Below are 56,560 nucleotides of genomic sequence, written 5' to 3' on the forward strand. Positions count from 1 at the left end.
GTCGCCCGTCGCCCGTCGCCCGTCGCCCGTCGCCCGTCGCCCGTCGCCCGTCGCCCGTCGCCCGTCGCCCGTCGCCCGTCGCCCGTCGCCCGTCGCCCGTCGCATGGATTGTCCCATCCTAGACCGGGAGTTGTCGCCCCACGGGCCGTTTCCGCAGATGAGGGGGGTTGGTCAGCGGCGTCCGGCGGCATGCCGTGATCGTACCCGCCGACACGCGCCGACCGGCTCCGGCACCGCTGGAGCCGGCGCGGGATGTCCTGATCCCACTGCGCGCAGCCGCGGCGGTGTGAAGAATGTGGCCCCATGAGTGAGTGGGGAATCGCATTGATCGCGGCGGGCTCGGCACTGGTCGGCAGCCTCATCACCGGGTGGTTCACCCGCACCGCGGGCGGCCGGCAGGCCGAGGCGGCACGGCACGCCGGGGACCGGCAGGCTGACGCGGTGCTGGACACCGTACGGGCGACCCTCGAAGAGCAGCGGGCGGTACGCGTACTCGACCTGCGCCGACAGACGTATGTGCGGTTCCTCGAATCCGCGGAGGTGGTCGGTCTGTCCCGGCGGACCGGCCACGATCAGCCCGGCGACGGCCCCGCCCTGCAACGGGCCTTCGTCGCGGTGCTCTTGGAGGGACCGGAGGATGTCTCCCGAGCGGCGCGGCGACTTGTCGACTGTCTGCGCGACGGTTCCTTGCCCGATGATCTCGATCACGCGCGGTCGGAGTTCATCGACGCCGCGCGCGGGACGCTGAGCCCGCCGGGCGGAGGCCGGCTCCCGGGCGTCCCCACCACCGCCCGGCCTTCCGCCCCGCCGCCCGGCGTGACCTCGTAGGACAGCCGCGTACGCCCACGACTTCCGTACGGGCAAGCGCGTACCGCTGTCACCGGCCCCCGGAGACCCGCAGCACCGTCCCCGTCGTGTACGAGGCGTCCGCCGACAGCAGCCACGCGACGGCGGCGGCGATCTCGGCGGGCTCTCCTGGCCTGCCGAGCGGGATCCCGGCGGCTGCCTTCGCCGGACGATCGGGATCCCCCATCGCGGCGTGCATCTGCGTGTTGATGACGCCCGGCGCGACCGCGTTGACCCTGATGCCGTCCCGGCCGAGCTCCTTGGACAGGCCGATGGTCAGGGCGTCGGTGGCCGCCTTGGTCGCCGCGTAGTGCACATACTCGCCGGGGGCGCCGAGGGTGGCCGCCGCCGAGGAGATATTGACGATGGCGCCGGAGCCGAGCGCCGCCATGTCCCGGGCGGCGCGCCGGCAGCACAGCAGATAGCCCAGGAGGTTCACCTCGATCACCCGTCGCAGGTCGGCGGTCCTCGTGGCGGTGAGTCTGCCGAGCGGGCCGGTCACACCGGCGTTGTTGACCAGGCCCGTCACCGGCCCGAGTTCGGCCGCGGCGGTGTCGAACAGCCGCTCCACGTCCGCCTCTTCGGAGGTGTCGACCTGTACGGTGACGCAGCGCGCCCCCGTCGCACGGACGGCCACCGCCGTCTCCTCGGCCGCCGCCTCGTCGCTGACATAGCCAAGAGCCAGATCATGCCCGTCGGCCGCCAGCCGGACGCACGTCGCGGCGCCGATACCCCGGCTGCCGCCTGTGACGACGGTGATCGGACGTGACATGAGCTGCCTCCTGCTGAGCGACGGACGTGCGGGATTCACCGGATTCACCGGATGCACCGGATTCGCCGACTGGACAGCAAGTCGTATCTCACCCTCGTCGGGCGCACGCGATCGGGGCCATGTGAACAGAGTGTTGAAAACGAATTGTTGACATCAATGTGTGTGTCGTCGATCCTGGTCGTATGCCATCGACTCCCGGTCGGCCCACCGACCCCTTCACCCCTCCGCACCCGGAACAGGCGCGCGCGCACCGCGCCCACGCGTCCCTCTTCCGCATCGCCGAGCGGCACGCGGCCACCGACGAACAGCGCCGGCGGCAGGTCCATCCCTCCGTCATCGCGCCCCACGAGGCCATCAGGCTGGTGTCGTTCCTGCTCAGCGGCGCGGCGCGGCCGGACGACGGCGAGCCGGCGGTGGACCACGCCGACATCACCGCCGCTCTGAGCCTGATCCCCCTGGCGCGCGGCGACATGGACGAGCTGGAGGCCGGACTCCTCAAGATGGCCCGGGGCCGCGAGATGACCTGGCAGGAGATCGCCTTCGGTCTCGGTCTCGGCACTCCACAGGCGGCGAGGCAGCGGTACGAACGGCTGGCCGGCCGTACCGCCACCGACACCGAGGGGGCGGAGGAGGCGCGGGAAACGCTTTAGCCACCGGGATCCGGTTCACCCCCCGTACGGCCGGACAGGTCACCGCCGTCCGCACCATCGGAGGAGTCCGGTTGTCGGCTGTTCCGGCGCCTCATACGCTCCATTTGTCGAGGACCGTCAGCGGCCGGCCGACGCCGGTCGCCGGTCGCGGTCGCGGTCGCGGATAAGGAGCCACAGCCATGAGCGTCTGGATGATCACCGGTGCCTCGCGCGGATTCGGTGCGGAGATCGCCCGTACCGCCCTGGCGTCCGGCTATGACGTCGTGGCCACCGCCCGCGATCACCGGACCGTGAAGTCCCTCTTCCCCGACGCGGGCGACGCCTTGCTCGCGCTTCCCCTGGACGTCACCGACGAGGACGCGGCGCACGCCGCCGTCGCCGCGGCGACGGAGCGGTTCGGCCGTATCGATGTGCTGGTCAACAACGCGGGCCGGGGACTGCTCGGCGCGGTCGAGGAGGTCTCGGACGCGGCGGCCAAGGCGGTGTACGAGACCAATGTGTTCGGCACGCTCAATGTGCTGCGCGCCGTGCTGCCCGGGATGCGTGAGCGCCGCTCGGGACACATCGTCAACATCAGCTCGGTCGGCGGCTTCACCGCCGCGCCGGGCTGGGGCGTCTACGCCTCCACGAAGTTCGCCGTCGAGGGCCTGTCCGAAGCGCTGGCGGCCGAGGTCGCGCCGCTCGGCATCACGGTGACCGTGGTCGAACCCGGCCGCTTCCGTACGGACTTCCTGGACGGCTCCAGCCTCCACACCGAGGAGAACGTGATCCACGACTACGCCGCCACCTCGGGCGGCACCCGGACCGGTGCGGTGGACCAGAACCACACCCAGCCCGGCGACCCGGTCAAGGCGGCCCGCGTCATCGTCGACCTCGGCGGCAGCGAACGTGCCCCGCTGCGCATCCAGCTGGGGGCGGACAGCGTCGCCCGGGTGGAGGACAAACTCCGCTTCGTCCACGACGAGTTGGAGACGTGGCGGAAGGTGGCCACGAGCACCGACCACGACGACGTCACCACCGGCTGAGCCGCCCACCGCCCCCTCGGCGGCGGTCCGCGACCTTCAGGGGCAGGTGCCCCGGCGCGCGTGGCGGTCGGGAGACAGCTGTATATGCCGTTATGTTCCTCGCGGACCCGCGCACGCACCCGTCACACCAGCCGAGGGACGCGATGAGACTCCGTGCCGTCAGAATCAGCCGATCGCCGCTTCTCCCGCTCCTTGTCCTGATCAGTACGGCGATGGCCCTGTGGCCCGCGGCCCCGAGCACCGCGCGGCCCGCGTCCTGCGCGCCCTCCGTGCCGTACGAGTCCGGGACCGACGGCTACCACACCTTCCGGATCCCGGCCGCTCTCCAGGTGCCGGACGGACCACTGCTCGCGTTCGCCGAGGGGCGGCGTGATTCGGCCGCGGACGACGGCGACATCGATCTGGTGCTCCGGCGGTCGCTGGACGGGGGGTGCACCTGGCAGCCGCTCCAAGTGGTCGCCGACGCGGGGAAGGACACGGTCGGCAACCCCGCGCCGGTGATCGATCCGCGGAGCGGGGACGTGGTGCTCGTGACCTGCCGGACGATCGGCGGCGTGACCAAGCGCCAGGTGGTGGCGGGCGCGGTCGCCGGTTCCGTCCGCCGGGTGTATGTACAGCGCAGCACGGACGACGGCCTGAGCTGGTCACCGCAGCGGGACATCACGGCGTCGGTCAAAGCCGCGGACTGGCGCTGGTACGCGGTGGGTCCGGGGCACGCGGTGGCGCTGCGCCACGGCCCCCACCGGGGACGGCTGCTGGTGCCCGCGAACCACAGCGCGGGCCCGGCGGCCCGCAGCGGCGCGCACTCCATCGTCAGCGACGACGGCGGTCTCAGCTGGCGCGTCGGCTATCTGAGCCCCGGGGCCGACGAGCCGCTGGCACTCAACGAGAGCACGCTGACGGAGCTGCCTGACGGCCGCGTCTACATCAACGCCCGTGATCACGACCGTACGACCGAGGGCTCACGGGCCGACGCCTACAGCGACGACGGCGGACTGACCCTCTCCGTACCGTTCCGGCCCCAGCCGATGATCGAAGGGCCCGTGGTAGAGGGCAGTGTGCTCCAGGTCCGCGGTCCCACCGGGGACGAGCCGCTCCTGTACTCCGGCCCCTCGGACCCCGCGGAACGACTCAGGATGCAGGTACGGGCCAGTGGCGACGGCGGGCTGTCATGGCGACCGGTGTGGACGGTGTCGCAGGACCGGGCGGGCTATTCGGACCTGGTGCAGACCGGCGGAGGGACCGTCGGTCTGCTCTACGAGACGGGACAGCGGACCTATCACGACAGCATCCGCTTCACCCGGCTCCCCTGGGTCTGGCGGCTCCTGCCGGATCTGACGGTTTCTCAGGGCGAGGTGGGCGGTTCGGCCCGGTAGGCCCGGCGGTCGACGAAGGCGGCGTCGTCGCCCGGTCCCGCCGTGCCCAGGACCGTCAGCCGTGGTGCCATGGGTCCATGGGCCACCACCTCGAACGGACCGGGCGCGAGCGGACCGGGCACGGACGGACCGGGCACGGACGGAACCGGCGCGAACGGAACGGGCCATGACCGGCGCGCCGGCCCTGGCCCCCTGTCTGCGCGCCGTGCGGGCCGTGGTCCTCGACACCGACGGGGTCATCATCGACTCCGCCGGGGTGCACGCCGCGGCCTGGAAGGGCGCGTTCGACGCGTGTCTGTCCGCCGCGGGCGTTCGCGCCCCCTTCGACCCGGTGGACGACTATCGTCGCTACGTCGACGGCAGGTCCCGCGAGGACGGGGCGGTGGCGTTCCTGAACGCGCGCGGACTCGACCTGCCCTTCGGCGAGCCCGGCGACGGACCGGGAACGGCCACCGTCCGGGCCGTCATGGCACGCAAGGAGCGGCTGTTCACGCGGCGAGTGCGTGAGCACGGCGTCAAGGTCTGGCCGGGGACGGTACGTCTGCTCCACGCGCTGACCGCCGAGCGGGTGCCGTGCGCCGCCGTCTCGGCGTCCCGGCACGCGACGGGCCTGCTGACGTCGGCCGGGGTGCTCGGTCTGCTGCGGACCGTCGTGGACGGCAACGAGGCGCACCGGCTGGGGCTGCCGGGCAAGCCCGACCCGGCGATCTTCCTGGAGGCCGCGCGCCGCCTCGGGTTTCCGGCCCGGGACACGGCCGTCGTGGAAGACGCGCTGGCCGGTGTCGAAGCCGGTCGGCGCGGTGGGTTCGGCCTGGTGATCGGCGTCGCCCGGACGGCCGGGCCCAGCAGCGCGGCCGAACTGCGCGGGCACGGCGCCGATGTGGTGGTCGCCGACCCCGGAGAGCTGCTGACCGAAGAAGAGGGCCGGGGAAGCGCGGCGGGGACGAGCGCGAAGGGAACAGGCGCGGCGGGGACGAGCGCGAAGGGAACAGGCGCGGCGGGGACGAGCACGAAGGGGACGAGCGCGGAGGGGACCGGCGCGGACAGGACGAGCGTGAACAGGAGAAGCGGGTGACCACACGCGCCTGGACCTGGACCTACGAGGGCTACGACCCCGAAGCGGAGCGGCTGCGCGAGGCGCTCTGCACGCTGGGCAACGGCTACTTCGGCACCCGCGGCGCCGCGTCGGAGACCTCCGAGGGACCGGCGCACTACCCCGGCACCTACGCGGCGGGCTGCTACAACCGGCTCATCTCCACCGTCGCGGGGCGTCAGGTGGAGAACGAGGACATGGTCAATCTGCCCAACTGGCTTCCGCTGCGCTACCGCGTACGCCCCGAAGGAACGACGCCAGGACCGTGGCTCTCACCCGACGGCCCCCACCTCCTCACCCACCGGCAGAGCCTGGACCTGCGGCACGGCACCCTGACCCGCTGGTCGGTGTACGAGGACGGCGCCGGGCGACGGTTGCGCGTCGAGCAGTGCCGGCTGGTGCACATGGGCGAGCCGCATCTCGCCGCGCAGCGCACCTCGTTCACCGCCGAGGGCTGGGCCGGGACGGTGGAGGTGGAGTCGGGTCTCGACGGCGATGTGCGCAACGCGGGAGTGGAGCGGTACCGCGATCTGGCGAACCGGCATCTGATCCATCTGCGTACCGGCGCCGAACGCGACGAGGGCGTGGTGTGGCTGCGGTGCCGCACCGTCAACTCCGACATCCGGATCGCGCTGGCCGCGCGTACCCGCGTCAGCGACCGCCGTGACCTCGCGCCCCGTGCGCGGCTCACCCCCGCACAGGCCGTCCAGACCCTCACGATCCCCGTCGGGCGCGACGAGACGGTGACCGTCGACAAGACGGTCGCGCTGTACACCTCCCGTGACCCGGCGATCAGCGGTCCCCGGTTCACCGCGGTCCAGGAGGTACGGCGGGCCGCCGACTTCCCCCGGCTGCTGGCCTCGCACCACCGGGCCTGGGAACGTATCTGGCGGGAGGCGGCACTGGACGTGCCCGGCGAGGCGGGCCGGATCCTGCGGCTGCATCTCTTCCATGTACTCCAGACCCTCTCCCCGCACACGGCGGGACTGGACGCCGGCGTACCGGCCAGAGGGCTGCACGGCGAGGCCTATCGCGGGCATGTCTTCTGGGACGAGCTGTTCGTCCTGCCGTTCTTGAACCTGCACTTTCCCGAGGTCTCACGGTCCCTGCTCGGCTACCGCTACCGGCGGCTGCCCGCGGCCATCCACGCGGCGCGCAGCGTGGGCCGGCGGGGCGCGATGTACCCCTGGCAGAGCGGGAGCGACGGGCGCGAGGAGACCCAGGAGCTGCATCTCAACCCGCGCTCCGGCCGCTGGCTGCCCGACTACTCCCGGCTCCAGCACCATGTCGGCTCGGCGGTGGCGTACAACGTGTGGCAGTACTGCCAGGCCAGCGGCGACATCGAGTTCCTGCACACCGACGGCGCGGAGACGCTGCTCCAGATCGCGCGGTTCTGGGCGAGCAGCGCGGTCTGGGACCCGGCGCTTGAGCGCTACCGCATCCGCGGTGTCGTCGGTCCCGACGAGTACCACGACGGCTACCCGGACGCCACGGTGCCGGGGCTGGACGACAACGCCTATACGAACGTCACCGCGGCGTGGGTACTGACCCGGGCCCTCGAACTCTGCCGGACCCTGCCCCTCTCGCACCGCCATCAGCTCTTCGACCGTATCCGGCTCGCGCCGGCGGAGCAGGAGGGCTGGGACGACATCGCCCACCGGCTCCATGTGCCGTACCACGCGGGGGTCATCAGCCAGTTCGCCGGATACGGGGACCTCGCCGAACTCGACTGGGAGGGCTACCGGCGGCGGTACGGCGACATCAGGCGGCTGGACCGGATCCTGGAGGCGGAGGGCGACACGGTCAACCGCTACCAGGCGTCCAAGCAGGCCGATGTGCTGATGCTCGGCTATCTCTTCTCGCCCCGGGAACTCGCCGGGCTCTTCCGGCAGCTCGGCCACCGGCTCGACGACGACTCCTGGCGGGCCACCGTCGACTACTACCTCGCCCGCACGAGCCACGGATCCACGCTCAGCTCCCTCGTCCACGCGTGGGTGCTGGCCCGGGCCCGCCGTGACGAGGCGTGGGCCTTCGCCGAGGAGGCGCTGGCCGGGGATGTGGCCGATGTGCAGGGCGGCACCACGGCGGAGGGCATCCATCTCGGCGCGATGGCGGGCACCCTGGACTTCGTACAGCGCGGGCTGACCGGGCTGGAGACCCGGGACAACGCGCTGTGGCTGGATCCGGCGCCGCTGCCCCAGCTGTCGAAGTTCGGGGTCGTCATCCGCTACCGCAGTCACTGGGACGTGGATCTCCGTATCCGCGCCGAGCGGGTACGGATCGCCGTGCCGGACGGGAGCGACGGTCCGGTGCGCGTGGTGCTCGGCGGGGCCGAGTCCGTCATCGACCCCGGCACCACGCGCCGGCTCGAACTGCCCGGCACATGAACGCGACCCGCGTCCAGGGAGGCGCGCTCGAACCGCCCGATACGCGAGTCAGCCGGGGACGAGCACCGCGGCGCCGTTCACCCGCCCGGCCGCGAGGTCGCCGAGCGCGCGGTCGGACTGGCTCAGCGGATAGCGGCTGATGGTGACGCGGATGCCGATGCGCTCGGCCAGGGCGAGGAAGTCGTAGCCGTCCTGCCGGGTGTTGGAGGTGACGCTGCGCAGATTCCGCTCCTGGAAGAGATGGCGCTGGTAGTTCAGTACGGGAATGTCGGAGAGATGGATGCCGGCGATCGAGAGCGTGCCCGACCGGTCCAGGGCCTCCAGCGCCACCGGCACCAGATCACCCACCGGCGCGAACAGGATCGCCGAGTCGAGCGGTTCCGGTGGCCGGTCCCGGTCGTGACCGGCCGACGAGGCGCCGAGTTCCATGGCGAGTTCACGCGCCCGCGCCGACCGGGTCAGGACATGGACCGTGGCGCCCTCGGCCAGCGCCACCTGCGCGGCCAGATGGGCGGAGGCGCCGAAACCGTAGATCCCCAGACGCCCGCCGCGAGGCAGCGCGCTGCGGCGCAGCGAGCGATAGCCGATGATCCCGGCGCACAGGAGCGGCGCGAGCAGCGCGGCGTCCTGGTTCTCCGGCAGTCGGTACGCGAACGCCTCCGGGACGATGGCCAGTTCGGCGAAGCCGCCGTCCGCGTCCCATCCCGTGTAGAGGGATCCGGGGCAGAGATTCTCCTGTCCCGCCCGGCAGTAGCGGCAGGTCCCGCAGGTGCCCCGCAGCCAGGCCCCGCCGGCCCGGTCACCGATGCGGAACCGCGTCACGGCCTCGCCGACGGCGGTCACCCGGCCGACGATCTCATGGCCGGGGATGGACAACGGGCGGTGCGGGGTGAGATCGCCCTCGGTCAGATGCAGATCCGTACGGCAGACACCGCACGCCTCCACCCGCAGCAGCAGTTCGCCGGGGGCGGGGACGGGCACGCGGCGACTGATACGGACCAGCGGCCGTCCGGCGCTGATCGGTCCTGGGGTCTCGACGGCCCAGCCGTCCATGGTCTCCGTGGCGGGCGCGGCGGACGCGGGAACAGCCATACCCCCCAGCCTGCGGCGCACACCGACCCGCGGCAAGCGGGCACCGTCCCGGCGGCGTCGAGGGCGGCGCGGGTCCATGCGTCGTCCCTGTCCGGCTGTCCGCCCGCGGTCGGTTCGTGCCGTACCGCCGTACCGGGTCAGTGGTCGATCGCCGCCGCGGGCGCGCTCAGCTGCCACACGCGCGCCGGGGGGACATTGCCCCAGACCGTGCGGCAGTCGACGGCATGGGCCCGCTGGAAAGAGTCGAGTACATGCACGACCCCGCTGTGCCTGGCCAGACTCCGGGAGCTGCCGAACACCGCACGCAGCCTCGTGGTGCCGCGATAGCCGAAGTACGTCAGCCGGCCGCCCGGTACGAGCGCGGTCAGATAGCGCGCGAGCAGGTCGGACACCTCGTCGGGGTGGAAGTTGGTGAAGGGCAGCCCGGACACGATCACGTCGTACCGCGCCGAGGGATCCAGCTCCTGGACCGGCGCGGCGATCAGACCGACGCGCTCTCCGAGGACCGCGAGCCGGGGGTCGGTGCGCAGGTCGGCCTTGAGTACGCGGGCGAAGCGCGGGTTGGACTCGACCAGGTCCAGGGTGTCCTCGGGACCGAGCAGGCCGGCGAGGACGCGGGAGACCGCGCCGGTGCCGGCGCCGACCTCCAGCACGGCGCGGGGCCGCCCGGTACGGTCGGCCAGCGGCGCGGCGAGCGCCCGGGCGAGTCGGTGCCCGCTGGGTGTCACGGCGCCGGTCGTACGGAATGTCCGCAGTGTCTCGGCGAAGAACAGCCCCCGGTCGGCGAGCCGCCGGGCCGGGGTACGCCGGCCCCGGGCGCCGACGGACCCGGATATGCCGGTGAGCGAGGTCTCGGGCGATGACGTGCCGGGCGGCGAGGTGTCCGAGGGTGACGTGCCGGGCGGCGAGGTGCGGACCAGCGGGGTACGGGGTGGTGGAAGAGCCATGCCGGTGACGTTAGGGAGCGGCCGAGGCTGCGGGATCGGCTGTTGTGCGACGGCGGTGTCCGACGAAAGTAGGGGGTCGTGATGTCCCTCCGGCGGGGGGCGCGGCGTATGCGCGTCCCTAGGATGACAAGGTGAGATCCGAGCCGGGACGCAGAATGCCGCTGTGGGTGGAGGCACCCTCGGCGGTGGTGCTCGCCCTGATGTCCGTACTGGAGGGCTACCGGTCGGCCGGCGACACGCTGGCGGATCCCGCGCCGTGGATGGCGGTGATCGCCTCGTTCGCGGCGCTCGGCCGCCACCGGTATCCCCGTGCGGCGGCGGGCGTGGCGCTCGTGTCGGCGACCCTGGGCGCCCTGCTGCCGCTGCTGGTGACGCTGTACCACTTCTCCTCGCGCGGCAGGCTGCGCGAGGTGTGGGTGTATCTGGGGATCGTCCTCACCGCGGGCCTGCCGTGGCTCGCCGTCGCGCTGACCCGGGGGCAGCCGCTCACCGGAGGGCGGCTGAGCAACTGGACCAACGCGAGCTTCGGCAATTCCGTGCTCATCGGGCTCGCCCTGGCGCTCGGCATGTGGCTGGGCAGCAGACGCCGGCTGCTGGCGGCGCTGACGGAGCAGGTGGAGCAGCTGCGAGTGGAGCGCGAACTCCGCGCGGAACAGGCGAGACTGGCCGAACGGTCCCGGATCGCCCGTGAGATGCACGATGTCCTCGCGCACCGGCTGAGCCTGCTGATGCTGCATGCCGGGGTGCTCCAACTGCGCGGGGAGGGCATGCCCCCAGCCACCGTGGAGCGGATCGCGCTGCTGCGGAACACGGCCGGACAGGCGCTGGACGATCTGCGCGAGGTGCTCGGGGCGATGCGCTCCGACGAGCGTCCCGCCGAAGCGGACGGGACGGCCGGTGCCGCCGGAACCCAGGGGGCGGCCGTGGCGGCCCCGGCGCTCCAGGACCTGGCCGAACTGCTCGCCGAGGCACGGGCCGCGGGCCAGTTGATCGAGTCGACGGTGGCCGGCGACGCGGGCAGTACCTCCACCGCCCACCGGCTGGCGGTGCACCGGCTCGTACGGGAGGCCCTGACCAACGCCCGCAAGCACGCGCACGCGGCGCCGGTCTCGGTACGGGTGCACTACGGGCCGCCCGCCACCACGGTCGAGGTGGTCAACGGCCCGGCCGGGGAAGAGCTTCCGGTCTCCGAGGACCCCGATGCGCGGGCGCCCGGTGGGTACGGTCTGATCGGTCTGGCGGAGCGGGTCGCGGCGCTGGGCGGCCATCTGCACACGGGTGCCACCGGGGGCGGCTGGCGGCTCGCCGCCCGGCTGCCCGTGGCCCCCTCGGACCTTGCCACGTCGGCCGGCTTCTCCACGACGACGTCATGATCAACGTCCTGGTGGTGGACGACGACGCCCTGGTGCGGCTCGGTCTTGTCGATCTGCTGACCACCGATCCGGAACTGACCGTCGTCGGCGAGGCGGCGGACGGACTGGCGGCCGTCGAGCAGGCGGGCAGGCACCGCGTCGACATCGCGCTCGTCGACATCCGGATGCCCCGGATGGACGGTATCGCCGCGACCCGCCGGCTGCGCGCGCTGCCGGCGCCACCGCGGGTGATCACCCTGACCACCTTTGACCTCGACGAGTACGTCTACGACGCGCTCGCCGCGGGCGCGGACGGCTTTCTGCTCAAGGACACGGATCCGCTGGAGATCATCCGCGCGGTCCATGTGGTGGCGGCCGGCCAGGGAATGCTGCATCCCGCCGCGGCCCGTCGGGTGATCGACCGCTTCCACCACGCCGAGCGGCCCGCGGCGCTGGCGGCGCGCGCCAGGCTCGCCCGTCTCACCCCGCGTGAGACGGACGTGCTGGCACGGCTCGCGCTGGGCAGCTCCAACGCGGAGATCGCGGCGGCGCTCGGTATGCGCGAGAGCACCGTGAAGGCGCACATCAGCCGGATTCTCATGGCCCTCGGCACCGGAAACCGCGTCCAGGCCGCCCTGCTGGCCAGGGACGCCGGGCTCGGCGCTCCCGGCTGAGCCCTGGCCGAGGGTCCCGTACGACGGCTCCTCGCGCATGTCTCCGTGTCTCCCGCTGTGACAGCCGCGACGACGGCTGCTACGACAGCCTGTCGGCGATCACCGACGCCGCTTCCGCGATCAGCCTGTCGTCGTGTTCGGCGTCCTTGTCGGGGCGGTGCGACATGATCGCCATGACGATGGGGGCGGAGTCGGGGGGCCACACCACGGCGATGTCGTTGCGGGCGCCGTGATAACTGCCCGTTCCGGTCTTGTCGCCGACCACCCAGCCCTTGGGCACCCCGGCCCTGATGAGCGCGTCCCCGGTGGTGTTGGTCCGCAGCCACCGCGTGAGCTGGGCCCGTTCGCCCTTGGGGAGGACGTCGTCGAGAACGAACGCGCGCAGATCCTCGGCCAGCGTGCGCGGCGTCGTGGTGTCCCGTGTGTCGCCCGGGACCCATTCGCTCAGGTCGGGCTCGATGCGATCCATCCGGGTGACATCGTCGCCGATGTCCCTGAGTACGGCTTGGAGGCCCTTGGGCCCGCCGAGTTCGTCGAACAGCAGATTGGCCGCGGTGTTGTCGCTGTAGCGGACGGTGGCGTCACACAGCTCCATCAGGCTCATCCCCGTCTCGACGTGCTTCTCGGTCACGGGCGAGTTGGCGACCAGATCGTCCTTGGAGTAGGTGATCACCCGGTCCATGCCGCTCAGGGAGTACTTCTTCAGCACGGCACCGGCGGCCAGCGCCTTGAACGTGGAGGCGAAGGGGAACCGCTCGCCGTCGTTGTACGCCACCTCGCGCCCGGTGCCGGTGTCGATGGCGTAGACACCCAGCCGCGCGTCGAACTCGCGCTCAAGCTCGTGGAGTTCACCGGCGAACGGCTTCGTGGCTGGAGTCGACTTCGACGTTTCGGCGGACGGGGACGCCACGGCGGAGGGTGCCGAAGTGGCCGCGGACGCGCCCTGGCCGCAGGCCACGAGCGGGACGAGGGCGAGCGAGGCCAGCGCACCGAAAGCGGCGCGCCTGGCACGGGTGTGCTTCATGATCCGAACCTCCGGGGCGCCCCGCACGCGGGGCGCATAGGGGATGGAGTGACACCGCCCCATCCCGATGCGTGGTCGTGGTCGTGAGTGCCGTGACCACCCTCGCCTCCCTTCGGTCATGCGGTCCAATACGCTCATGCGCGGTTCTATGCCGATCTGGCATAGAGTGCGGGCTGTGGATCTGGTGGGAGCGTGTCGCGCGTTTGTCAGCGTCAGCGAGCACGGCAGTTTCACCGTCGGAGCGTCCGCCGCCCGGATGTCCCAGTCGGTGGCCAGCCGTCGCGTCGCCGCGCTGGAGGAGCACTTCGGTGAGCAGCTGTTCGAGCGCACATCGCGACGGGCCGTCCTGACCCCCTTCGGCCGGGACATGCTGCCGGCGGCCAGACAGCTCGTACAGTCGGCCGAGGTGCTGCTGAACGAGGCGTCGGCCGCCAAGCGCAAACCCTGGCGGCTCGCGGTGCCCGGCATCTGCTCCACGGTCGGTCTCGCCCGTCTCGTCGCCGAGGCGCGCGGGCACGGTGTCACGCTCGATCTCCGTGTCGCGGCGCCGGCCCGGCGCAGGGAGCTGATCCATGCCCAGCAGGTACGTGCCGCCGTGCTCGCGGTGCCCGCCGACGAGGCGACGTGGTCCGTTCCGCTCGGTCTGGCCAGTGCCCAGGATCTCGGGATCAGACGTGTGTACGTCGAGACGCTGCGGATGGGACGAGGTTCCCCGGGCCCGGCCCGCCGTATCTGGATCCAGCCGGAGGACGATGTACCGCACATCCGGGACCCGCTGACGCGGCTGCGTGACGCGGTGGGACTGCGGCCCGCCCAGCTCGTCGCCGCGGCCGATCTGACGACCGCCGCGGCGGAAGTACTCTCCAGCCACGACCTGTTGCTGTGCTCACCGGCGCAGGCCGAGGAACTCGGCCTGAACTGGCGGCCCATCGGGGAGATCACGCTCGGCCGGGGGTTCGCCCTCGCCGCCGCGGCGGACGGCAATCCACAGCACATCGAAGCGCGCCTGGGCGACGCCCTCGCCCGTCTCCTCGGCGCGGGGACCCGGGCGGGCACCTCGGGAGGGGCGGCGGCATGAACACGGAGGCACTGCTCGGCGACATGCGCCGGCAGCTGAGCGACGGCGGTCTGCACGGCTGTCTGCTCGTACGGGATCTGCACACGGGAGAGGAACTGGGGATCGACCCGGACACCCAGCTGCCCTCCGCTTCCCTGGTCAAGGTCCCGCTCGCGCTGGCGACGGCGGAGCGCGTCCGGCGGGGCGAACTCGACGGGGCGACGATGCTCGACGTGCTGCCCGGGCGGATCACCACGCCGGGCCCCACCGGGCTGAGCCGATTCCGCCACCCCAGCCGGATCGCCATCGACGACCTGCTCTATCTGAGTACGTGTGTGAGCGACGGAACGGCCGCCGACGCGCTGTTCGACCTCACCCCGCCAGGACAGGTCGCCGGCATCCTCCACGAACTCGGCCTCCGCGGCATCACCGTCCGGCACGGCATGCTCGAACTGTCCGACACCCCCGTGGAACGCTTCGACGCCGCCCAGGCCCATCTCGCGCACGCCCTGGCCATCGACGCCGGCACCGGCGGACGTGGACACCGGGTGCCGCAGCTCGACACCACACGCGCCAACACCGGCAGCGCACGCGCGTACGTCGAACTGCTCCAGGCCCTGTGGACCCCCTCGGCGATCCACCCCGAGGTGGCCGAGCGGGTGCGCGGTCTGATGCGGAACAACGTGCTACGGCACCGGCTCACCCCGGATTTCAGCTCCGACGCCACCACCTGGTCCTCCAAGACCGGCACCCTGCTCAATCTCCGCCACGAGATCGGTGTCGTCGAACACGCCGACGGCCAGGTCTTCGCCATCGCCGTCCTCACCGAGTCACTGGTCCCGGCCGTCACCCAACCCGGCGCCGACGCCCTGATGGCGCAGGTCGCACGCGGTCTGCGCGATCACCTCAGGCAGTTTTAGGTCCGGTCGGCAGCGGAGGCGCGGCACAGCGCGAGCACGGCGATGTCGTCCTGCTGATGTCCGGCGGCGAACGTACGGGAATCCGCGTGGAGCGAGCGCGCGAGCCGGCCCGGAGGCTGCCCCGCCTCCTCGGCGAGACACCTCCTCAGCGGGAAGAACGTGCCGTCGGGTGCGCGCGTCTCGGTCAGCCCGTCGGTGCAGAGAAGCAGTGTGGTGCCGGAGGGGAAGTCGAACCGGCCCACGGTGCGCGCCGCCGGTGCCAGCGCGCCGAGACCGAGGGGGAGATCGGCCTCTTCGAGGAGTACGGAGACGGTCGCGCCCGGTCCGAGGAGATATGGGCGGGGGTGTCCGCAGCTGATGGCCTGCACCGTCGTCGAGTCGTCGATACACAGGACGAGCGCGGTGACGAACCGTTCGGGCTCGTCGGCCTCGGCGGCGATGGCGTTGTGCCGTACGACGGCCTCCTCCAGAACGTCCACGAGCCCGGCGAGCGTCGTCTCGCGGTGGGCCGCCTCGCGGAACGCGCCGATCACGGCGAAGGCCGTGCCTATGGCGGGCAGCCCCTTGCCCTGGACGTCACCGATCAGTACGCGGGTGCCGTAGGGCGAGACCGCCAGGTCGTAGATGTCGCCACCGACGAGTTTGTCCTCCTGGAGCGGCTCGTAGACACCGTCCATCAGCACCTGGTCGGTCAGCAGGGGAAGCGGTCTGAGGATGCTCCGCTGCATGGCGGTGGCGGTCGACCGCAGCCGCAGCATCTCGTTCTCGTGCCGGATCCGGTACCGGCAGCCCAGCACGCTCACGCCGCCGAAGACCGCGGTGAGCGTCAGCGCCACGATGTCGTCGCCCCGGCTCTGCTCGGGGTGGTACAGCAGGGACAGCGCCACCGCGGCGGCGGACCAGCACGCGGTGAACACCGTCTGCCGGACGCTGCAGAAGGCGGCGGCGAACGCGGGGAGGAAGACGAGCAGGCTGATCAGGCGCGGTCCGGTGCCGGTCAGCAGGCCGAGCACCAGGATCAGCGCGGTCAGCCCCACCACCCAGAGCAGGAGGGCGCCGTTCGACGGCCGACGTGCCCGGTGGCTGTCCGGATCCGCCGGCTCGTCGGCCCTGGTGGCCACACCGCGCTCCCTTCGCCGTCGGACTCTCCCCCTACCTTCGGTCCGGGCCCTCCGGCCCGCGAGCGGCGAGAAGCACACGTGTGATCACGGCGTGGGCGATCACTCCACGTCCATCGCGGCGGGGCGGTCGTACGGGGATACGGCCATCGCGATACGACCGCCCCGCCGGGCCCGCGGTCGCGTCCGGCCGCGGGCCCGGCGGACGCGGCTACCGCAGATCGATCTGGAACACCCTGTCCGCGCCGGCCGGCTCACCACCGTTGGCGTCGGCGTTGGTCGTCGCCAGCCACAGGGCGTTCTGGCCGGGGAGCTTCTCCACCGTCCGCAGTCGGCCGTACTGACTGGCGTAGTACGCGACCGGCGTGCCCGTGTCCGTACCGGTGACCGGCACGCGCCACAGTCGCTCGCCGCGCAGCGCCGCCAGGTAGAGCGCGCCGTCGGCGAACGCGAGCGCGCTGGGGGAGGCCTCGCTCGTGGTCCACTGCCGGGCGGGGTTGGTCATGCCCGCGGTGGTGCAACTGCCCTCGCAGACCGGCCAGCCGTAGTTCTTGCCGGACTCGATCAGATTGAGCTCGTCGAACCGGGTGTTGCCGAACTCGGCCTCCCACAGCCTGCCTTGCGCGTCCCAGGCGAGCCCCTGGGGATTGCGGTGGCCGAGGGAGTAGACGAGCGTGCCGAAGGGGTTGCCCGGCGCCGGCCTGCCGTCCGGCGTCATCCGCAGGATCTTGCCGCTGAGGGAGCTCGCGTTCTGCGCGAGGTTCGCGTTCTGCGCGTCGCCGGTGGTGGCGTAGAGATAGCCGTCGGGGCCGAACTTGACGCGCCCGCCGTTGTGATAGCGATTCTTCGCGATTCCGCTGACCAGCACGGTGTAGCCGCCGAGCGAGGTGCCGTCGTAGGTCATCCGGACGATGCGGTTGTCACTGGACGACGTGTGCATCAGATAGATGGAGTGGTCGGTGTTCCAGTTCGGCGAGACCGCGATGCCGAGGAGCCCGCCCTCGCCGCCGGTGGTCACGACATTGGGCACGGTGCCGACCTGCGTCCTGGTGCCGGACTGCGTGAGCTTGAAGATCTTGAACGAGTCCCGCTCGGTGACGAGCGCCGCACCGTCGGGCAGCCAGCTGAGTCCCCAGGGGACGGTCCAGCCGGACGAGACCGTCCGGATGGCGGACGGGACGGAGGCGACGCCACTGTCGGTCCCTGCCGTGGCGTTTCCTGTGCCGGCGGTGGCGAGCAGGCCGGCGGTCAGCGCGGTCGCGGCGGCGACGGCGGTCAGCGCGGTGGGCAGGAGCCTGCGCGCGGTGTGGGGGTGGCGTGCCATGGAACGGCCCTCCTGGGGGAGTCGGTATGGCTGGAACGTCGCGCGGGCCGGTGGATGTCCGGCCGCGAATGACGAGCACCTGACAAGAACATCGGGCTCCTGAGGGAACGTAGGAGGTGCGTCATGGCCGGTCAAGGGCGGCGGGCGCGCGTTCCAACACCCGTTCGGATTGGGGCGGTTGGGGCGGGTGCATACGGTCGCATCACCCGTCCGGCCCACACCCGCTACCCGAACAGGTGGTTTGGCTTGTGCGTCCGCCTTTCGCGGCTGCCGCGTCAGGCAGTCTCCTCCCGTGCCGGACAGCCCGGCCCGAATCGTGTCAGGAGAATTCATGTCGGCATACAAGCTGAACTGGGTCGCCGCGGCCGCCGCTCTCGCTGGAACGATGCTTGTCGCGTCGATGACGCCGACCGCGTCCGCGCAGCCCGAGGCGGACAGGACGGACAGGGGGGAGAGGGCGGTCACCGTCCAGCAGCTCAGCCTGCGCCTGGCCGCCGACCCCGGTCAGGTGGCCAATGTGAAGGGCGGTGGCAGTGCGAACGGAACGCCGGTCATCCAGTGGCCCTGGTCCGGCACCTCGAACGAGCGCTGGGAGGCCACGGCCAAGGGTGGCGGTTACTACCAGTTCGCCTCCCGGGAAAGCGGAAAGTGCCTGAACGTCAAGGGCGGTGGGAACGCCAACGGCACCGCGGTCATCCAGTGGACCTGCGGCGACGACGCCAACGCGCAGTGGAAGTTCGTCCGGAAGGGCATCGGCTACCAACTGGTCGTCAAGTCCAGCCAGAAGTGCCTCAACGTCAAGGGCGGCCTCGGCCAGGGCAACGCCCTGATCCAGTACACCTGTACCGGCGTCGACAACGACATCTGGCTGCCTGTCTGGGAACACTGACGGCCACCCCGCGCCGTTTCGGTCCGGCCCGCTGACGAGCGGCGGGACACACGTCGCGGCTGACCCCGGGATCGGCTCGCGCGAGGGCCGCCGACACCATCGGCGGCCCTCCGTGGTTCCGGAGGGGGACGGCGAGATGTCAGCGGCGGGCCTGGACGAGCGCGTGCGTGCCGCTGGTGCGCCACGGCTTCCCGCTCGCTTCGAGGCCGTCCAGCGTCCGGGTGTCGAGGCCGACGATCACGTCGGACTTGAGGGTGCGCAGCGCGGCCACGGGACCGGGGAAGTACGCGGTACGACCGGTGAACGAGGACGTCGGCGCCCAGTATCGATCGCCCACGAGACGGCGGTAGTTGAGGTCGCCCTTGAGGACCGTCACGGTGGCGCCCGCGAGGTCGCGGCGCAGATCGTCCGGCATCGCGCTGTACGGCAGCGGCGCCCGGAAGAAACCGTGCGCGCGCACCGTGAGCCGCCCGCCCGCCATGGCCGACCAGAGCCGTGCGCCGATCTCGGCCGCGTATCCGGACGCCGCACCGAGCCGCCGCAGACCGTCGATGACATCCGTCATCGTCGCGTCGGAGACGTAGTACGGACAGGGCTTGACGTGCAGGACGGCGCGGGAGGCGCGCCCGGTGTGGAGCAGATGGTCGAGCAGGACGAGATCGGGGATGAGTTCCCGGCCGGCGTTGTCGGCGATCAGATGCACCGAGCCCGCCGCGCCGACAGGCAGCAGCGACCACAGCAGGGGGCCGTCGTCCACGACCAGGCGCGGGTCCGTACCGCTGTCGGCGGGTACGGGGCCCGAGGCGATCCGGAAGCCGAGGTCGGCGCGGTTGCCCCAGAGCGAGGCGTGCGCCAGCGCGAGCGCCTGTTCGTCGGCGGGCCGGCCGGCCAGCCCGTCGAGAGCGCCGAGTTCGTCGTCCACCGCCGCTCCGCGCAGCTCGGCGTCCTTGAACGGGGCGAAGGGGTCGACGCCCCGCCAGGGCCCGTCGGTGAAGTAGCCCATGGCGTCGAGGAGCACGCGGTAGAAGTAGCTCTCCGACCACAGGAACGGTACGTCGAACCAGGACCGGCCGAACCAGGAACCCCCGGCGGGGTCACGTCCCCAGGTCTCCCACTGGGCGCGGTCGTGCGCGTCCGGGGCGAGCGGCTCGATCACCCCGTCGGTGACCGAGCGCAGCAGGGCGTCGAGTGCCCGGTGCTGTGCGGGGGTGCAGGGAAAGGCGTCACGTACCTGCTGGATGAGCGCCGGATGGCGGTCGGCCAGTACCCCTCGGGCGAACGAGCCCGGCTCGTTGCCCAGGATCACGGGTGCGTCGTCTGGTGCGGGCATCGCCTTCACGTACTCCTCGGTCGGCCGTCCGGCGCGGCCCCGCCGAGCCGCCGTCGTCGGCCGTCCCGGGGACCACCACCGCACCGTACCGGTGGCGGCTCACGCCCACAGCGCCCCCGCGAGACCGACCCCGGCGAAGGCCGCGCCCAGCCCGGCCACCACGCTGCCGAGGACATTCGCGACGGCGTACAGCCGCGCGCCGTCCTCAACGAGCCGCAGCGTCTCGTAGCTGAACGTCGAGTAGGTGGTCAGCGCGCCGCACAGACCGGTGCCGAGGAACAGCTGCGTGCGCGAGGACGCGGCCCCGGCGGCGACCGCGCCGGTCAGCAGCCCGAGGATCAGACAGCCCACGACGTTCACGCCGAAGGTCCCCCACGGGAAGACGGAGTCGTGCCGGCGCTGGACACTCCGGTCGGTCAGAAAGCGCAGCGGGGCGCCGATGGCCGCCCCGGCCACGACCAGCAGCCAGTTCACCGCGCCTCCCGCCGGCCGGTATGACGGACGACCTCGCAGCTCTCCAACGTGACCAGACCCTCGCGGACCAGCTCGTCCAGGCATGGGAGGAAGCCCCGGATCTTCTCCTCGGTGTCCACGATCACGATCGCGACCGGCAGGTCCTCGCTCAGCGACAGCAGCCGCTGCGTATGGATCAGCGAGGACGCGCCGAACCCCTCGATCCCGCGGAACACACTCGCGCCCGCCAGCCCCGCCTGGTGCGCCCGGTGCACGATCTCCGTATAGAGGGGTCTGTGGTGCCACACATCGGATTCCCCGATGAGGACCGTCAGCCGCAGGGCGCTGCCCATCAGCCCGTTCATGTCTGCCTCCAGGCGACTACGCGGCGCGTCACCCACACCGCACTCCACACCGAGGCGAGCGCCGCCACCAGCGTCAGTCCCAGATACGCCATGCCCAGGGCGGGCCGCCCCGCGCCCACCAGGAGCCGGATGTCCACCGCGTAGGTCGAGAACGTGGTGAACCCGCCCAGCACGCCGGTCCCGAAGAACGGCCTCACCAGCCGGTGCGCGGCCCACACCTCGCTGATCACCACCATGAACACACCGATCACCACGCACCCCAGCACGTTCACGGTCAGCGTGGTCCACGGAAAGGCGCCGGAAGCGGCGGGCCACAGCAGGGCCGCCCCGTAGCGGGCCGCCGCGCCGACCGAACCGCCGAGCGAGACGACGGCCACCACCGGCCAGAGCGTTCCGGCCCCCGCGCGCCGCCGCTCGGCGGTGGCCGGACCGGTATCGGGTTCGTCGGGTTCGCTCACCACTGGGGGGCGGGGGCTTTCCATCGGCACACGTCTCCTACTTGCCGGGCGCCCGCACGCGGGCGCGTTCCTTCGCAAGCAGGGACCGTTGGCGGCAGGTCACCGCGGTTCGGGTACGGCGGGCCCCACCGCCGCGTGGTCGCCCGCCGGGGCCACCACTGCCTCCAGGCTAGCGGCACGGCACCGGTGGTGCCGATCCGGGCCGTGAGCGCTCCGGCGGCGGCCCGGAGCAGGGTCGGGGAGACGCCGCACGGCCCGGGGCAGGAGGTGGCTCACAGCCCGGGACCGCCATGGCGCATGTACTGGTCGATCAGTTTCGTACGCGCCGCCTCAAGACGGCGGGCCAGAATCTCCGCGACGGAGCGGGTCAGCGCGTAGCCGAGCGCCGGATCCTCCTCGCACAGGGCCCGTACCGCGTGCCCGTCGAACTCCAGGGTGCGCACCGGACTGAACGCCTCCGCCCCGAAGTGCCAGCGGTGCGGCGGGAACAGCCAGGACCAGCCGAGCAGATCACCGACACCGAGCGTGTCGACCAGCACCCGTCGGCGGCCGGGTACGTACATGTCCAGCGATACGGCGCCCGAGCGGATCACCCAGAACAGGTCCGCCGGATCCCCCTCCTCGAAGATCCTGGTGTCCTGGGGGAAGGAGACATAGCGGGCCTGTCGCATCAGGAGCTCGCTGTGGCCGGTGGGAAGCACCGTCAACAATCGCGTCGCGGGAGCCATGGTGAGGTACCTCCTTGCCGAACCGCGTGACCGGGCCGGATGGGACATACGGCGCATACGGCCATATCTCAGATGGTATCCCCACCGTAATGCCCGCTCGGAACCGTATGACCTGCCCGGATGTGACGATGTCACCACGTGTGGCGGAACCTGCGCGGACGGTGTCGGTCCGCCGGTGATCCCCTACCCCGGCCGAGTCCGGCTCGCGCACTGCCGCACGCGCTCAACTACGGGCGAGCGCGGACAGACCCTGGCGCAGCCGGCGCTCGCGCGGTTACCGCGCGATCCGCGCGTCATCTCCGTCCTCATCGGCGCCGGCAGTGCCGAGCGACTGGACCAGAACCTCGGAGTGCCGACCGCTTCCGCTTTCGAAGAACCGGAACTGGCCGCGATCGACGCCCTGTTGACGGAGGTGTGACGGACCGGGGGCGCCTCCCGGACGCACGGGGGCACATCCACCGGACAGGTGCTTGTGGCATGTATCCCCATATCGCATTCCACGTCATCCCAGGTGTTGACGCGCTCCCAATCCGTGACGGACCATCACATGAGGGTGCTCGACGGGGAGTTGGGCACCGTGGTGTCGAAGGAGCCGTCCATGGGGAAAATGGCCAAGAGCGACAGCGCATCACGTCCCAAGCCGACCACCATCAAGATCCGACGTCTCGACCGGAGAGAGACCACGGGCGACAGCAACTCGACCGGTTCCTGAACGGGCCGCTGTGCCGGGTCGCTATCTCACCGTCGACGAACTGACCTCTCGCGCCCGGGGCCTGGCCGCGGCGCACCCGGACCGCGCCGTGCTGCGGCGCATCGGCTACTCACGGGCCGGGGAGCCCATACGGCTGCTGTCCATAGGGCGGGGGAGCCGGCACGCGCTGGTGGTCGCGGGGCCGCATGCCAATGAACCGGTCGGCGGCATGACGGCCCTGCGACTGGCCCGGTATCTCGCCCGGCCCGACCGGCCGGGCCGGGCCATGGACACGACCTGGCACTTCGTCCTCTGTCTCGATCCCGACGGAGCCCGCCGCAACGAGCGATGGCTCAAGGGCCCGATGACCTTCGCCCAGCACTACCGCCACTTCTTCCGCCCCGGCTTCGCGGAACAGCCCGAGTGGCTGCCCACGGAGCCCGGGACGGAACCGATGCCCGAGACCCGGGCCCTCCTCGACCTCCAGGACGAGCTGCGGCCCTACCTCCAGTGCTCGCTGCACGGCGTGGACGTGGGCGGTAGCTTCGTCCAGCTGACCCGTCGGCTGCCCGGCCTGCCGGAACGGCTCGGCCGGTCCGCCGCCGATCTGCGGATACCGGTGGAGCTGGGACCGTACGACGCCTTCTTCTGGCCGAGCCCGGGACCAGGCGTCTATGACATGCCACGGCCCCAGGAGACGGATCAGTTCCACTCACTGCCCGCCGCCACCGCCACCTCCACCTGGTTCCATCCGCACGGGTACGGCACCGTCACCGCGGTCGTCGAGGCGCCGATGTGGGGGGTCGAGGAGGTCGGTGACACCTCGGTCCACCCCGACCCGCCCGGCGCTCTGGAGATCATCAGCCGGACACTCCGGCAGGACGCGCTGTTCCTCGCCGGGCTGCTGGAGCGGGTACGGCCGGGTCTGCCCGCCACCGTGGGGCCGCTGCTCGCGCCGGTCGAGGAGTATCTCGCCATCTGCGGGGGGCTCGCGGACGAATGGGCGCCGGAAGCGGCCCTCCGCGAGCAGGGCGGACTGCCACCGCTGAACCGGGCGCGGATCATGGCGCTCCGGATCGCCGCGCGGCGGCTCGTCGTCCGTACGGCGGGGCTGCTGCACCAGATGCTCATGGCCGGTGACGACCCGACCGCCGGGCATGACACCGACGTCACCGACGTCACGGAGGGCGCGGAAGTGACCGACGTACGCGCCTGTCTGGACCTGTTCCTCACCCGGCGCTGCGACGCGTTCGAAGCGGACTGCCGCGCCCGCTGGATACCGGTCCACGACCAGGTGGAGCATCAGTTCAGAATCGTGCTGGCCGCCTCCGAGCTGGCCGCCCGGTTCAGGGAGCCGAGGGCGGTAAGGGCGTGAAACGGGACCGGCCCCCGCCGCCGGTGTCCGGCTTACGGCGCCCCCGGGTCAAACCGGAACACCGGGCCTACCGCACGGTGGACGGGAACGTACGGATCGGGAGCGTGGTGTACGGGATCGGGGCCGAGGTCGCCGACCCCGAGGGCTGGATCTGGACGCTGACCGAGGCGCTCGACGGGACCCGCGGCCAGGCCGAGTCGGTCGAGGACGTGCTCGCCCGTCACCCCGGCGTCGAACGGGGCGAGGTCGTCCAGGCGATCGCCGAGCTGTACGAGGCCGGGTTCCTGGAGGACGCCGAGGCGGAGCCGCCGGACACCCTCACCGACGAGGACCGCGTACGGTACAGCCGCGGCGTGACGCTGTTGCGGTGGATGGACCTGTCACCGCACGCCACCGCCTGGGAGTTACAGGCCCGGCTGCGCTCGGCCCGTGTCCTGCTGCTCGGCCTCGGCGGTACCGGAGGCTTCGCCGCCCAGGGCCTGGTCGCGTCGGGCGTGGGCCGGATGCACTGCGTGGACGGCGATGTCGTGGAGCTGTCCAATCTCAACCGGCAGCCCCTTTACCACGAGAGTGACATCGGCCGCTCCAAGGCCACGGCCGCCGACGCGGCCCTGCGGGCGGTCAACTCGCGGGTGACGCTGACCACGGAACACCGCGCGGTCCGCGGTCCCGACGACATCGCCGCGCTGCTCGCGCCCGGCTACGATCTGCTGCTGCTCTGCGCGGACCGCCCGCCGGAGATCCGCCGCTGGGCCAACCGCGTCTGTCTGGCCGCCGGAATCCCCTGGCTCGACGCGGGCTACCGCGGACCACTGGTCACGGTGGGGGTCCACGAGCCCGGCCGGGGGGCGTGCTGGGAGTGCCACCGCGCGGGCGAGGTCGACCGCCGCGATCTGCGGCTCGCCGCCGGACAGGACGAGGAGGCCGCCTCCCCCCGGATGGAGTGGAACCCCGTCAACGCCGTGACCGCCGGTCTCTCCGGCCATCTCCTCGTCCACGCGGCGATCGCGCTGCTCACGGGCGTACCGGAGATGGAGCCAGGCTTCCGCTTCGGTCTCAATCTGATGGCGCTCGCCGAACCGGTGGAGGAACGGTACGACCGCAGACCGGACTGCCCGGCCTGCGGTACGCCGCGCCCGGTACGCCGGCCGGCCTGAGACAAGGAAGTAGGCGGCGCGCATCCGAGGATGGCGCTCGGCCACCAATTCCCTTGCCGCCAGGACCGGATCCATGATCTCCCCGGCCCGCACCCTCCCAGCCGGTGCGGAGGTCACACCTTCGGATTTCGTTACTCCTTGAAGCGTCGTCGCGCAGTCGAACGGCCGAATTCGTGCTGATTCGGGTCCACTCGGGGCGCTCCGGGGCTACCCTCAACACTTGACCTGCGCACTGTTCGAGAAAGCGAGGGATGCCGGTGTACCGGCCGGATGACTCGGTCACCCTCCCGCTGCTGGAGCGTGAACCCGAACTCGCCGCGGCGGCCAACGCCGTGGACGCACTGTGCGGAAGTAAACGCTCCGGCGGGCTGCTCGTCTACCGGGGCGCCGCCGGGCTCGGTAAGACGGCGCTCCTCTCCGAAGTGCGCCGACTCGCCACCGGGCGTTGCGCGGTGTGGTCCGCGCGCGGTGGCGAGACCGTCACCTCCGTTCCCTTCCATGTCGTACGGCAACTGCTCCAGCCCGTGCTGACCGACGCGGAAGCGGCGTCAGAACCGGCGGACGGTCCCACGGACGCGCGCGAACTGCTCGGTGACCGGTACGAGATCGTCGGCCCGGCCCTCGGCATAGCGCCTCCCGGCGAACAGCACGCCGACCCGCAAGGGGTCAGGGACGGTCTGGACGCTCTGGTGGAACGGCTCGCGGCGGTCCACGGGCCGCTCGTCCTCCTCGTGGACGACGCGCAGTGGGCCGACCTGGAGACCCTTGCCTGGCTCACCTCCTTCGCCGAGCGTTCGGCCGGCGGGCTGCCCGTCCTCATCGTCGTCGCGTACCGCACCGAAGAGGCCATCGGCGAGACCGAATGGTTTCTCCAGAAGATCGGCGCGGCGGCGAAGCTGCTCGTCACACTGAGCGAGCTGACCTCCGACGCCACGGCCGAACTGGCCCGCGCCGCCCTCGGTGAGCACGCGGACGATCCGTTCTGCCGCGAGGTCTGGGCGGTCACCGGCGGCAACGCGTACGAGACCGTCGAACTGCTCGCCAAGGTGCGGGACAGCGGCCTCGAACCCGTCGAGGACTTCGCCGGCGAACTGCGCGCCCTCGGTGCTTCGGCCCGCGGCACCGGTCTTATCGCCCGGCTTGAGGAACTGGGCACGGCCACCACCCGCTTCGCCTGGGCCGCCGCCATTCTGGGCACCGACATCTCACTCGATCTGGCGATCTCACTGTCGGGTATGAGCCACGAAGAGGCCGCCACGTGCGCGGAGCGGCTGCGGGCGGCGCGCATCCTCGTGGGCATGGACCCACTGGAGTTCGTCCACCCGCTGATCGCGGGCGCCGTCTACCGGGCGATCCCGCCGGGCGTGCGCACCGCGATGCACGGACTCGCCGCCTGGGCGGTCTCCCGCAGCGGCCGGGGATCCGCGGCAGCCGCGCCGCACCTCCTCGAAGTGCATCCGGACGGCGACCCCGAACTGGTCGAGCAACTGCGCGAAGCCGCCGCCGAACATCTCGCGGTGGGAGCGCCGGACGCCGCCCGTCGCTGTCTCGAACGCGCCCTGATCGAACCGCCGTTGGAGTCCGTACGGCCACAGGTGCTGTACGAGCTCGGCTGCGCCACGCTGCTCACCTCACCGGCCACCACGGTCGGACATCTGCGCGCCGCGCTCGACACCGCGCGGCTCGACGAAGGCCTGCGCGTGGACGTGGTGTTCCGGCTCGCCCAGGCGCTGACCCACAACAACCAGACCGGTGACGCCGCGCATGTGGTGGCCACCGAGGTCGCCCGTACCGAAGAAGGACCCGACAGGATGCGGCTCCAGGGCGCCCACTTCCTGTGGGAGGGCGTACAGGCCATCGAGGAGGACGGCCCCGAACGCTCGCGTCGGCTCGCCCGGCTGGCGGACGGGCTCACGGGACGTGACAACACCGAACGTGTCCTGCTGATGCTGCGCGCGTTCGACGGTACGGCCCGCGGCGAGAGCGCCGAGGAGAACGTCCAGATCGGTGAACGGGCCCTGATCGACGGCAGGTTGCCGCCCGGAGTCGGCTGGGCCGACACGGCGTGGGGCTTCGAACCACCGGCCCTGCTCGGTCTCTCGTATGCCTTCGCCGACCGGCTCGACCGTGCGGAGAGCCTGTTCCAGGAAGGACTGCGGGCCTTCGAGATCTCCGGCTGGAGCGGTGGCCATCTGGCCTTCGCCCACGCCCTCGTCGGCTACGGTCACCGCAGACGCGGCCGGCTCGCGGATGCCGAGACGTATCTGCGCGAGAGCCTGCGGCTGGCCGACCGGGTCGGCAACGGTCTGCCGATGCACTGGGACGCGGCATGCATGCTGATCGACACACTGCTCGCACGCGGCCATGTCGACAAGGCGCTGGAGGCGGCCGAGCGCCACGCGTTCGCCCCGCCGTACTCCTCCTCGATCGTCATCCCCGACGCGCCGAGTGTCCGGGGCCGGTTGCTGCTCGCCCTCGGCCGGACGAAGGAGGCCGTCGTCGAACTGGAAGCCGCCGGACAGGCGTTGACCGCCCGAGGACGTCACAACATCGTCATGGCTCCCTGGGCGTGCGACCTCGCGCGTGCGGTCGCCGACGACGATCCGCGCCGTGCGGCCCATCTCGCGTCCTATGCCAGAGACCGGGCGGAACGCTTCGGCACGCACACCGCCATCGGGATCGCGCTGTGCTGCGCCGCGTCCCTGAAGGAGGGCGCGGAGAAGACCGAGCTGCTGGCGCAGGCCGTCGCTCATCTGGAAGCCTCGCCCTCCGCCTACGAACTCGCCGTCGCCCGGGTGGAGTACGGCATCGCCGCCGGGTTCCCGGCCGAGCTGGCCTGCGGGCTCGAACTGGCCGAGAGCTGTGGCGCGGACGGCCTGGCGGACCGGGCGCGCCGGGCGATGGACGCCCGCCCGGCGCCTCACTGACGTCCCGTGCCGGCCTCCGGCGGTGATGTCCCCTTCCGGTGGCCGGTGGCCGGAGTCCGGTGTCCGGAGTCCTCGGACGCGTGCTGTGTCGGCGCCGGAAGGTACGCTCCGTCGGGCGACCGTCGTCATGTACTCACAGGAGACCGGAACCCGTGTCACAGCAGCCCGACCCCTCAGCCTCCACATTTCGCGAGGGGGCACGCGGTCCCGGTCCCTCGGGCCTCGATCTGCGGGCCGACTGCGCGAACTGCTTCGGACTCTGCTGTGTCGCGCTGACCTTCTCTGTCTCGGCGGACTTCCCCGTCGACAAGGACGCGGGCGAGCCCTGCGGTCATCTGACGACCGACTTCCGCTGCGGCGTCCACCGCACCCTGCGGGAGCGGGGCTTCCAGGGGTGCACGGTCTACGACTGTTTCGGCGCGGGCCAGAAGGTCTCGCAGCTCACCTTCGGCGGACGGGACTGGCGGCAGGCGCCGGAGAGCGCGCGGCGGATGTTCGCCGCGCTTCCCGTGATGCGACAGCTCCAGGAACTGCTGTGGTACCTCGACGAGGCCCTCGCGCTTGAGCCCGCCCGGGCGCTTCACGGCGCGATCCGCCAAGCCCTGGACGAGACCGAGCGCCTCACCCGGAGCGCCCCCGAGGCCCTGCTCGAACTGGATGTGGCGGCGCGGCGCGCGGCCGTCAACACCCTGCTGCTGCGTACGAGCGAGCTGGTGCGGGCCCAGGTCCGGGGCAAACGGAAGAACCGCAGGGGCGCCGACCTCTTCGGCGCGAAGCTCAAGGGCGCGGACCTGCGCGGTGCCGATCTGCGCGGGGCCTATCTGATCGCCGCCGATCTGCGGGGGGCCGATCTGCGCCTGGCCGATCTGATCGGCGCCGACCTGCGGGACGCGGATCTGCGGGGCGCCGATCTGACGGGCAGCATCTTCCTCGTCCAGACCCAGGTCAACGCGGCGAAGGGCGACGGGGCGACCCGACTCCCGCCGTCACTCACCCGCCCCGCCCACTGGTAGGCCCCTCAACGGGCCAGCGTCCGCGGGCGTCCGGCTTCCCGCGGACCGTCGCGCTCAGTGGATGATCTCCTCCTCGCCCGGCCGCCGTCGGCCCGAACGCCGTACGACGAAGAGTCCGACCGCCGCGAGACAGGCCGAGCTCACGAAGGCGGCGGGCACCAGAAAGCCCGACCCGGAATCGTCGTGCTCCGCCCGCGCGACGCTCACCGATCGCGCTCCCGGCGCCGCACCCGCCACCTTCGCCATCGGACTCGACCCCGGACCCGCCGGCGCCGGCGAGGTCGGAGGCATCGGCGGGACGGGCGGTGGAGGCGGCTTGAGCGTGCCCACCGGAACGACCCGCTTCCCGGCGGTGAAACCCCAGTCCAGCAGCTCCCTGGCCTCCTCGTACACCGCGTGGACACCGCCCCACTGCGGGTTCATCACCGTCGCCAGCAGCGTGCGGCCCCCGCGCTTGGCCGCCGCGATCAGGGTGTAGCCGGCATCGGAGGTGAAGCCGTTCTTGACGCCGATCAGCCCCCGATAGGGCTCCACCCCGTCCTCGCCGCTCAGCAGGCGGTTCGTGTTGACGATGCCGCCTTCGCCGGGGAACTCGGCGTCGACGGTCGAGCTGTACCGTACGAACTCCGGTGAAGCCAGGCCCGCACGGGCGAACACCGACAGGTCGTACGCCGACGACACCTGGCCGGGAGCGTCATAACCGTCCGGGGACACGACATGGGTGTCGAGCGCGCCCAGCTGCTTGGCCTTCTTCCGCATCTGGGTGACCGTCGAGTCCCAGCCCCCGTTCATCTTGGAGAGCGCGCGCACCGCGTCGTTGCCGGAGCTGAGGAACACGCCGCGCCACAGGTCCGCCACTTCGTACGACTCGCCTTCGACGATCCCCACCGTGCTGCTGCCGGGACCGATGTCGTCCAGCTCCTCCTCGGTGACCGTGTGCTTGGAGTGCTCGGCCAGCCGCGGCAGCGCGGTGATGGCGAAGAGCGTCTTCAGGGTGGAGGCCGGGGGCAGTTTGAGATGCGCCTCGCGCGCGGCGAGCACCTCGCCCGTACGGGCATCCGCGACCAGCCAGGACAGCGCCGACAGTTCCGGCGGAGCGGGGGTGCCGGGCTTGGGCCGCGCATGCGTACCCGGCCGGTACAGCAGCGCGCGGTCGATATCGGCCTCCGGTGCGCTCGCGGGGCCATGAGCGGCGGCGGCAGGTCCGTGCGCGGCGGACACGGGCCGGGGGGATCCATGAGGTCCGGGCTTCCCGGGTGTTCCCGTCTTTCCGGGAGTTCCAGGGGTTGCGGGCGTTCCAGGTGTTCCGGGTGTGCCGGGTGTTCCGGGAGATCCGGCCGAGCCGTGGACGCCGGGGGAGCCGGCGACCGCGGGGACGCGGGGCAGGCCCGGAGCCCGAACAGCCGGATCGCTGCGGGAGTCCGCGGCGGCCGGCGGGGACGGCGGCAGAAGGACCAGCAGGCCGATGGCGAGAGCCACCGTGCCGGAGAGCGCGGAGCGCGTCACGGATCTGATGATCATTCAGCCACGGTAGGAACGGACCGCGTCCCGCGCCCCTCACATGAGCCGACCGGGTGCACCACTGTCCGGTCGGCCCTCGCGGGTTTCGGCCGGCGCACACCCGTCATGGATAGCGGACCCGATAGCGCAAATGGGTGACACCGATGCCCTGGGCCATCGACAGCGGCCCCTCCAGCTCCACCGGCACGTTCTTCAGCTGATCGAAGAACGGCGTGCCGGCGCCGAGCAGCACCGGTACGAGATCGATCCACACCTCGTCGAGCAACCGCGCGTCCAGGCACTGCCGCGCGATCGTGCCGCCGTTGACGGTGACCGTCCTGCCGGGTCCCGCGAGCTCCTTGGCGCGTTCCACGGCGCTCTCGATACCGTCCGTGACGAACGTGAAGGGCGCGTCCCGGTATGGCCAGTCCTCCGGTACACGGTGCGTGAGCACGACGACCGGGCACCCGATCGGGTGAATCCCCTCCCAGCCCGAGGTGAGATCGAAGAGCCGCCGGCCGATCACCAGCGCGCCGGTGCGCTCGACCGTGCCACGCCACACCTCCACGCTCACGGGGGACATGGTGAAGGTGAGGTCGTCACGGGCGGTCGGCACGCGTACCGTGCCGTTGCCGTACCACCTGAACAGCTTGTCGAAGCCCGTTTCCTCCGGGCCCGCGATATAGCCGTCCAGCGACATGCTGGCGCCGGTGCAGACCCTGTTCGTCCTCATCGGTCGGCGGGCTCCGGCGCGGCGGTGGGGCTGGAACCAGGACCGGGATCGGTGCCGGGACCGGAGCCGGGACCCTGGCCGGGACCGTGGCCGGAGTCGTCGAGAACGGTGCCGGCGGCCGGGGCGGGCTCCTGTGCCATCCCGGCCATGTCCGTCGCCATCCCGGTCATCTCGGTCAGCCCGGCCATCTCCGTGCCGATCACATCGAGCAGCCTGAGCTTGTCGGCGGCGTCCGTGCCCGGGGCGGCGGAGTACGCGGCGATACGGAGATCGCAGCCCGGAACGGTGAGGGTGTCGCAGTCCACGATCACCGGTCCGACATCCGGGTGATGGATGGTCCTGGTGCCGGTGTCGTGGGCATCGGTGATACGGGATTTCCACAGCACGGCGAACCGGTCGCTGACCCGGCGCAGCTCCCCGATGAGGAAGCGCAGCCGTACATCAGTGGGGTAGTGGACCGTCGCCGACCGCAGATCGGCGACGAGCGCCGCCTCGAACCGCGCCTCCTGCTCCACGGTCTGGCTGACCCGGCCGGGCCGGCCCGTGAAGTGCAGCCAGGCGGCGTTGCGGCCCCGCCCGGGGTCCGCCGCCGGATCCCCGAGCAGCGCGGCCCAGAGCGGGTTCCAGGTGATCAGATTCCAGGCGGCGTCATGAACCCCCAGCGGGGTCCCCGGCAGCCGTCCGAGCAGCCGCCGCACGCTGGGCGGGATATGGTCCGACACCCGGCCGAGGGCGGGCGGGGACTGACCGGCGAGCAGGAACAGATGTCTGCGCTCGTCGTCGGAGAGCCGCAGGGCGCGGGCCAGCGAGGTCAGGACCTGGACCGAGGGCGAGGTGGCCCGGCCCTCTTCCAGCCGGACGAGATAGTCCACGGACAGACCGGTCAGCTGAGCCAGCTCCTCATGCCGCAGTCCGGCCGCCCGGCCGGGCTCGCCCGCGGGCAGCCCGGCCTCGGCCGGTGCGATCCGGTCACGCCAGCGGTGCAGGGCTGTGCCCAGCTCTCCGTGTCGGGTCATGGGGTCAGTATCAGCGCGTATGGCGGCAACCGCCTGATAGCGCCAGGTACCTTCGCCGGGAGCGCCCCCGACACCCCCTCCGACACCCGTTCCGGCACCGGTTCCGGCACCTGTTCCGCAACCGGCTTCCCATGGGGTTCCGGCTGCTCTCCCGTGACATCGGGCCTACCGGACGCCCCTGCCCCGAACGTCCCCTTCGGCAACAGGGGTTGCGAGTAGTCGCCAACCGCCCCCGTACTGCCGTGATCGCGATTACGGTTGATCCGGAACGTGGCGCGCGGCCTCCGCCGGCGCCTCGCCACGGACCTTCACCGGGGCGCGGGGACCGGGCCCCGGGGGATCTGGACCGGGGGCCGGAGAACGGGGAGTGGGGGAGCGGGCATGCTGGAGCCGATGTCACTGGCGGCGATCGCCGCGGTGCTGAGCGCCGTGGGCGCGGGAATGGCCAATGAGGCCGGGAAGTGGGCCTGGGAGTCGGCCGGTGGTCTGGTGCGGCGCATCGTCGGCCGGGAGGTCACGGCGCCCGCGGACCCGGCCGAGCTGACGGCCGTGGCCGAGCGTATCCATGAGGCGGTACGGACCGATCCCGCGCTCGCCCGCGCCTGGGAGGCGTTCGCCCGTACCGCCCCCGGCCCGGGTACGGCCGACGCCGTGCCGGCGCTGCCCGCCTCCACGCGGTTCTTCACGGACCGTCAGGCGCCGATGAAGCTCCTGGAGAGCGAGGCCTCGCGCCCGGCGGACGGGCGGCCCCGCGTCGCGCTGATCCATGGCCCGGAAGGCATCGGCACCAGCGCGCTCGCCATCCACTGGGGATGCCGGGAAGCGGAGCGTCTCTTCCCCGGCGGGCAGTTGTATGCCGATCTGCGCGGTGCCTCGGCGAGCACCGCGCTGGACGCGTCCACGGTGTTGCGGAGCCTGCTCGTCCAGCTGGGGATGGCGCGGGACGACATCCCGCCGGACGCGGCGGGCCGTCGTGAGTCGTTCCGGCGCGCTGTCGCGGGCCGGCGGCTGCTCGTCGTGCTGGACCACGCCCAGTCGGCGGCGCAGGTCAGGCCCCTGCTGACGGCCGCGCCGGAGGTGTTCACGGTCGTGGTCGCGTCCAGGCCGCTGCGCGGTCTGGACGCCCTGCGGATCCCCGTCGGGCCGCTCTCCGACAAGGACGCGCGCCGGCTGCTCACCGACCTCGCGGGCCAGGAGACGGTGGCGGCGGCTCGCGCCGTACTGCCGCGGGTGCTGGAGAGGTGCGGTGGTTCGCCGTACGCGCTGCGGGCGGTCGCGCCCCGGCTGGCCGAGCCGGATCGGCTGGCCGGCGCGGATCCCGGCCCGAACCGACAGGAGGAGGAGCCCACCGTGACCGACAGCGGCCCGGTCCTCACCGCCGTCGAGGGCTTGTACCGAGAGCTGGAGCCCGACGCGGCCCAGGTCTACCGGCTGATGTCACTGCGCGAGTGGCCCGCTTTCGGCCCCGCGGCCGTCGCGGCCACCGTATCCCTGCCGGAGGCCGAAGCCGCCCGGATCCTCGGCGAGCTGGTCGATCGTGGGCTGCTGGAGCCCGTGGACACGGACCGCTGTCGCTACCGCCCTGTCGTCCGTGGCCATGCCGAGGAGACCGCCGTCCGCGTGGACGGCATCCCGGGGTACTCCTCGGCGGTGCAGCGAACGGTGGACTGGTATCTGCGGTTCGCCGTACAGGCCAGGCTCGGGGCCCTGCCGGGCAGCTGGGGAATCGGCCCGCTCTACGACGAGCTCGCGCGGAGTCCGAGCCCGTACGCCGACGAGGGCGAGGCGCTTTCCGCGCTCGTGGCCGAGCTGGGCAATCTGGTCCAAGCGGTGCACGCGGCGGAGGAGTTCGGCCGGCCGGAAGCCGTGTACCAGCTGTGCCAGGCTCTCTGGCCGCTCCAGCTGAAGGCGGGATACCACGACGAACTGCTCCCCGCGCTGCGGGCGGGCGCGCGCGTCGCCGATGCCCACGACCCCGGGTCCCGGATGGCCGGGCGGACGCATCTGCTGCTCGCGCTGGATCTGATGGAGCTACGGCGGTACGAGGAGGCCGAGCTCGAAATGACCGCCGCCGCGCGGGCCGAGGAGCGGTCCGGACATCTGCGCGGACATGCCTCCTGCGTGGAGTCGCTGGGGCTGCTGCGGTTGCGGCAGTGGCGCTTCCAGGAGGCGTACGACCGCTTCGACGAGGCGGCGGCGATCCTCGGCGGCATCCGCGCCGGTGACGAGGGCGAGCGCGATCTGCCTCGCGCCCGAGCCCTGCTGGACCGGCACCGGGGCCGGGCCCTGCGTGGTCTTGGCCGCTACACCGAGGCCCGCGAGCGGCTGGATACCGCGCTGGTGTTCTTCCGCGACATCGCCGGGGAGTCGTACAACACGGCCAGGACACTCACCGACCTCGCCGAGACCTCTCTCGCGGAGGGGGACCCGGGGGGCGCGCTGCCGCTGATCGACGCGGCGGCCGCCGCGCTCGACGCGGAGAAGGCCGCCTACCATCTCGCGCATCTGGGGGCGCTGCGGGAGCGCTGCCTCAGCTCGCGGGAGTGAGGGGAGAGTCCGGACCACCCGGTGTGAGCGGTGTGACCGACACATGGTGTGAGCCGCGGCTGCCGGTGCGTACGGTCATCCCGCCCGCCGTCAGGTCCTCCCATGTCTTCCCCGCGGCCAGCCAGGCGTAAAGGGCGGAGACATACGCGGCGGGGTCGGCGGCGGGAGGCGCGCCCGCGAGCCGTAGCAGGGTGCCGCCGCGGGTGCGGACCGTACAGCTGCCGCGGTCGGTGACCAGCGCCGCCAGCGCACAGTGGGGATGACGGGTCAGTACCTCCGCCGTCCACTCCTCCGGGGTGCCGTACCGGGGATCGTCCGCCGTGCCGTACCGGAAGATCACATCGGCGAGTGCGCGTCGGTCCGGGTCCAGGGTGTCCTCGTGCACGGCCGTGTGCGCGTCTCCGTCACCCGCCGGCTCGGACCGGGGGTCCGCGTACCGGCTCACCTCGATCTCACCGGTCCCGAGCAGCCGGGTCACCACCCGCAGGGGGGACGTCCGCGTCACGCGCTCGTACGGGGGAAGCGGCAGGGGGTCCAGCAGAGCGGGCTCGGGCGGCTCGGGCATACCGATGAGCCGGTAGAAGTGACGGCGCAGCAGCGCGGCCGCCTCACCCGGTGCCGAGGAGACCAGCTCGGCGGGACCGGGGGGTGTCTCTGGCGTCGACCGTCCCGCTCCGTCGAGCAGCGCGTCGAGTTGGGGCCGCAGCGGGACGTACGGCGAGAGCCGGGGAGCCGCCCGTACGAACGCGGCCACCGGCGACCGCGCGTCGAGCCCGTCCGGTGAGGCCGCGCCCATCAGCACGGGGGTGCCGAGAGCAGCCGCGTAGTAGCTGACCGAGCCGGTGTCCCCGATGACCACATCGGCGGCGATGAGCGCCTGTCGCCATCCCTCCAGCGGATCCACCAGCGCCAGCCCGCCCCGCCGGGCCCGGTCCAGCCAGACGCGGATCTGCCCCGGCCCATGGCCGTGCCAGATATTGGGGTGCAGCACGGCCGCCGACCGGTACTCGTCGGCGGGCAGTTCCGCGGTGAGCCGTGGCAGCAGCGACGGCAGTATGTCCTCGCCGCCGTCCCCGAAGAGGGAGTCGGGGTTCCAGGTCGAGTTCAGCAGGACAAGTCGCTGTCCCGGCCGTACGTCGAGGGCCCGGCGGAAGCGTTCGCGATAGGGGAGGCCCGCCAGAATCCGGTCGTAACACGGGTCCCCGGCGAGTACGGCGGTGGGCGCCGCCTCGGGGCACGCGGCGCGCAGGCGCTCCAGCTGTTCCGGGTGGGAGAGGACCAGCGCGTCGGCGACGGGGGAGCCGTCGAAGAGCAGCCAGTCAGGGGAGAGCCCGAAGACGGGCGGCGGCCCGACACCGGGCGTACGGCTCTCCGCCTCGGGCGAAGGGCATCCGGTGTCCGGTGTCCGGTGTCCGGTGTCCGGTGTTGCCAGCCTCTTATTGTAGCCAACGCCATGGGACAGGACCGTCAACTTCTTTGAAAGTACGTGCAGTTGACCGCCGAAACTTGCCGAGATCGCCAGATCCACCGGGAGTTCGAGCGCCTGCTCCCATGGCAGTACCGGTAGGCCGGTCTCCGCCAGCAGCTCGGTGACCCCGGCCTGGAACGGCGAAGAACCGGTGCGGGTGGCGAGCAGTTGGACCCGCAGATCGTCGCGGAACAGCGGCAGGACATCCAGTAGCCGGGTCGCCGAGGTCACGTTGTGCACGACGAACAGCACGAGCTTGCGGCGCCCCCGGGTCGTCCATCGCGCCGAGTCGGCCCCCACCGGTACCCGGACCCAGCCGGCCCGCCCCTCGCCCACCGCCCGTGCTCCCCCGTCTCGCCTTGTCCCGCCGCCTGTTCCGACCCGCCACGATAACCACCCCGGCAGTTCTTCACCCCGGAGAGTGAAGATCGTTGGCGAATTCCCCCGGATCCGCCCGGATGCCCTCGATCCCCGATCGGCCCATGGAGCCGCACCCGGTCCGACTCTCATACGGAGCGAGCCTGTCGTACGAGCGCGATCGCCCGATGATCTACCGATATCAGGCCGATTGTCATGCCTCAAAGGCGTTACTCTTCGTGCCGCCATGGAAGCTCAGCGTGCAACCGCGCGAGTCTATGCCCAACGGCATTGCCCGCGCATGAGGTTGCGTGAATATGCCGAAGCGCCGATTTCATCGGGCTAAGCTCTCGCGGAGCGCGCCGAGTTGATACCCAATAAGGCACTTGTTCCCTATGTGCCTTGATCGTGTGAATTATCTGATCTGAATCGACCGCCAGAGGGCTTACATGGTTCGTGTTGAAGCACCCCCGAGTGATCAAGCATCCCCGTCCGTCCGCGCGCTCGTAGTCCCCGCCGTCCTGATCGTGGCGGCCACGGCGGTCGCGGTGGGCCTCGTTCCCGACGCCGCCCGGATACCGCTCGTGGTATACGGCGCGGTCGCGACCATCGTCGTCATCTGGTGCGCGGGCGAACTGTCCCGGCGCGCCAGGACCGTCAGTACGCTGCACGAGCACTACGCGTACCGCCTCGCGCAGTTGGAACGGCGACTCGCCCAGCACGACGAGGAGACCGTACGGCTCGGCAAGGAGCTGATGCCGGCCACGATCCATCGGCTGCGACAGGGCGAATCGCCCGCCGAAGTCATCCGCGCCGTGGTGGACGGGGACGAGCGCTATCGCGAACTCCCCACCGCCCAGCGGTCCTTGCTCCGCTCTGTCCTACAGATCGTGGACGACGAGGAGGCCATGCGCGAGTCCGCGCAGCGTTCCTTCGTGAACATCGCCCGCCGCGTCCAGTCCATCGTGCACCAGCAGGCCAGCGAGCTGCGGGAGATGGAGGAGGCGCACGGCCGCAACCCCGAGGTCTTCGACGACCTGCTGCGCATCGACCACGGCACCGCGCTGATCGGCCGGCTCGCGGACAGTATCGCCGTGCTCGGCAAGGCCCGGCCGGGACGCCAATGGCCCAAGCCCGTACCGCTGTTCAGTGTGTTGCGCGGGGCCATGTCCCGGATCCTGGAGTACCAGCGCGTCGATCTGCACTCCATCGCCAAGGTCGCCATCATCGGCACGGCCGTGGAACCGCTCATCCACGCCTGTGCCGAACTCCTCGACAACGCCACCCGCTACTCGCCGCCGCAGACCCGTGTCCATGTCACCGCCGTCGAGGTGCAGACCGGGATCGCGATCGAGATCGAGGACGGCGGCGTCAGCCTCAGCGAGGAGGCACGGGCCCGGGCCGAGACCATGCTCGCGCAGGCCCAGGCCGGTATCGACCTCAATGACCTCGGCGAGACTCCCCGGCTCGGTATGGCCGTGGTCGGCCGACTCTGCCAGATGTACAACTTGCAGGTCTCGCTGCGGCAGTCGGCGTACGGCGGTGTCCGGGCCGTTCTCATCGTGCCGCGCGATGTCGTCACCACCGGGCCCGCGCCCGGTATCGCCCATGGCATCGGCGCCTCGGCGCTGCCCCGCGGCAGTGGTGCGGGACTGCCCACGACGGACGTACTGCGGCCCGCCGACCGGGTGCCGCGGCCCGTCACCGGACCACAGCGGTCGGTGCCGCTCGCGGGGTCCATGGAGGACGACATTCCCGTGGTGACGGAGTGGACGGAGAACGGGCTTCCGCAGCGGCGCAGCCGTGGCCGCGCCCCGCTCGGCTCCCACAACCTCGGCCTCCAGAACACCGGCCGCGCTCCAGGGGCCCCACGAGGCGATGGCCCGAGCGGCGGGCCGAGCGGGAGCCGACCCCAGGGCAATGGCCCGGTCAACGGCCGGAGCAACGGCTACGGCGGCGGCTACCACGGCGGGTACGACGGTGGGCGTGGCGACGCCCCGGAAGGCGCGGGGCGCGAGGGCGGTACGCCGGAGAAGAAGCCCGGTCCCGGCATCTGGCTCGAAGCGTTCACCAAGGCGGTCAACGGCACTCCGCGCGAGCCGTCGACCGGGGCGGGGGAGGCACCGGGCCACCCCGGTGACCAGGGCGAATCCGATGATGTGCGGGGCAAGGGAGATCTGAAGTGATCCAGCAGCGGGCGAACATGGACTGGATGCTCAAGGAACTGGCGGACGGAGTGCCGCAGATCCAGCAGATCGTGGTGCTCTCCGCGGACGGCCTCCGGATCGCCCGGCACGGCGGTGACCCGGATGTAGCCGACCGGCTGGCCGCCGCCTGCGCCGGACTACAGAGTCTGGCCGCGGCCGTCGCCGCCGAGATCCCCTCCAGCGACGGCCGGATGCGGCTGGTCGTCATCGAGATCGGGGGCGGCTTCTTCTATCTGATGGAGGCCGGAGCGGGCGCGTATCTCGCCGTCCTCGCCGACGAGACGGTGGACGCGGGGCTGGTGGGGGCCCGGATGCGGGACATGGTGGTCCGTATCGGAGCCCATCTGACGAGTCCCCCGCGCCATGACGGGCAGGCCGGATGATCACGCCTCCCCGACGAGAACGCCGGCGCCCCGAGGCGGATGTGGGGGATCCGGAACGGCTGTACGTGATCACCGGCGGCCCCGACGGCGCCGAACGGGCGCCGCTCGATCTGGTCACCATGATCGTGGCCCGCGACGAACCGTCGCCGACGGTGCAGCCGGAACAGGCCGCCATTCTGCGGCTCTGCCGGGCACCGCTGTCCGTGGCCGAGATCTCCGCCTATCTCAGCCTCCCCTTCAGCGTGGTGACCGCGCTGCTGACCGAACTCCTCGCGGCCGAACTGGTCGAATCGCGCGCGCCCATCGTCCGCGCCGCACTTCCCGACCGGTCCCTTCTCGAAGCGGTGATGCATGGACTTCAGAAACTCTGACACGATCACGGGTCCCAGGAGCGAGGATGTCCTGCCCACCACGGCCACCTCCGCGGTGAAGGTCGTGATCGTGGGCGGATTCGGGGTCGGCAAGACGACGATGGTGGGCTCGGTCAGCGAGATCCGTCCGCTCACCACCGAAGAGACCATGACCCAGGCCGGGGTGGGGGTGGACGACAACTCCGGTGTGGAGACCAAGACCGCGACCACCGTCGCCATGGACTTCGGCCGGATCAGCATCACAGAACAACTGGTGCTCTATCTCTTCGGCACCCCCGGCCAGGAGCGCTTCTGGTTCCTGTGGAACGGCCTCTTCGAGGGTGCCCTGGGAGCCGTGGTGCTCGTCGACACACGCCGTCTCGAAGTCAGTTTCGATGTGATAGGTCGGCTGGAGGAGCGCGGCGTACCGTTCGTCGTCGCGGTCAACACCTTCCCGGACGCGCCCCACCATCCCGTCGAAGCGCTGCGGACGGCCCTGGACCTGCCCGACGAGGTCCCGATGGTCGACTGCGACGCGCGGTTGCGGGCGTCGAGCCGTGATGTGCTGCTGACGCTGATGCGCTATCTGCACTCGCTGGCACTGCCGACCGCCTGACCGGTCGGGCGTGAGCCGACCGCGTCCGACCGGCCCGCCCCGACCGGTCGCGTCCGTTCGCCGCGCCCGTCGTCCGCGCACCGAGCGCCGAGCGCCGAAGGGCCGCGCGCCATTCCCGTACCCGCATACGCGCAAGCACACGTACAAGCACACGTACACGTACAAGCACACGTACACGTACACGTACACGTACATTTTCCGGCCTGATCCCTGGAGCGACCGTGACCACGCCTCATCCCCACCGACCCGGGCCGGACGGCCCCATGGCGCCGCCCCCCGGCTGCCCGGCCCATGGCATGACCGCCGGCGAACTCGACTCCCACGGCCCGAGCGGTGGCCAGGACACCATAGGGCCCACACTGGACGGCCTCGCCGCCAGTGGGCTGCGACGGCTGTACGGACCCGAGGCCGAGAACGACCCCATGGGGCTGTACGAGAAGCTGCGCGCCGAACACGGCTCCGTCGCGCCCGTGCTGCTCCACGGCGACGTACCCGCCTGGCTCGTGCTCGGGCACAGCGACAATCTGCATATGACGCGCACGCCGTCGCAGTTCTCCCGGGACTCCCGGCGCTGGCGCGCGCTGCACGACGGCACCGCGCCCCCCGACCATCCCCTCGCGCCCATCTTCACCTGGCAGCCCATCTGTGTCTTCGCCGACGGCGCGGACCATGAGCGGCTGCGCGGCGCGGTCACCGACTCGATCGCGCGGATCGACCACCGGGGCGTCCGGCGCTATATCAACCGCTACAGCAACCGGCTGGTCAACGAGTTCTGCCAGGACGGCAGGGCGGATCTGGTCAGCAGATTCGCCGAGCACCTGCCGATGATGGTGATGGCGCAGATCCTCGGCATGCCGGACGAGTACAACGATCGCCTCGTGCAGGCCGCCCGCGACATGATCAAGGGCACCGCGACCGCCAACGAGAGCAATACCTATGTGATGACCACACTGACCAGGCTGGTGAAGCGCCGCCGTATCGCGCCCGAGGAGGACTTCGCGACCTGGCTCACCGAACACCCGGCCGGGCTCACCGACGACGAGGTCAGCCAGCATCTGCGGCTGGTGCTCATCGCGGCGTACGAGACCACCGCGAACCTCATCGCCAATGTGCTGCGCATGGTCCTCACCGATCCCCGCTTCCGCGCGCAGCTGAGCGGCGGTCATATGACCCTGCCGGAGGCGGTCGAGCAGACACTCTGGGACGAGCCGCCCTTCACCACGATCTTCGGCCGCTGGGCGGTCGGCGACACCGAACTCGGCGGCCAGCGCATCAAGGCGGGGGACGCACTGGTGGTCGGGATCGCCGCGGCCAATGTGGACCCGGTGGTACGGCCCGATCTCAACGCCTCCATGCAGGGCAACCGGGCCCATCTCGCCTTCAGCGGCGGCCCGCACGAATGCCCGGGGCAGGACATCGGGCGGGCCATCGCCGACACCGGGATCGACGCGCTGCTGCTGCGGCTGCCCGATGTCCAGCTCGCCGTGGACGAGCATGAGCTGCGGTACGAGGGCGCGCTGATGTCCCGTCAGCTGCTGGAGCTTCCGGTGACCTTCGCGCCGCGTCCGCCGCAGGATGTCACCGGTCCGCCGAGCGCGTCGGCCGCCGTACCGCGCCCGCGGTGGCAGGTGGATTCCCACCGCCCCGACGTGGTGCGGCCGCCGTCCCACGCCCCGGTCCCGTCATCCGAGGAGGCCGGTACCGGCGTGCCGGGGACGGTCCCGGAGGCAACGGGCGTGATTCCGGAACAGCGCGCGGGCAGCGCTCCGCGGCGGGCCTGGCGGGCCCTGACGCGCTGGTGGCGCGGCCACTGACGGAGCGCCGGTACGCCGGTCGGCCGGCACGCTCGGCCGGCCGGCGCCTCGGCGCTCGGTACGTCAGCCGGCCGACGCGCCGACCGGCCCGCTCGCCGGGTCGAGCTGGTCCCACCACCAGGCGATCGTGGGGATCGGCAGCGGTTCCAGGCTGTTGTCGGCCGGCTGCTCCTTCCACCACCCGCCCGGGGCCGTCCGCGGACTCGACGGCACGGAGTAGCGGGGGCAGATCGACGCCCAGTCGAGATGCCCCCGGACGAACTGGCCGAGTCCCTGTACGTAGCGGCGCAGACCGTCGTCCGCCTCCTTCAGCACCTGCTGGGCCAGCCGGTCGAACAGCACCATCACGCGGTCCCGCATCGCCACCACCTGTACGAGTGCGCGACGCGGATCGCAGTGCTGCTCCTGGCAGAGGACATCGATCAGATTCAGATCGTCGCCGGCGCGCAGCAGCTCCTTGTTGCGGGAGTAGAGGTCGTTGTCCCAGCTGACCAGCGTCCAGGTGATCTCCGTGAGCGCGCGTACCCGGGAGTCCTGCATGTCCTCGTCCGCCACGGAGAAGCCGCCGACCACCTCGATCATCGCGGTGGAGGGAGCCATCCCGATGGCCCGCATCCACAGGGTGACGTAGTCGTCGAGCGAGGGAAGTTCCCGATTGCGGCGCCAGGACGCCTCCCACACCAGTCCCGAGGTGTAGACGCGCATGGCCTCCGTCAAACGGCGTACCTGACGCGGCGAGGCGTACTGCTCCAGCTCAAGCCGCAGCCTGCGCAGCGCGGCGGTGTGCGGTGAGTCCCCGAGCGCCCGCGCCGTGGGCGCCTCCACGGCGCGCATGATGCGCGAGGTCTCCTGGACCATCAGATCGGCCGTGGGCTCGGACTCGTCGCACACGCCGTCGTCGAGCGAGAAGAGCACGGCGTGGAATTTGGCCATCAGGGTGAGCGGTTCGAGCGTTCCGTACGGCATGGTCGAGGCGGCGAGACCGCCGAAGTCGCAGACCGCCAGGCGTTTGAGTTGATGCTCGTCGCTGTCGAGGCGTTGTTGGAGCATCCACCGCACGGTCTGGTCGTTGAGGACCTCGACCGAGGGATGTCTGGCGGGCGGTACGGGGCAGTAGAACGGCACAGCCGGAAGCTGTTGGACCAAGCGCTGTTCCGAGACACAGGTCATGATCGGCCTCCTGATGCGGCAAGGGCGCAATACGGTGCGGAATGAGGGACGATGCCGTTCGGATGGAGCGTATCTGTCCATCTCAGATCGTCAACAACTGCACAACTGGCGTGCCGCTGGCCGAAATTGACTGATTGTGAACTGACCTGATCGGTACCGCTCACATGGCGAAGTGGCCGCGCGCAAGCCCCCCAGGACCCGCGCACCGGCCGCACGTGCGCCGCCCACCGGTGGTTCACACCACCGCGGCGCCGCCCGCCAACCTCCGTCGAGCCTCCGCCGAGCGCCGCCCGGTCGAGGATTCTCGTCACGGTTCGTAAACGGCCCCTCCCGGATGCCCTCGCCATTCTGATTGTTGTCACTACGTCATAGAGCGGCAACGCACGGAGACGAATGTACGAGACCCCTCGCGACCTGAATCCCCCGTGCCGGCCTCGGCATGCCTGTGGGCCCCCTCCGGAGAAGAGGCCCACAGGCATGGAGCGCGCCGCTCCCGTCCCCACGGTGCGGCGCCGGTGAGTCGTCGTCATCCGCTCGGACGACGGCCCACCGGTCAGGGGTGCGAGATGACTCGCGAGGTGGCCCGCAGGCCCAGTGCGGGGAAGACCGCGGCCTCCAGGAAGCGGTGGAGATACGCCTCGTCGGCATGCCGTCCCTCCACCATCTGCCGGGCTCGCATGACCCCCATCAGCTGGGCGGCCACGAACTCCGCCGCGGGGTTGTCGGGCGCGACCTCGCCGCGTGCCACGGCGCGCTCGACCATGGCGTTGATCGCCGCGATCTCCGGTTCGACGAGATTCTCGCGCAGGGCGCGCAGCAGCTCCGGATTCTGGAAGGCCGCGTGACTGAGCGCGTGCATCAGCGCGGTGTCGCGGCCCGCGGCCTCCACCGCCGCACAGGCCGCCGCCCGTAGATCCCCGACCAGGCTGCCCGTGTCGACATCCGCGAGCTTGACGCAGCGGGTGCCGCGGAGCGCCGCAGCGACCAGTTGCGGTTTCGTGCCCCACTGACGGTAGAGCGTGGACTTGCCGCAGCGGGAACGGGCGGCGACGCCCTCCATGGTCAGTGCCTCGTAGCCGCTCTCTCTCAACAGGTCCAGGGCGGCCTCGTAGAGTTCCAGCTCCCGTTCCGGCGTGATCTTGGAGCGGCGCCGCGGCGTCATCGTCTCTCCCCGTCTCCGTCGCTCGGGTCCGATGGGGCTCGGGCGTCGATACGTCGGTGTACCGATACGCCAGTGTACCGATACGAGGCCGTATCGGTACACTGGCGTATCGATAGGGCGGGGTCCAGATCCCGTCGCCGCACCGCCACGACGTTCCGCGCGCCGTGTTGTCCAGGTACCAGGTAAGGGGGTCGGGTGATACAAGCCCGCACCGGGCCCGCCGCACGGAAGCCGGAAACCGTCGCAGGGGGCCGGCCGGTGTCGTCCGTCGCTCCCGTCGCCTCAGGGACCGGCCGGTGAACGGGGCGACGGCCCTGGCCGTTGCCCTGTCGCTGGTATCGGCCGTCGCCTATGCCACCGCCGCGGTGGCGCAGGAGCGGCTCGCGGCCCGTACGGCGCCGGGCACCGGGCTGTTCAGCCTGCTGGCCCGCGGCGCCTGGTGGTGGGCGGTCGGGCTGAACGCGACCGGCGCGCTGCTGCATGTCGTGGCGCTGACCTACGGTCCGCTCACGGTCGTCCAGCCGCTGGGCGCGCTCACCCTCGTCGCGGCCGTGCCGCTGGGTGCCCGTCGCGCCGGGCGGCAGGTCAGCCGGGGCGAGTGGCATGGCACGGCCTTCACCCTGGTCGGCCTCGCGGCCATCCTGCTGGCCGCGGCCGGCAGTTCCCCCGACGAGACGCTGAGCCTGCCACAGGCGCTCGGCGTCTCGGGTGTGGCGATGGCGCTGGTCGCCCTGCTGACCGGGCCGGGAGCGGGGTCCGCTCTCCGGCACGCGGCGGCCTCCGGCATCACCTCGGGCGTCGCCTCGGCCCTCACCCAGACGGTGACGGTCGCCGCCACCGCGCGCGACGCGGACGCGCTGCCGATGTGGCAGGCGGCGGCCGTGGCGCTGGTGGTCGCGGCCTTCGCCTCGGGCGGTCTGCTGCTGTCCCAGCGGGCCTACCGCGGCGGTCTCGGAGCCCCGCTCGCCGTCCTGACCCTGGCCAACCCGCTCGCGGCGGCGGTCATCGGTCTGACCCTGCTGGGGGAACGGCTCCAGGGCGGCGTTCCGGGCGTGACGGCGGCGCTCCTCGGCGCTGTGCTCGCCGCGCGGGGCGTGGTGCTGCTGACCCGTACGGCGGTGACCGCACCCGCGATGACGCCGCCGGCGATGACGGCGGCGGCGATGACGGCGGCGCCGACGGCGCGGGTGCCCGGACAGCGCTCCGCCGTCCCCGCCGCCGGATCGCCGGACCGTCCCGCCCCCGGCGGCACCCCGCTCGCGGCGCGGACGTCCTGGCGACCGCATCCCCTGAGATCGGGACGGGCGCTCCAGCAGCGCCGCTGTCCACGTCGACGCGGGGACCGTACCTACCGATAGCCCCGTGCGGTGCGGTCAGCCGCGCGTACCGGCGGCCGAAGGCGCTCCTCCCGCGCTCCTCGCGAGCTCCTCCCGCGCTCCTCGCGTGGTGCTTCCCGCCGTGCCTCCCGGGGTGTCTCCCCGGGCTCCTTCCGCCCGCCACCCGGTCGTCTTCCCGGCGCGCCGCGGCGCGTGAAGCTGCGCTGTTGGGCCGCTTAAGAAATCCTCGATGGACTGGACGGCCGCCGCTGGGCACATTGGTGCCCGACCACCGAACAGTGATCACCGCTCAGCGCTGTGCACGACGCACCACACCCTCCGGGAGCCGCGCCCATGAAGGCACTTGTCAAACAGAAGGCCGAGCCGGGGCTGTGGCTCATGGATGTGCCCGAGCCGGCGTACGGGGACGGTGACGTACTGATCAAGGTGCTCCGTACCGGCATCTGCGGCACCGACCTGCACATCCGGTCCTGGGACGGCTGGGCCCGGCAGTCCGTCACCACGCCCCGCGTCCTCGGCCACGAGTTCGTCGGCGAGGTGGCCGCCGTCGGCGCCGCCGTACAGGACGTGGCCGTCGGCGATCTGGTCAGCGGTGAGGGCCATCTCGTCTGCGGCAAGTGCCGTAACTGCCTCGCCGGCCGCAGGCACCTCTGCCGCAGCACCGTCGGGCTCGGTGTCGGCCGCGACGGAGCCTTCGCGGAGTATGTCTCCCTGCCCGCCGCGAACGTCTGGGTGCACCGCGCCGAGGTGGATCTCGATGTCGCCGCGATCTTCGACCCGTTCGGCAACGCCGTGCACACCGCGCTCTCCTTCCCCCTCGTCGGCGAGGACGTGCTGATCACCGGCGCGGGCCCCATCGGCATCATGGCCGCGGCCGTCGCCCGGCACGCCGGGGCGCGCAATGTCGTGATCACCGACGTCAGCCCGCACCGCCTCGAACTCGCCCGCAAGGCCGGCGCGACCCTCGCCCTCGATGTCTCTCCCGCCGACATCGGTATCGCCGACGCACAGCGGCAGCTCGGCCTCAAGGAGGGCTTCGACATCGGTCTGGAGATGTCGGGACGCCCCGAGGCCATGCGCGACATGGTGGACAACATGACGCACGGCGGCCGGATCGCCATGCTGGGGCTGCCCGCCGAGGAGTTCGCCGTCGACTGGTCGAAGATCGTCACGTCGATGATCACGGTCAAGGGCATCTACGGACGCGAGATGTTCGAGACCTGGTACGCGATGACCGTCCTGCTCGAAGGCGGGCTCGACCTCACGCCCGTCATCACGGGCAGCTACGGGTACGAGGACTTCGACGCCGCGTTCGACGAGGCGTCCTCCGCGCGCAGCGGAAAGATCATTCTCGACTGGAGCGTCTGACCGTCCGACCGCCTGACCGGCCCCCGTGGCACCCCGGGCCCCAGAAGCCCGCAGCGCACCGAGCCCGACAAGAAGGAGCCCTTCATGTACGTGTCCGTCCGGGACGACCTGTCCGCCACTCTCGACGAGATCCGTGACGCGGGTCTGTTCAAGCCCGAGCGTGTGATCTCGACCCCGCAGAGCGCCTCCGTCGCCGTCACCGCGGGCGGCGCCCCCGGGGACGTCCTCAACTTCTGCGCCAACAACTACCTCGGGCTCGCCGACCACCCCGAGGTGGTCGCCGCCGCCAAGGACGCGCTCGACCGCTGGGGCTACGGCATGGCGTCCGTACGCTTCATCTGCGGCACCCAGGAGATCCACAAGGAGCTGGAGGGGCGGCTGTCCGCGTTCCTCGGCCAGGAGGACACGATCCTCTACTCCTCCTGCTTCGACGCCAATGGCGGGGTCTTCGAGACGCTCCTCGGACCGGAGGACGCCGTGATCTCGGACGCCCTCAACCACGCCAGCATCATCGACGGCATCCGGCTCTCCAAGGCCCGTCGCCTCCGGTACGCCAACCGTGACCTCGCCGAACTGGAGACCAGGCTCAAGGAGTCCCAGGACGCCCGTCGCCGGCTGATCGTCACGGACGGCGTGTTCTCGATGGACGGGTATGTCGCCCCGCTGGCCGAGATCTGTGATCTCGCCGACCGGTACGACGCGATGGTCATGGTCGACGACTCGCACGCCGTCGGCTTCGTGGGCCCCGGCGGCCGGGGCACCCCCGAACTGCACGGCGTCATGGACCGGGTCGACATCATCACCGGCACGCTCGGCAAGGCGCTCGGCGGCGCGTCCGGCGGCTATGTCGCGGCTCGCGCCGAGATCGTCGCCCTGCTGCGCCAGCGCTCCCGTCCGTATCTCTTCTCCAACTCGCTCGCCCCGGTCATCGCCGCCGCGTCGATCAAGGTCCTCGATCTGCTGGAGAGCGCGGACGAGCTGCGGGACCGGCTGAACGCCAACACCGCGCTCTTCCGTACGGAGATGACGGCGGCGGGCTTCGAGATCCTGCCCGGCGACCACGCCATCGCGCCCGTCATGATCGGCGACGCCGCCGAGGCGGCCCGGATGGCCGAACTGCTGCTGGAGCGCGGGGTGTACGTGATCGGCTTCTCGTACCCCGTCGTCCCCATGGGCCGCGCGCGGATCAGGGTGCAGCTGTCCGCCGCGCACTCCACGGCGGACGTGGAGCGGGCGGTCGCGGCGTTCGTCGACGCGCGCGAGGCGATGAAGCGGGAGGGCTGAACGCCGAGGCGGTGGGGCGGGAGGTACCGGTGGGGGTGGAGTTCCGGTCAGACCTGGCAAAATGGGCTGGGTGATCGACCCCCGGCGGCTGCGCGTCCTGCGGGCCGTGGCGGACCACCGTACGGTGACCGCCGCGGCCGCCGCGCTCTATCTCACCCCCTCGGCCGTCTCCCAGCAGCTCGCCGCGCTGGAGCACGAGACCGGGCACGCGCTGCTGACCCGCAGCGGCCGGGGCGTGCGGCTGACCGCCGCCGGGGAGATCCTGCTCACCCACGCGCACGCCGTCCTCGCCCAGTTGGAGCGCGCCGAGGCGGAGCTCGCGGCGTACGCGGGCGGGACGGCGGGCGAGATCACGGTCGCCGCCTTCGCCACGGGCATCGCGGAAGTACTGGCCCCGGCCCTGCAACTGCTCGGTGGTCCCCACCCCGACATCCGGGTGCGCGTACGGGACGCCGAGGGTGACGAGAGCCTGCCGATGGTGCTCGACGGCGAGGCGGATCTCGCGGTCGCGGTCGAGTACCGCGGCGCCCCGCGCGAGGACGATCTGCGGCTGTGGCGGGTGCCGCTGTACGCGGAGCCGTTCGACGCGGTCCTGCCCGCCGCGCATCCGCTCGGCCTCGGCGCCGCGGTCGGGCTGGCCGAGCTGGCCGACAGCGACTGGATCGGCCCGTACCCCGGCAACCCCTGCCATGACGTGATCCAGCTCGCCTGCGAACTGGCGGGCTTCCAGCCGCGACTGGCGCACTCCTCCGACGACTTCCGCGCGGTCGTCGCCCTCGCGGGCGCGGGCGCGGGAGTGGCGCTGGTCCCGCGCTCCGCGCTGCGCGGCATGGAGCTGAAGGGTACGGTCGTACGCCCGGTGGCGGGCCCGGCCGCGACCCGCAGGGTCTTCGCCGCCGTACGCCGGGGCGCGGAGGCGCACCCGCTGATCCGTCCGGTCCTCGACGCGCTGGCGCGGGCGGCGGGCGGCCTGCCGACGGACTGACCGCGACCGTTGACGGGCGTACTCATCAGGGGTTCCGTGGCCGCCGCCGTGAGGGCCCGCCCGCCGGGCGCGGGCGGGCCGGTGCGCCACTACTGCCCCTGGAACTTCTCCCCGATCGTGCTCAGGGCGGCCGACACGTGCTCCTCGGTGCCCGCCCTGCTCAGGCCGAGGCCGCTGAGCACGCCCACGCCGTCCTCCTGCTCCAGCAGAGCCAGCAACAGGTGCTCCGTACCGATGTAGTTGTGTCCCAGCCGCAGTGCCTCGCGGAAGGTGAGTTCGAGGGCCTTCTTGGCCCGCGCGTCGAAGGGCACGAGGTCGGGCACGGTCTCACCGGAGGGCTCCGGCAGCGCCTCGGTCGCGGCGGCCCCGACCGTATCCAGCTGTACGCCCTGGGCGATGAGTACCTGTGCGGCCAGCCCCTCCGGGTCGTCGAGCAGGCCGAGCACGAGATGCTCCGTGCCGATCTGCGGGTGACCGCCTTCGCGGGCCTTGTTCTGGGACGCGACGACGACGCTCCTGGCCCGTGGGGTGAACCTGCCGAAGTTCTGGTTCGCGTCGGACACCGGCTCGTCCTTTGTCACGAACCGCTTCTGGGCGGCCTGCCGTGTGACCCCCATGGACTTGCCGATCTCGGTCCAGGAGGCGCCGGAGCGGCGGGCCTGGTCGACGAAGTGGCCGATGAGGTGATCGGCCACTTCGCCGAGATGGTCAGCGGCGACGACGGCGCTCTGGAGCTGGTCGAGGGCGTCTCCGTGCACCTTCTTGATCGCCTGGATGAGGTCGTCGAGACGGACGGGATTGTCTACCTGAGTGGGTTTCGCCATGAGGCAACCCTAGGTTGACAGTCGGACGCGTGTCAACCTGTGGTTGACGCCGGGGTGGGGGTGGGCGCGCCGAATCCTCCGTCCCGTGATCGTGCGCGCCGTGGCTCAGCTCAGCAGACTCGTCGCCGCCCGGTCCAGTACCGCTCCCACGCGCTCCCAGGTCTCCATGTCCCGCTCCACCGGGGGCAGTTCGGTTCCTTCGCCGGTCCGCCAGGAGGTGGCGACCGAGATCGGGTCCTCGCCCGTCGCCGCGCCCGCGGCCAGCGCGGCGGCGCCCAGCGCGACCAGTTCACCGCTCGTCGGGACGATCACCCGGCGGCCGGAGAGCCTGCGGACCGTGTCCACCCACATCCGGCCCTGCGCACCGCCGCCGACCAGGCGCAGCGGCCGGCCCGCCGCCTCCGGGGACGCGGGATCGAGGCCGCAGGCGCGCAGTACCTCGTCCAGCGCGCGCAGTACGGTGACGGCCGCGCCCTCGTAGGCGGCGCCCAGCAGTTGCTGGGGGCTGGTGTCATGGCGCAGCCCGGTCAGCAGACCCGAGGCGGCGGGGAGATCGGGGGTGCGCTCGCCGTCCAGATAGGGGAGCAGTACGGCCTCGCCGCCCGGTACCGCGTCCTCCCGGTCGAGCCGGAGCAGCGAGGCCACCTTGTCGACGGCGAGCGTGCAGTTGAGCGTGCAGGCCAGCGGCAGATACGTACCGTCCGCCGCGGCGAACCCGGCGAGCGCGGCGGAGCCGGGGCGGGTGCGGGTGGCGGCGAAGACCGTACCCGAGGTGCCGAGACTCAGGACCGGATGGTCCAGCAGTCCGGCGCCGCCGAAGCCGAGACCGACGGCCGCGCTCATGTTGTCGCCGGTGCCCGCGGCGACCGCGATGCCCGCGGGCAGGCCCAGTTCCGCCGCCGAGCCCGCCGTGAGCGAGCCGACGCGCGCCGCGCCGGTCGCGGCGACGGCGGGCAGCAGATCGGCGTCGAGACCGAGGAGCGCGAGCAGCTCGGGGTCGTACTCTCCGGTGGCCGTGGAGTACCAGCAGGTGCCCGAGGCGTCACCGGCGTCGGTGGCCGCGGTGCCCGAGAGCCGCTCGGTGAGAAAGTCGTGGGGGAGCCGGATGGCCGCCGTGGCCTCCGCGATGGCGGGGTCGTTCTCCCGCAGCCACTGCCACTTCGAGGCCGTCATCGAGGCCACCGGCACGGAGCCCGTGCGCGCCGTCCAGGCGTCCGGGCCGCCCAGGGCCTCGGTGAGCGCGGCGGCCTGCGGGGCCGAGCGGGTGTCGTTCCAGAGCAGGGCGGGGCGCAGCGGCCGGCCGGTGCGGTCGAGCACCACCAGACCGTGCTGCTGCCCGGCGACGGCGATGCCGGTCACGACCGAGGCGTCCACCCCGGATTCCTTGAGGCCGGCGGCGACCGCCTCGCGCAGCGCGTTCCACCACACCTCGGGATCCGTCTCCCGGGCGCCGCCCTCCCCGGTCACCCGGTGTGGCGCGCGGCCCACGGCGAGCAGCCGGCCTGTGGTGGCGTCCGTGAAGGCCGCTTTGGTGGACTGGGTGGAGCTGTCCACGCCGATCACGACCGGGTTCCGCGACATGGGCGTACCTCCAGATTGGGCGTCGGGGAAACAAATTACGCGATGGCCTGACACACGGGAACCGTGCCGACGATCATCATCCTGTGTCCATGGGCGTGCGGGGGCTTTTGCGCACCCGCATACCCGTGCATTATTAGTCATGTCAGATAACAAATAAGGTCGGCACGTGCCGGACCTGAGGTATCGAAGGCGGCCAGAGTCATGACGGAACGCTTCACACCCACCCCCGAGGACAAGTTCAGCTTCGGTCTCTGGACGGTGGGCTGGCAGGGCAAGGACCCGTTCGGCGACACGACCCGCCCGGCGCTGGATCCCGTCGAATCGGTTCACCGACTCGCGGATCTTGGCTCATGGGGTGTGACCTTCCACGACGACGACCTCATTCCGTTCGGCTCGACGGAGGCGGAGCGCGAAGCGCACATCAAGCGGTTCAGGCAGGCGACCGAGGAGACCGGCATCACGGTCGAGATGGTCACCACCAACCTCTTCACCCACCCCGTCTTCAAGGAGGGCGGCTTCACCGCGAACGACCGCGACATCCGCCGCTACGCCCTGCGCAAGGTGCTGCGCAATGTCGACCTCGCGGCCGAACTGGGCGCCAGGACCTTTGTCGCCTGGGGCGGCCGAGAAGGCGCCGAGTCGGGCGGCGCCAAGGACATACGCCTTGCCCTCGACCGGATGAAGGAGGCGTTCGACCTGCTCGGCGAGTATGTCGTCGAGCAGGGCTACGACCTCAGGTTCGCCATCGAGCCCAAGCCCAACGAGCCGCGCGGCGACATCCTGCTGCCCACCGTCGGCCATGCCCTCGCGTTCATCGACCGCCTGGAGCGCCCCGATCTGTTCGGCGTCAACCCCGAGGTGGGCCATGAGCAGATGGCCGGGCTCAACTTCCCGCACGCCATCGCCCAGGCGCTCTGGTCGGGCAAGCTCTTCCACATCGACCTCAACGGCCAGCACGGCACCCGCTACGACCAGGACCTGCGGTTCGGCGCCGGCGACCTGCGCGCCGCCTTCTGGCTGGTCGACCTGTTGGAGAACGCGGGCTGGGAGGGTGCGCGGCACTTCGACTTCAAGCCGCCGCGCACCGAGGACATCGACGGGGTGTGGGCCTCCGCCGCCGGCTGTATGCGCAACTATCTGATCCTCAAGGAGCGCGCCGCCTCCTTCCGCGCCGACCCGCTCGTCCAGGAGGCGCTGCGCGCCTCCCGCGTGGACGAACTGGCGCAGCCCACCGCGCCCGAGGGCGTGACCGCGCTGCTGGCCGACCGCGCCGCCTACGAGGAGTTCGACGTCGACGCCGCCGCCGCGCGGGGCATGGCGTTCGAGCACCTCGACCAGCTCGCCATGGACCACCTCCTCGGCGTCCGCTGACGGCGGGGCCGGACCGCGGGCGCGTGGTACGGGCGTACGTCAGCCCGTACCGCGCGCCTCGGAGGGTACGTCAGCCCGTACCGCGCGCCTCGGAGCGTACGTCAGCCCGTACCGCGTGCCTCGCGGTGTACGTATGCCACCGGATCGGCCAGTACCGCCTGGACGACCAGAGCCGCCGCGCCGCGTGCCGCGTCGCCCGCCGAGGAGGACCCGCGCAGCCGCCCGCTGTCGCTCTCCCACAGGCCCGAGACCACCCGGGCGGTCAGCTCCCGGTCGGCGGCGGGCGAGAGCCAGGGCATCAGCTGCCGGTAGATCCCGCCGAGCACGACCGCGTCCGGATCGAAGAGATTCACCGCACCCGACAGCACCCGGCCGAGGACCCGCCCGGCCCGCTCCACGGCGGCGACGGCCCCCGGGTCGCCCGCGCTCGCCCGCAGCTCCAGCTCGGCCACGCCCGGCACCCCCGCGTTCTCGTCGATCCCCGCCGCCCGCAGCAGCGCGGACTGGCCCGCGTACTGCTCCAGACATCCCCGGGAGCCACAACGGCACAGCGGACCCTCCGGATCGACGACCACATGGCCGATCTCCCCGGCGAACCCATGGGCCCCGCGCAGCAGTTCGCCGTTGAGCACCAGCGCGCCGCCGACACCGATCTCACCCGTCAGATAAAGGAAGGTGCGGAGCGGGCCGAGTTCGCCGAACCACAGCTCCGCCAGCGCCGCGAGATTGGCCTCGTTCTCCGAACTCACCGGCAGCGGGGGCAGTTCGGGGCGCAGCTCGGCCAGCGCGGCGGCGAACAGCTCGTCGGCGCTGACGAGGTTCCAGCCGAGGTTGGGGGCCTGGCGGACCGTGCCGCCCGACACCAGCCCCGGCAGGGCGAGTTGGACCCCGACCGGCAGCAAGTCCTGCTGGGCGGCGGACTCCAGGGTGCGAGCGGCGATCCTGGCGCAGCGGGCCAGCACATCGGTGGGCCGGGAGCCCCGGTTGTCGAGGTGTTCGGTCAGCCGGACCCGGTCGGTGCCGGAGAGGTCGACCACACACACCGACACATAGTCGATATTGATCTCGACGCCGATCCCCGCGGGTCCGGTGCGCGTCACCTTCAGTACGGTGCCGGGACGCCCGGCCTGGCCGCTGAACGTCTTGCCGGACTCGGAGAGGAACCCGCTGTCCAGCAGTTGTTCGACCAGGGACGACACGGCCGCCCGGGTCAGGCCCACGCGCGCCGCGACACCGGCCCGGGTCGCCTCGCCCTCGTCCCGTACCGCTCGCAGCACGAGGCTCAGATTGTGCCGGCGCACGGTCTCCTTGTCGGCCTTCGGGCCGAGGGAAGTGTGGTTGTTGTTCATCTCGCAGACGAGCCTATGTGATCGGCCCGCGGTGGCGGGAGCGGAGCGCCAGGCCGACCGGTCGATCAGTCGGTCCCCACCCCGGGGCACCGGCTATCCCCGCTGTGCCGGTACCGTCCCCGCCGTGCCGTCCGGCGTCCAGGACGGGGCCGTGCCGGTGAGCTGGCAGACCATGAGATAGAGGGGGATCGGCGGGGTGTACGGCGTGGGGTCATCCGGCCAGTGGATCAGCCGGGGATGCGCCGCCGGTACGGTCGTCCCCGCTACATAGCGGGCCGGGGAGGGCCAGGTCAGATCGAGATCGGAGCCCGCCGGAACGATCCACCACCACCAGTCGGCGTCGGCGAAGATACAGCCCTTCCTCGGCAGCCGCGCCATCAGCCGGAAGCCGTGCTCCGCCGGGATCCCCACGGCGTCGCACCCCAGCGAGGCGGGCAGGGCCGGCGGCAATGGCAGCTGTACGTGACCGGGGAATGGCTCGGTGCGCAGGCCGCGCGAAAGGCGCTGTAGCGCGGTCTTCAGCATGACTGCTCCGCTCCGTGTGACAGTTCCGCCCAGACGACCCGCCCGGGTCCGTATCCCGAGGTGTCGTGGGCTCCCCAGCCACTGCATATGGATTCGACGAGAAACAGTCCGCGGCCGCCCTCGCCCTCGGCCTCGCCCTCCTCGGTGCGGTGCAGCTGCGGCCCCGTCGGTCCGTACCCCTGGTCCTCCACGGCGATCCGCAGCCTTCCGCCGCTCTGCCGTATCTCGCAGATGACATGGTCGCCCGCCGCGTGCACCACCGCGTTGGTGACCAGCTCCGACACGACGAGTACCGCGGTCTCGCGGGACTCCTCGTCCACGCCCCAGGTGATGAGACGGTCGCTGGTCAGCCGTCTCGCGCGACAGACGGACTCGGCGTGAGCAGGCAACTGGAACCCGTAACGGCGGACAACGTTGCCAGGGCACAGGGCTATGAGCCGGGGGGTGAGCGCGTTACCAGGTGCCACGACCGATTCCTAACGGTGGGGGAGCAGCGTTCGCGCGCAAGACCTCTCCCGTGGCAGAGCGCGACAACCGCGTGAACTGGTTCACCGATCCACTCTCCACCCGCCGAGGACACTTGGCAAGTAGCACTCTGAATTTTTCAGAGTGCCGTGTTCTTCGTGGAAGAGTCATGGCAGACTGCTGTCAACCGTGCGTGGGGAGGACCCAGAAGTGAGCGAGCCGCGGTCCGCCCCGACCGTGGGACAGGTCGTACTGGGCAGACGCCTGCAAGATCTGCGTGAGCGTGCCGGTCTGAAGCGCGAGGAGGCCGCCAAGCTCCTGCGCGTGGCACCGGCGACCATACGCAGGATGGAGACGGCCGAGGTCGCTCTCAAGATCCCCTATGTGCAGGTGCTGCTCAGGGCCTATGGGATCCCCGAGGACGAGACCGACGCGTTCGTCGAACTCACCGAGGAAGCCAATAAGCCGGGCTGGTGGCAGCGGTTCCACGACATCCTGCCCGACTGGTTCAGCATGTATGTCAGCCTTGAGGGGTCCGCCGCGCTGCTCAGAGCGTACGAGCCGCACTTCGTCCCCGGGCTGCTCCAGACCGAGGGCTACGCGCGCGCCGTGATGAACGCCGGAGCGGTGGGACAGGCGCAGCCGGAGGACATCGAGCGCCATGTGGCGCTCCGGATGGAACGCCAGTCGCTCCTGACCCGTGCGGACGCGCCCAAATTCTGGGTGATCATGGATGAGACGGTGCTGCGCCGCCCGGTGGGTGAGGGCCCGGAGATCATGCGGGAACAGATCGACCGGCTGCTCGAAGCCACCGCCCTGTCCCATGTGACCCTACAGATCGCGGAATTCTCGACCGGACACCACCCGGGTACCTACGGGCCGTTCGTGATCTTCCGTTTCGCGGAACCGGAGCTGCCGGACATGGTCTACAGCGAGTACCTCACCGGTGCCGTCTATCTCGATGCTCGTCCCGAAGTGGCCACCCACCTGGAGGTCATGGACCGGATGGCGGCCCAGGCCGCAACTGCACAACGCACGAAGGAGATCCTCAAGGATGTCCGCAAGGAGCTGTGAATGGATCCCATATACAACGGCATGCCCGCCG

General features: G+C 71.6%; 53 protein-coding genes (1 of these 53 only partly in view). 30 read left to right on the plus strand and 23 right to left on the minus strand.

From position 1 onward, the window contains the following. Positions 1–303 precede the first annotated feature (303 nt). Positions 304–828, plus strand: coding sequence for a hypothetical protein (locus ABTZ59_RS28190; protein WP_351419208.1), 525 nt, complete (start codon positions 304–306; stop codon positions 826–828). A gap of 49 nt (positions 829–877) precedes the next feature. On the opposite strand, the gene ABTZ59_RS28195 is transcribed toward ABTZ59_RS28190, so the two are convergent. Beyond that, positions 878–1,618 carry an SDR family NAD(P)-dependent oxidoreductase gene (locus tag ABTZ59_RS28195; RefSeq protein ID WP_351419210.1) on the minus strand — a complete coding sequence of 247 codons (741 nt, stop codon included), beginning with the start codon at positions 1,616–1,618 and terminating at the stop codon, positions 878–880. 182 nt (positions 1,619–1,800) lie between these two features. Here ABTZ59_RS28195 and ABTZ59_RS28200 point away from each other — a divergent pair, with 182 nt between their 5' ends. The 3 genes from ABTZ59_RS28200 to ABTZ59_RS28210 all read left to right on the plus strand — a co-directional run bounded on the left by ABTZ59_RS28200 (position 1,801) and on the right by ABTZ59_RS28210 (position 4,669). Beyond that, a complete protein-coding gene (locus ABTZ59_RS28200) occupies positions 1,801–2,268 on the plus strand; it encodes a DNA-binding protein (RefSeq protein ID WP_351419213.1) in 468 nt (155 codons plus the stop codon). A gap of 179 nt (positions 2,269–2,447) precedes the next feature. Then, entirely contained in the window at positions 2,448–3,293 is an 846-nt protein-coding gene (locus ABTZ59_RS28205) for an oxidoreductase (protein WP_351419215.1), read from the plus strand. A 212-nt stretch (positions 3,294–3,505) separates the two neighbouring features. Continuing rightward, positions 3,506–4,669, plus strand: a complete 1,164-nt coding sequence (locus tag ABTZ59_RS28210; RefSeq protein ID WP_351419220.1) for a sialidase family protein — start codon at positions 3,506–3,508, stop codon at positions 4,667–4,669. On the opposite strand, the gene ABTZ59_RS28215 is transcribed toward ABTZ59_RS28210, so the two are convergent. Continuing rightward, positions 4,639–4,806 carry a hypothetical protein gene (locus ABTZ59_RS28215; protein ID WP_351419223.1) on the minus strand — a complete coding sequence of 56 codons (168 nt, stop codon included), beginning with the start codon at positions 4,804–4,806 and terminating at the stop codon, positions 4,639–4,641. The two genes, ABTZ59_RS28210 and ABTZ59_RS28215, sit on opposite strands and share 31 nt — an antisense overlap. Positions 4,807–4,835: 29 nt before the next feature. On the opposite strand from ABTZ59_RS28215, the gene ABTZ59_RS28220 reads away from it, so the two are divergent. Together ABTZ59_RS28220 and ABTZ59_RS28225 are read left to right on the plus strand one after the other, a co-directional pair. Beyond that, the gene (locus ABTZ59_RS28220) at positions 4,836–5,744 is read left to right on the plus strand and encodes an HAD family hydrolase (protein ID WP_351419227.1); all 909 of its coding nucleotides are present in this window, start codon (positions 4,836–4,838) and stop codon (positions 5,742–5,744) included. Further along, entirely contained in the window at positions 5,741–8,149 is a 2,409-nt protein-coding gene (locus tag ABTZ59_RS28225) for a glycoside hydrolase family 65 protein (RefSeq protein ID WP_351419230.1), read from the plus strand. The genes ABTZ59_RS28220 and ABTZ59_RS28225 overlap by 4 nt, the downstream gene beginning before the upstream one ends. Before the next feature lie 48 nt (positions 8,150–8,197). Here ABTZ59_RS28225 and ABTZ59_RS28230 read toward each other — a convergent pair whose 3' ends face one another. After that, a complete protein-coding gene (locus tag ABTZ59_RS28230) occupies positions 8,198–9,202 on the minus strand; it encodes a zinc-binding alcohol dehydrogenase family protein (protein ID WP_351419365.1) in 1,005 nt (334 codons plus the stop codon). A gap of 176 nt (positions 9,203–9,378) precedes the next feature. Next, positions 9,379–10,188 carry a class I SAM-dependent methyltransferase gene (locus ABTZ59_RS28235; RefSeq protein WP_351419234.1) on the minus strand — a complete coding sequence of 270 codons (810 nt, stop codon included), beginning with the start codon at positions 10,186–10,188 and terminating at the stop codon, positions 9,379–9,381. A gap of 131 nt (positions 10,189–10,319) precedes the next feature. Here ABTZ59_RS28235 and ABTZ59_RS28240 point away from each other — a divergent pair, with 131 nt between their 5' ends. Both ABTZ59_RS28240 and ABTZ59_RS28245 read left to right on the plus strand, forming a co-directional pair. Next, positions 10,320–11,561, plus strand: a complete 1,242-nt coding sequence (locus ABTZ59_RS28240; protein ID WP_351419237.1) for a sensor histidine kinase — start codon at positions 10,320–10,322, stop codon at positions 11,559–11,561. Then, on the plus strand, positions 11,558–12,214 hold the full coding sequence (locus tag ABTZ59_RS28245) for a response regulator (RefSeq protein ID WP_351419241.1): 657 nt from the start codon (positions 11,558–11,560) through the stop codon (positions 12,212–12,214). The genes ABTZ59_RS28240 and ABTZ59_RS28245 overlap by 4 nt, the downstream gene beginning before the upstream one ends. A gap of 79 nt (positions 12,215–12,293) precedes the next feature. Here the strand turns inward: ABTZ59_RS28245 and bla are convergent, their stop codons facing one another. Further along, positions 12,294–13,238, minus strand: coding sequence for a class A beta-lactamase (gene bla / locus ABTZ59_RS28250; RefSeq protein ID WP_351419244.1), 945 nt, complete (start codon positions 13,236–13,238; stop codon positions 12,294–12,296). 175 nt (positions 13,239–13,413) lie between these two features. Between bla and ABTZ59_RS28255 the strand changes: the two genes are divergently transcribed. Both ABTZ59_RS28255 and ABTZ59_RS28260 read left to right on the plus strand, forming a co-directional pair. Beyond that, the gene (locus tag ABTZ59_RS28255) at positions 13,414–14,316 is read left to right on the plus strand and encodes a LysR family transcriptional regulator (RefSeq protein WP_351419247.1); all 903 of its coding nucleotides are present in this window, start codon (positions 13,414–13,416) and stop codon (positions 14,314–14,316) included. Further along, positions 14,313–15,215 carry a serine hydrolase gene (locus ABTZ59_RS28260; RefSeq protein WP_351419250.1) on the plus strand — a complete coding sequence of 301 codons (903 nt, stop codon included), beginning with the start codon at positions 14,313–14,315 and terminating at the stop codon, positions 15,213–15,215. The genes ABTZ59_RS28255 and ABTZ59_RS28260 overlap by 4 nt, the downstream gene beginning before the upstream one ends. On the opposite strand, the gene ABTZ59_RS28265 is transcribed toward ABTZ59_RS28260, so the two are convergent. Then, entirely contained in the window at positions 15,212–16,336 is a 1,125-nt protein-coding gene (locus tag ABTZ59_RS28265) for a PP2C family protein-serine/threonine phosphatase (RefSeq protein ID WP_351419252.1), read from the minus strand. The genes ABTZ59_RS28260 and ABTZ59_RS28265 overlap by 4 nt on opposite strands. Before the next feature lie 208 nt (positions 16,337–16,544). Beyond that, positions 16,545–17,657, minus strand: a complete 1,113-nt coding sequence (locus ABTZ59_RS28270; protein ID WP_351419254.1) for a PQQ-dependent sugar dehydrogenase — start codon at positions 17,655–17,657, stop codon at positions 16,545–16,547. A 331-nt stretch (positions 17,658–17,988) separates the two neighbouring features. On the opposite strand from ABTZ59_RS28270, the gene ABTZ59_RS28275 reads away from it, so the two are divergent. Beyond that, positions 17,989–18,546: an RICIN domain-containing protein gene (locus tag ABTZ59_RS28275; protein ID WP_351419258.1), complete on the plus strand. Its 558-nt coding sequence runs from the start codon at positions 17,989–17,991 to the stop codon at positions 18,544–18,546. 139 nt (positions 18,547–18,685) lie between these two features. Here the strand turns inward: ABTZ59_RS28275 and ABTZ59_RS28280 are convergent, their stop codons facing one another. From ABTZ59_RS28280 to ABTZ59_RS28300, 5 genes are all read right to left on the minus strand, one after another. Then, a complete protein-coding gene (locus tag ABTZ59_RS28280; RefSeq protein ID WP_351419262.1) occupies positions 18,686–19,876 on the minus strand; it encodes a damage-control phosphatase ARMT1 family protein in 1,191 nt (396 codons plus the stop codon). A 99-nt stretch (positions 19,877–19,975) separates the two neighbouring features. Then, the gene (gene crcB / locus ABTZ59_RS28285; protein WP_351419266.1) at positions 19,976–20,350 is read right to left on the minus strand and encodes a fluoride efflux transporter CrcB; all 375 of its coding nucleotides are present in this window, start codon (positions 20,348–20,350) and stop codon (positions 19,976–19,978) included. Next, positions 20,347–20,694, minus strand: a complete 348-nt coding sequence (locus tag ABTZ59_RS28290; RefSeq protein ID WP_351419270.1) for a DUF190 domain-containing protein — start codon at positions 20,692–20,694, stop codon at positions 20,347–20,349. Before ABTZ59_RS28290 ends, crcB begins: the two co-directional genes overlap by 4 nt. After that, entirely contained in the window at positions 20,691–21,176 is a 486-nt protein-coding gene (locus ABTZ59_RS28295) for a fluoride efflux transporter FluC (RefSeq protein ID WP_351419273.1), read from the minus strand. Before ABTZ59_RS28295 ends, ABTZ59_RS28290 begins: the two co-directional genes overlap by 4 nt. A gap of 248 nt (positions 21,177–21,424) precedes the next feature. Then, positions 21,425–21,880: a cyclic nucleotide-binding domain-containing protein gene (locus ABTZ59_RS28300; protein WP_351419276.1), complete on the minus strand. Its 456-nt coding sequence runs from the start codon at positions 21,878–21,880 to the stop codon at positions 21,425–21,427. A gap of 175 nt (positions 21,881–22,055) precedes the next feature. On the opposite strand from ABTZ59_RS28300, the gene ABTZ59_RS28305 reads away from it, so the two are divergent. The 6 genes from ABTZ59_RS28305 (at position 22,056) to ABTZ59_RS28330 (ending at position 29,043) form a co-directional block, all read left to right on the plus strand. After that, the gene (locus ABTZ59_RS28305; RefSeq protein ID WP_503003767.1) at positions 22,056–22,298 is read left to right on the plus strand and encodes a hypothetical protein; all 243 of its coding nucleotides are present in this window, start codon (positions 22,056–22,058) and stop codon (positions 22,296–22,298) included. Between the two features lie 129 nt (positions 22,299–22,427). Beyond that, positions 22,428–22,592 (plus strand): hypothetical protein, encoded by a 165-nt coding sequence (locus tag ABTZ59_RS28310; RefSeq protein WP_351419278.1) that lies wholly within the window; start codon positions 22,428–22,430, stop codon positions 22,590–22,592. 10 nt (positions 22,593–22,602) lie between these two features. Continuing rightward, positions 22,603–23,946 carry a M14 family zinc carboxypeptidase gene (locus tag ABTZ59_RS28315; protein WP_351419281.1) on the plus strand — a complete coding sequence of 448 codons (1,344 nt, stop codon included), beginning with the start codon at positions 22,603–22,605 and terminating at the stop codon, positions 23,944–23,946. Between the two features lie 23 nt (positions 23,947–23,969). Beyond that, the gene (locus ABTZ59_RS28320) at positions 23,970–25,103 is read left to right on the plus strand and encodes a HesA/MoeB/ThiF family protein (protein WP_503003768.1); all 1,134 of its coding nucleotides are present in this window, start codon (positions 23,970–23,972) and stop codon (positions 25,101–25,103) included. Between the two features lie 251 nt (positions 25,104–25,354). Beyond that, positions 25,355–28,030, plus strand: coding sequence for an ATP-binding protein (locus ABTZ59_RS28325; protein ID WP_351419284.1), 2,676 nt, complete (start codon positions 25,355–25,357; stop codon positions 28,028–28,030). A 227-nt stretch (positions 28,031–28,257) separates the two neighbouring features. Next, on the plus strand, positions 28,258–29,043 hold the full coding sequence (locus ABTZ59_RS28330; RefSeq protein WP_351419371.1) for a pentapeptide repeat-containing protein: 786 nt from the start codon (positions 28,258–28,260) through the stop codon (positions 29,041–29,043). A gap of 54 nt (positions 29,044–29,097) precedes the next feature. Here ABTZ59_RS28330 and ABTZ59_RS28335 read toward each other — a convergent pair whose 3' ends face one another. The 3 genes from ABTZ59_RS28335 to ABTZ59_RS28345 all read right to left on the minus strand — a co-directional run bounded on the left by ABTZ59_RS28335 (position 29,098) and on the right by ABTZ59_RS28345 (position 32,292). Next, positions 29,098–30,264 carry a D-alanyl-D-alanine carboxypeptidase family protein gene (locus ABTZ59_RS28335; RefSeq protein ID WP_351419286.1) on the minus strand — a complete coding sequence of 389 codons (1,167 nt, stop codon included), beginning with the start codon at positions 30,262–30,264 and terminating at the stop codon, positions 29,098–29,100. Between the two features lie 403 nt (positions 30,265–30,667). After that, a complete protein-coding gene (locus ABTZ59_RS28340; protein WP_351419289.1) occupies positions 30,668–31,276 on the minus strand; it encodes a dihydrofolate reductase family protein in 609 nt (202 codons plus the stop codon). Continuing rightward, positions 31,273–32,292, minus strand: coding sequence for a helix-turn-helix transcriptional regulator (locus ABTZ59_RS28345; protein WP_351419291.1), 1,020 nt, complete (start codon positions 32,290–32,292; stop codon positions 31,273–31,275). The genes ABTZ59_RS28340 and ABTZ59_RS28345 overlap by 4 nt, the downstream gene beginning before the upstream one ends. Positions 32,293–32,673: 381 nt before the next feature. Between ABTZ59_RS28345 and ABTZ59_RS28350 the strand changes: the two genes are divergently transcribed. Then, positions 32,674–34,839, plus strand: coding sequence for a tetratricopeptide repeat protein (locus tag ABTZ59_RS28350; RefSeq protein WP_351419296.1), 2,166 nt, complete (start codon positions 32,674–32,676; stop codon positions 34,837–34,839). Here the strand turns inward: ABTZ59_RS28350 and ABTZ59_RS28355 are convergent. Continuing rightward, positions 34,823–36,643: a hypothetical protein gene (locus tag ABTZ59_RS28355; protein ID WP_351419299.1), complete on the minus strand. Its 1,821-nt coding sequence runs from the start codon at positions 36,641–36,643 to the stop codon at positions 34,823–34,825. The genes ABTZ59_RS28350 and ABTZ59_RS28355 overlap by 17 nt on opposite strands. 470 nt (positions 36,644–37,113) lie before the next feature. Here ABTZ59_RS28355 and ABTZ59_RS28360 point away from each other — a divergent pair, with 470 nt between their 5' ends. The 5 genes from ABTZ59_RS28360 to ABTZ59_RS28380 all read left to right on the plus strand — a co-directional run bounded on the left by ABTZ59_RS28360 (position 37,114) and on the right by ABTZ59_RS28380 (position 42,034). Further along, on the plus strand, positions 37,114–38,850 hold the full coding sequence (locus ABTZ59_RS28360) for a sensor histidine kinase (protein WP_351419302.1): 1,737 nt from the start codon (positions 37,114–37,116) through the stop codon (positions 38,848–38,850). Further along, positions 38,847–39,254 carry a roadblock/LC7 domain-containing protein gene (locus tag ABTZ59_RS28365; RefSeq protein ID WP_030350307.1) on the plus strand — a complete coding sequence of 136 codons (408 nt, stop codon included), beginning with the start codon at positions 38,847–38,849 and terminating at the stop codon, positions 39,252–39,254. The genes ABTZ59_RS28360 and ABTZ59_RS28365 overlap by 4 nt, the downstream gene beginning before the upstream one ends. After that, positions 39,254–39,625, plus strand: a complete 372-nt coding sequence (locus ABTZ59_RS28370) for a DUF742 domain-containing protein (RefSeq protein ID WP_351419373.1) — start codon at positions 39,254–39,256, stop codon at positions 39,623–39,625. The genes ABTZ59_RS28365 and ABTZ59_RS28370 overlap by 1 nt, the downstream gene beginning before the upstream one ends. Further along, a complete protein-coding gene (locus tag ABTZ59_RS28375) occupies positions 39,606–40,220 on the plus strand; it encodes a GTP-binding protein (protein ID WP_351419307.1) in 615 nt (204 codons plus the stop codon). Before ABTZ59_RS28370 ends, ABTZ59_RS28375 begins: the two co-directional genes overlap by 20 nt. A 221-nt stretch (positions 40,221–40,441) precedes the next feature. Continuing rightward, positions 40,442–42,034, plus strand: coding sequence for a cytochrome P450 (locus ABTZ59_RS28380; protein ID WP_503003769.1), 1,593 nt, complete (start codon positions 40,442–40,444; stop codon positions 42,032–42,034). Positions 42,035–42,097: 63 nt separating this feature from the next. On the opposite strand, the gene ABTZ59_RS28385 is transcribed toward ABTZ59_RS28380, so the two are convergent. After that, positions 42,098–43,204: a terpene synthase family protein gene (locus ABTZ59_RS28385; protein WP_351419316.1), complete on the minus strand. Its 1,107-nt coding sequence runs from the start codon at positions 43,202–43,204 to the stop codon at positions 42,098–42,100. A gap of 553 nt (positions 43,205–43,757) precedes the next feature. After that, positions 43,758–44,366 carry a TetR/AcrR family transcriptional regulator gene (locus tag ABTZ59_RS28390; RefSeq protein WP_351419319.1) on the minus strand — a complete coding sequence of 203 codons (609 nt, stop codon included), beginning with the start codon at positions 44,364–44,366 and terminating at the stop codon, positions 43,758–43,760. A gap of 296 nt (positions 44,367–44,662) precedes the next feature. Here ABTZ59_RS28390 and ABTZ59_RS28395 point away from each other — a divergent pair, with 296 nt between their 5' ends. From ABTZ59_RS28395 to ABTZ59_RS28410, 4 genes are all read left to right on the plus strand, one after another. Beyond that, complete coding sequence (locus ABTZ59_RS28395) at positions 44,663–45,724, plus strand: DMT family protein (protein ID WP_351419322.1); 1,062 nt, start codon at positions 44,663–44,665, stop codon at positions 45,722–45,724. A gap of 312 nt (positions 45,725–46,036) precedes the next feature. Further along, positions 46,037–47,071, plus strand: coding sequence for an L-threonine 3-dehydrogenase (gene tdh, locus ABTZ59_RS28400; protein ID WP_351419325.1), 1,035 nt, complete (start codon positions 46,037–46,039; stop codon positions 47,069–47,071). An 84-nt stretch (positions 47,072–47,155) separates the two neighbouring features. Continuing rightward, complete coding sequence (locus ABTZ59_RS28405) at positions 47,156–48,355, plus strand: glycine C-acetyltransferase (RefSeq protein WP_351419329.1); 1,200 nt, start codon at positions 47,156–47,158, stop codon at positions 48,353–48,355. Positions 48,356–48,425: 70 nt separating this feature from the next. Further along, on the plus strand, positions 48,426–49,340 hold the full coding sequence (locus ABTZ59_RS28410; protein WP_351419333.1) for a LysR family transcriptional regulator: 915 nt from the start codon (positions 48,426–48,428) through the stop codon (positions 49,338–49,340). A gap of 89 nt (positions 49,341–49,429) precedes the next feature. Here the strand turns inward: ABTZ59_RS28410 and ABTZ59_RS28415 are convergent, their stop codons facing one another. Continuing rightward, positions 49,430–50,164 (minus strand): Clp protease N-terminal domain-containing protein, encoded by a 735-nt coding sequence (locus ABTZ59_RS28415; RefSeq protein WP_351419338.1) that lies wholly within the window; start codon positions 50,162–50,164, stop codon positions 49,430–49,432. Between the two features lie 105 nt (positions 50,165–50,269). Beyond that, the gene (gene xylB, locus ABTZ59_RS28420) at positions 50,270–51,745 is read right to left on the minus strand and encodes a xylulokinase (RefSeq protein WP_351419342.1); all 1,476 of its coding nucleotides are present in this window, start codon (positions 51,743–51,745) and stop codon (positions 50,270–50,272) included. A 201-nt stretch (positions 51,746–51,946) separates the two neighbouring features. On the opposite strand from xylB, the gene xylA reads away from it, so the two are divergent. Beyond that, positions 51,947–53,116 (plus strand): xylose isomerase, encoded by a 1,170-nt coding sequence (xylA, locus tag ABTZ59_RS28425; RefSeq protein WP_351419345.1) that lies wholly within the window; start codon positions 51,947–51,949, stop codon positions 53,114–53,116. A 101-nt stretch (positions 53,117–53,217) separates the two neighbouring features. Here the strand turns inward: xylA and ABTZ59_RS28430 are convergent, their stop codons facing one another. The 3 genes from ABTZ59_RS28430 to ABTZ59_RS28440 form a co-directional block, all read right to left on the minus strand. Further along, entirely contained in the window at positions 53,218–54,465 is a 1,248-nt protein-coding gene (locus tag ABTZ59_RS28430) for an ROK family protein (RefSeq protein WP_351419349.1), read from the minus strand. A 93-nt stretch (positions 54,466–54,558) separates the two neighbouring features. Next, positions 54,559–54,990: a hypothetical protein gene (locus ABTZ59_RS28435; protein ID WP_351419351.1), complete on the minus strand. Its 432-nt coding sequence runs from the start codon at positions 54,988–54,990 to the stop codon at positions 54,559–54,561. Then, the gene (locus ABTZ59_RS28440; protein ID WP_351419353.1) at positions 54,984–55,457 is read right to left on the minus strand and encodes an ATP-binding protein; all 474 of its coding nucleotides are present in this window, start codon (positions 55,455–55,457) and stop codon (positions 54,984–54,986) included. The genes ABTZ59_RS28435 and ABTZ59_RS28440 overlap by 7 nt, the downstream gene beginning before the upstream one ends. 208 nt (positions 55,458–55,665) lie before the next feature. On the opposite strand from ABTZ59_RS28440, the gene ABTZ59_RS28445 reads away from it, so the two are divergent. Further along, positions 55,666–56,529 (plus strand): Sco1979 family transcriptional regulator, encoded by an 864-nt coding sequence (locus tag ABTZ59_RS28445; RefSeq protein WP_351419356.1) that lies wholly within the window; start codon positions 55,666–55,668, stop codon positions 56,527–56,529. After that, positions 56,530–56,560: the 5' end (the start) of a DUF397 domain-containing protein gene (locus tag ABTZ59_RS28450; protein WP_030350290.1), read on the plus strand. 206 nt of this gene lie beyond the right edge of the window; the window shows 31 of its 237 coding nt (coding positions 1–31); it begins with the start codon at positions 56,530–56,532; the stop codon falls past the right edge of the window.

This window comes from Streptomyces sp. NPDC094034 (genome assembly GCF_040303865.1).
Classification (GTDB): domain Bacteria; phylum Actinomycetota; class Actinomycetes; order Streptomycetales; family Streptomycetaceae; genus Streptomyces.

Coding starts and splice junctions, on each gene's coding strand:
- ABTZ59_RS28195 (WP_351419210.1), bottom strand. CDS start 1,618: ATGTCACGTCCGATCACCGTCGTCACAGGCGGCAGCCGGGGTATCGGC.
- ABTZ59_RS28190 (WP_351419208.1), top strand. CDS start 304: ATGAGTGAGTGGGGAATCGCATTGATCGCGGCGGGCTCGGCACTGGTC.
- tdh (WP_351419325.1), top strand. CDS start 46,037: ATGAAGGCACTTGTCAAACAGAAGGCCGAGCCGGGGCTGTGGCTCATG.
- ABTZ59_RS28415 (WP_351419338.1), bottom strand. CDS start 50,164: ATGGCGAAACCCACTCAGGTAGACAATCCCGTCCGTCTCGACGACCTC.
- ABTZ59_RS28350 (WP_351419296.1), top strand. CDS start 32,674: ATGCTGGAGCCGATGTCACTGGCGGCGATCGCCGCGGTGCTGAGCGCC.
- ABTZ59_RS28385 (WP_351419316.1), bottom strand. CDS start 43,204: ATGACCTGTGTCTCGGAACAGCGCTTGGTCCAACAGCTTCCGGCTGTG.
- ABTZ59_RS28275 (WP_351419258.1), top strand. CDS start 17,989: ATGTCGGCATACAAGCTGAACTGGGTCGCCGCGGCCGCCGCTCTCGCT.
- ABTZ59_RS28310 (WP_351419278.1), top strand. CDS start 22,428: ATGAGGGTGCTCGACGGGGAGTTGGGCACCGTGGTGTCGAAGGAGCCG.
- ABTZ59_RS28245 (WP_351419241.1), top strand. CDS start 11,558: ATGATCAACGTCCTGGTGGTGGACGACGACGCCCTGGTGCGGCTCGGT.
- ABTZ59_RS28430 (WP_351419349.1), bottom strand. CDS start 54,465: ATGAACAACAACCACACTTCCCTCGGCCCGAAGGCCGACAAGGAGACC.
- xylB (WP_351419342.1), bottom strand. CDS start 51,745: ATGTCGCGGAACCCGGTCGTGATCGGCGTGGACAGCTCCACCCAGTCC.
- ABTZ59_RS28260 (WP_351419250.1), top strand. CDS start 14,313: ATGAACACGGAGGCACTGCTCGGCGACATGCGCCGGCAGCTGAGCGAC.
- bla (WP_351419244.1), bottom strand. CDS start 13,238: ATGAAGCACACCCGTGCCAGGCGCGCCGCTTTCGGTGCGCTGGCCTCG.
- ABTZ59_RS28295 (WP_351419273.1), bottom strand. CDS start 21,176: ATGGAAAGCCCCCGCCCCCCAGTGGTGAGCGAACCCGACGAACCCGAT.
- ABTZ59_RS28325 (WP_351419284.1), top strand. CDS start 25,355: ATGCCGGTGTACCGGCCGGATGACTCGGTCACCCTCCCGCTGCTGGAG.
- ABTZ59_RS28210 (WP_351419220.1), top strand. CDS start 3,506: ATGGCCCTGTGGCCCGCGGCCCCGAGCACCGCGCGGCCCGCGTCCTGC.
- ABTZ59_RS28205 (WP_351419215.1), top strand. CDS start 2,448: ATGAGCGTCTGGATGATCACCGGTGCCTCGCGCGGATTCGGTGCGGAG.
- ABTZ59_RS28390 (WP_351419319.1), bottom strand. CDS start 44,366: ATGACGCCGCGGCGCCGCTCCAAGATCACGCCGGAACGGGAGCTGGAA.
- ABTZ59_RS28230 (WP_351419365.1), bottom strand. CDS start 9,202: ATGGACGGCTGGGCCGTCGAGACCCCAGGACCGATCAGCGCCGGACGG.
- ABTZ59_RS28375 (WP_351419307.1), top strand. CDS start 39,606: ATGGACTTCAGAAACTCTGACACGATCACGGGTCCCAGGAGCGAGGAT.
- ABTZ59_RS28235 (WP_351419234.1), bottom strand. CDS start 10,188: ATGGCTCTTCCACCACCCCGTACCCCGCTGGTCCGCACCTCGCCGCCC.
- ABTZ59_RS28270 (WP_351419254.1), bottom strand. CDS start 17,657: ATGGCACGCCACCCCCACACCGCGCGCAGGCTCCTGCCCACCGCGCTG.
- ABTZ59_RS28200 (WP_351419213.1), top strand. CDS start 1,801: ATGCCATCGACTCCCGGTCGGCCCACCGACCCCTTCACCCCTCCGCAC.
- ABTZ59_RS28360 (WP_351419302.1), top strand. CDS start 37,114: ATGGTTCGTGTTGAAGCACCCCCGAGTGATCAAGCATCCCCGTCCGTC.
- ABTZ59_RS28220 (WP_351419227.1), top strand. CDS start 4,836: ATGACCGGCGCGCCGGCCCTGGCCCCCTGTCTGCGCGCCGTGCGGGCC.
- ABTZ59_RS28340 (WP_351419289.1), bottom strand. CDS start 31,276: ATGAGGACGAACAGGGTCTGCACCGGCGCCAGCATGTCGCTGGACGGC.
- ABTZ59_RS28290 (WP_351419270.1), bottom strand. CDS start 20,694: ATGAACGGGCTGATGGGCAGCGCCCTGCGGCTGACGGTCCTCATCGGG.
- ABTZ59_RS28300 (WP_351419276.1), bottom strand. CDS start 21,880: ATGGCTCCCGCGACGCGATTGTTGACGGTGCTTCCCACCGGCCACAGC.
- ABTZ59_RS28435 (WP_351419351.1), bottom strand. CDS start 54,990: ATGCTGAAGACCGCGCTACAGCGCCTTTCGCGCGGCCTGCGCACCGAG.
- ABTZ59_RS28405 (WP_351419329.1), top strand. CDS start 47,156: ATGTACGTGTCCGTCCGGGACGACCTGTCCGCCACTCTCGACGAGATC.
- ABTZ59_RS28280 (WP_351419262.1), bottom strand. CDS start 19,876: ATGCCCGCACCAGACGACGCACCCGTGATCCTGGGCAACGAGCCGGGC.
- xylA (WP_351419345.1), top strand. CDS start 51,947: ATGACGGAACGCTTCACACCCACCCCCGAGGACAAGTTCAGCTTCGGT.
- ABTZ59_RS28345 (WP_351419291.1), bottom strand. CDS start 32,292: ATGACCCGACACGGAGAGCTGGGCACAGCCCTGCACCGCTGGCGTGAC.